The organism is Glycomyces sp. NPDC046736 (assembly GCF_040645615.1).
Classification (GTDB): domain Bacteria; phylum Actinomycetota; class Actinomycetes; order Mycobacteriales; family Micromonosporaceae; genus Glycomyces.
In genome coordinates, this window is sequence record NZ_JBEYYO010000016.1 from 1 (window position 1) to 54848 (window position 54848).

The 54848-nt window shown below is 69.0% G+C and carries 57 protein-coding genes and 3 tRNA genes (1 of these 60 running past the window's edge); 30 read left to right on the forward strand and 30 right to left on the reverse strand.

The features are described from left to right. Positions 1-389: 389 nt before the first annotated feature. The 7 genes from AB0B28_RS16090 to AB0B28_RS16120 form a co-directional block, all read right to left on the reverse strand. A complete protein-coding gene (locus tag AB0B28_RS16090) occupies positions 390-1343 on the reverse strand; it encodes a hypothetical protein (protein ID WP_360121477.1) in 954 nt (317 codons plus the stop codon). A gap of 343 nt (positions 1344-1686) precedes the next feature. Beyond that, the gene (locus tag AB0B28_RS16095; protein WP_360121479.1) at positions 1687-2484 is read right to left on the reverse strand and encodes a DUF4097 family beta strand repeat-containing protein; all 798 of its coding nucleotides are present in this window, start codon (positions 2482-2484) and stop codon (positions 1687-1689) included. Continuing rightward, a complete protein-coding gene (locus AB0B28_RS16100; protein WP_360121481.1) occupies positions 2481-3140 on the reverse strand; it encodes a response regulator transcription factor in 660 nt (219 codons plus the stop codon). Before AB0B28_RS16100 ends, AB0B28_RS16095 begins: the two co-directional genes overlap by 4 nt. After that, complete coding sequence (locus AB0B28_RS16105) at positions 3128-4387, reverse strand: sensor histidine kinase (RefSeq protein ID WP_360121483.1); 1260 nt, start codon at positions 4385-4387, stop codon at positions 3128-3130. Before AB0B28_RS16105 ends, AB0B28_RS16100 begins: the two co-directional genes overlap by 13 nt. A gap of 104 nt (positions 4388-4491) precedes the next feature. Continuing rightward, entirely contained in the window at positions 4492-5130 is a 639-nt protein-coding gene (locus tag AB0B28_RS16110) for an excalibur calcium-binding domain-containing protein (protein WP_360121485.1), read from the reverse strand. A 129-nt stretch (positions 5131-5259) separates the two neighbouring features. Further along, complete coding sequence (locus AB0B28_RS16115) at positions 5260-5910, reverse strand: response regulator transcription factor (protein WP_360121486.1); 651 nt, start codon at positions 5908-5910, stop codon at positions 5260-5262. Beyond that, on the reverse strand, positions 5907-7028 hold the full coding sequence (locus tag AB0B28_RS16120; protein ID WP_360121488.1) for a histidine kinase: 1122 nt from the start codon (positions 7026-7028) through the stop codon (positions 5907-5909). Before AB0B28_RS16120 ends, AB0B28_RS16115 begins: the two co-directional genes overlap by 4 nt. A 133-nt stretch (positions 7029-7161) precedes the next feature. On the opposite strand from AB0B28_RS16120, the gene AB0B28_RS16125 reads away from it, so the two are divergent. Beyond that, positions 7162-7917 carry an ABC transporter ATP-binding protein gene (locus AB0B28_RS16125; RefSeq protein ID WP_360121490.1) on the forward strand — a complete coding sequence of 252 codons (756 nt, stop codon included), beginning with the start codon at positions 7162-7164 and terminating at the stop codon, positions 7915-7917. Further along, the gene (locus AB0B28_RS16130; protein ID WP_360121492.1) at positions 7914-8666 is read left to right on the forward strand and encodes an ABC transporter permease; all 753 of its coding nucleotides are present in this window, start codon (positions 7914-7916) and stop codon (positions 8664-8666) included. Before AB0B28_RS16125 ends, AB0B28_RS16130 begins: the two co-directional genes overlap by 4 nt. A gap of 12 nt (positions 8667-8678) precedes the next feature. Here AB0B28_RS16130 and AB0B28_RS16135 read toward each other — a convergent pair whose 3' ends face one another. The 3 genes from AB0B28_RS16135 to AB0B28_RS16145 form a co-directional block, all read right to left on the reverse strand. Then, positions 8679-9224 carry a hypothetical protein gene (locus AB0B28_RS16135; protein WP_360121494.1) on the reverse strand — a complete coding sequence of 182 codons (546 nt, stop codon included), beginning with the start codon at positions 9222-9224 and terminating at the stop codon, positions 8679-8681. A gap of 56 nt (positions 9225-9280) precedes the next feature. Further along, positions 9281-9354, reverse strand: a tRNA-Pro gene (locus tag AB0B28_RS16140). Positions 9355-9477: 123 nt separating this feature from the next. Further along, positions 9478-10374 (reverse strand): metallophosphoesterase, encoded by an 897-nt coding sequence (locus AB0B28_RS16145; RefSeq protein ID WP_360121496.1) that lies wholly within the window; start codon positions 10372-10374, stop codon positions 9478-9480. Positions 10375-10398: 24 nt separating this feature from the next. Between AB0B28_RS16145 and AB0B28_RS16150 the strand changes: the two genes are divergently transcribed. The 17 genes from AB0B28_RS16150 to AB0B28_RS16230 all read left to right on the forward strand — a co-directional run bounded on the left by AB0B28_RS16150 (position 10399) and on the right by AB0B28_RS16230 (position 28296). After that, on the forward strand, positions 10399-10854 hold the full coding sequence (locus tag AB0B28_RS16150; protein WP_360121498.1) for a GatB/YqeY domain-containing protein: 456 nt from the start codon (positions 10399-10401) through the stop codon (positions 10852-10854). A gap of 203 nt (positions 10855-11057) precedes the next feature. Then, on the forward strand, positions 11058-12692 hold the full coding sequence (locus AB0B28_RS16155) for a peptide chain release factor 3 (RefSeq protein ID WP_360121500.1): 1635 nt from the start codon (positions 11058-11060) through the stop codon (positions 12690-12692). Beyond that, on the forward strand, positions 12692-13555 hold the full coding sequence (rsmA, locus tag AB0B28_RS16160; protein WP_360121502.1) for a 16S rRNA (adenine(1518)-N(6)/adenine(1519)-N(6))-dimethyltransferase RsmA: 864 nt from the start codon (positions 12692-12694) through the stop codon (positions 13553-13555). Before AB0B28_RS16155 ends, rsmA begins: the two co-directional genes overlap by 1 nt. Next, a complete protein-coding gene (locus tag AB0B28_RS16165; RefSeq protein WP_360121504.1) occupies positions 13556-14488 on the forward strand; it encodes a 4-(cytidine 5'-diphospho)-2-C-methyl-D-erythritol kinase in 933 nt (310 codons plus the stop codon). 197 nt (positions 14489-14685) lie between these two features. After that, entirely contained in the window at positions 14686-15108 is a 423-nt protein-coding gene (locus AB0B28_RS16170; RefSeq protein ID WP_360121506.1) for a YbaB/EbfC family nucleoid-associated protein, read from the forward strand. Further along, positions 15105-15443: a hypothetical protein gene (locus tag AB0B28_RS16175; protein ID WP_360121508.1), complete on the forward strand. Its 339-nt coding sequence runs from the start codon at positions 15105-15107 to the stop codon at positions 15441-15443. The genes AB0B28_RS16170 and AB0B28_RS16175 overlap by 4 nt, the downstream gene beginning before the upstream one ends. 5 nt (positions 15444-15448) lie before the next feature. Further along, complete coding sequence (locus AB0B28_RS16180; RefSeq protein WP_360121510.1) at positions 15449-17182, forward strand: hypothetical protein; 1734 nt, start codon at positions 15449-15451, stop codon at positions 17180-17182. A 310-nt stretch (positions 17183-17492) separates the two neighbouring features. After that, positions 17493-17900 (forward strand): hypothetical protein, encoded by a 408-nt coding sequence (locus tag AB0B28_RS16185; RefSeq protein ID WP_360121512.1) that lies wholly within the window; start codon positions 17493-17495, stop codon positions 17898-17900. A 3-nt stretch (positions 17901-17903) separates the two neighbouring features. Further along, positions 17904-19652, forward strand: coding sequence for an alpha/beta hydrolase (locus tag AB0B28_RS16190; protein WP_360121514.1), 1749 nt, complete (start codon positions 17904-17906; stop codon positions 19650-19652). A 14-nt stretch (positions 19653-19666) separates the two neighbouring features. Continuing rightward, on the forward strand, positions 19667-20254 hold the full coding sequence (locus tag AB0B28_RS16195) for a hypothetical protein (RefSeq protein ID WP_360121516.1): 588 nt from the start codon (positions 19667-19669) through the stop codon (positions 20252-20254). A gap of 645 nt (positions 20255-20899) precedes the next feature. Continuing rightward, positions 20900-21808 (forward strand): hypothetical protein, encoded by a 909-nt coding sequence (locus tag AB0B28_RS16200; RefSeq protein ID WP_360121518.1) that lies wholly within the window; start codon positions 20900-20902, stop codon positions 21806-21808. After that, positions 21805-22185 (forward strand): hypothetical protein, encoded by a 381-nt coding sequence (locus AB0B28_RS16205; RefSeq protein ID WP_360121520.1) that lies wholly within the window; start codon positions 21805-21807, stop codon positions 22183-22185. Before AB0B28_RS16200 ends, AB0B28_RS16205 begins: the two co-directional genes overlap by 4 nt. Positions 22186-22530: 345 nt before the next feature. After that, positions 22531-23592, forward strand: a complete 1062-nt coding sequence (locus AB0B28_RS16210) for an alanine racemase (RefSeq protein WP_360121522.1) — start codon at positions 22531-22533, stop codon at positions 23590-23592. A 58-nt stretch (positions 23593-23650) separates the two neighbouring features. Then, positions 23651-24529 carry a 3-keto-5-aminohexanoate cleavage protein gene (locus tag AB0B28_RS16215; RefSeq protein ID WP_360121524.1) on the forward strand — a complete coding sequence of 293 codons (879 nt, stop codon included), beginning with the start codon at positions 23651-23653 and terminating at the stop codon, positions 24527-24529. Next, positions 24526-26124, forward strand: a complete 1599-nt coding sequence (locus AB0B28_RS16220) for a gamma-glutamyltransferase (protein ID WP_360121526.1) — start codon at positions 24526-24528, stop codon at positions 26122-26124. The genes AB0B28_RS16215 and AB0B28_RS16220 overlap by 4 nt, the downstream gene beginning before the upstream one ends. Before the next feature lie 18 nt (positions 26125-26142). After that, positions 26143-27051: an NAD(P)/FAD-dependent oxidoreductase gene (locus AB0B28_RS16225; RefSeq protein WP_360121528.1), complete on the forward strand. Its 909-nt coding sequence runs from the start codon at positions 26143-26145 to the stop codon at positions 27049-27051. 3 nt (positions 27052-27054) lie between these two features. Beyond that, positions 27055-28296, forward strand: a complete 1242-nt coding sequence (locus AB0B28_RS16230; protein ID WP_360121530.1) for an MFS transporter — start codon at positions 27055-27057, stop codon at positions 28294-28296. Between the two features lie 2 nt (positions 28297-28298). Here the strand turns inward: AB0B28_RS16230 and AB0B28_RS16235 are convergent, their stop codons facing one another. The 7 genes from AB0B28_RS16235 to AB0B28_RS16265 form a co-directional block, all read right to left on the reverse strand. Next, positions 28299-29060 carry a type III pantothenate kinase gene (locus AB0B28_RS16235; protein ID WP_360121531.1) on the reverse strand — a complete coding sequence of 254 codons (762 nt, stop codon included), beginning with the start codon at positions 29058-29060 and terminating at the stop codon, positions 28299-28301. Between the two features lie 3 nt (positions 29061-29063). Beyond that, positions 29064-29963: a carboxylating nicotinate-nucleotide diphosphorylase gene (gene nadC / locus AB0B28_RS16240; protein WP_360121533.1), complete on the reverse strand. Its 900-nt coding sequence runs from the start codon at positions 29961-29963 to the stop codon at positions 29064-29066. After that, entirely contained in the window at positions 29960-31711 is a 1752-nt protein-coding gene (locus AB0B28_RS16245; protein ID WP_360121535.1) for an L-aspartate oxidase, read from the reverse strand. Before AB0B28_RS16245 ends, nadC begins: the two co-directional genes overlap by 4 nt. A gap of 166 nt (positions 31712-31877) precedes the next feature. Beyond that, positions 31878-33356, reverse strand: coding sequence for a peptidase S10 (locus AB0B28_RS16250; RefSeq protein ID WP_360121537.1), 1479 nt, complete (start codon positions 33354-33356; stop codon positions 31878-31880). Between the two features lie 11 nt (positions 33357-33367). Beyond that, positions 33368-33790 (reverse strand): aspartate 1-decarboxylase, encoded by a 423-nt coding sequence (panD, locus tag AB0B28_RS16255; RefSeq protein ID WP_360121539.1) that lies wholly within the window; start codon positions 33788-33790, stop codon positions 33368-33370. Further along, positions 33787-34614, reverse strand: a complete 828-nt coding sequence (gene panC, locus AB0B28_RS16260) for a pantoate--beta-alanine ligase (protein ID WP_360121541.1) — start codon at positions 34612-34614, stop codon at positions 33787-33789. The genes panD and panC overlap by 4 nt, the downstream gene beginning before the upstream one ends. Next, positions 34611-35516: a DUF2520 domain-containing protein gene (locus tag AB0B28_RS16265; protein WP_360121543.1), complete on the reverse strand. Its 906-nt coding sequence runs from the start codon at positions 35514-35516 to the stop codon at positions 34611-34613. The genes panC and AB0B28_RS16265 overlap by 4 nt, the downstream gene beginning before the upstream one ends. 127 nt (positions 35517-35643) lie before the next feature. Here AB0B28_RS16265 and AB0B28_RS16270 point away from each other — a divergent pair, with 127 nt between their 5' ends. Continuing rightward, positions 35644-36573, forward strand: a complete 930-nt coding sequence (locus AB0B28_RS16270; protein ID WP_360121545.1) for an SAM-dependent methyltransferase — start codon at positions 35644-35646, stop codon at positions 36571-36573. Here AB0B28_RS16270 and AB0B28_RS16275 read toward each other — a convergent pair. After that, complete coding sequence (locus AB0B28_RS16275) at positions 36570-37418, reverse strand: hypothetical protein (RefSeq protein WP_360121547.1); 849 nt, start codon at positions 37416-37418, stop codon at positions 36570-36572. The genes AB0B28_RS16270 and AB0B28_RS16275 overlap by 4 nt on opposite strands. An 89-nt stretch (positions 37419-37507) precedes the next feature. Beyond that, entirely contained in the window at positions 37508-38443 is a 936-nt protein-coding gene (locus AB0B28_RS16280) for an AraC family transcriptional regulator (protein ID WP_360121549.1), read from the reverse strand. Between the two features lie 100 nt (positions 38444-38543). On the opposite strand from AB0B28_RS16280, the gene AB0B28_RS16285 reads away from it, so the two are divergent. Then, positions 38544-39194 carry an NAD(P)H oxidoreductase gene (locus AB0B28_RS16285; protein WP_360121551.1) on the forward strand — a complete coding sequence of 217 codons (651 nt, stop codon included), beginning with the start codon at positions 38544-38546 and terminating at the stop codon, positions 39192-39194. 10 nt (positions 39195-39204) lie between these two features. Here AB0B28_RS16285 and AB0B28_RS16290 read toward each other — a convergent pair whose 3' ends face one another. Then, complete coding sequence (locus tag AB0B28_RS16290; RefSeq protein ID WP_360121553.1) at positions 39205-39390, reverse strand: hypothetical protein; 186 nt, start codon at positions 39388-39390, stop codon at positions 39205-39207. An 85-nt stretch (positions 39391-39475) separates the two neighbouring features. On the opposite strand from AB0B28_RS16290, the gene AB0B28_RS16295 reads away from it, so the two are divergent. Further along, a complete protein-coding gene (locus AB0B28_RS16295; RefSeq protein ID WP_360121555.1) occupies positions 39476-41122 on the forward strand; it encodes an ATP-binding cassette domain-containing protein in 1647 nt (548 codons plus the stop codon). A 159-nt stretch (positions 41123-41281) separates the two neighbouring features. On the opposite strand, the gene AB0B28_RS16300 is transcribed toward AB0B28_RS16295, so the two are convergent. Continuing rightward, positions 41282-42109, reverse strand: coding sequence for an HAD family hydrolase (locus AB0B28_RS16300; protein ID WP_360121557.1), 828 nt, complete (start codon positions 42107-42109; stop codon positions 41282-41284). Between the two features lie 55 nt (positions 42110-42164). Next, positions 42165-43010: an HAD family hydrolase gene (locus AB0B28_RS16305; protein WP_360121559.1), complete on the reverse strand. Its 846-nt coding sequence runs from the start codon at positions 43008-43010 to the stop codon at positions 42165-42167. Between the two features lie 131 nt (positions 43011-43141). Here AB0B28_RS16305 and AB0B28_RS16310 point away from each other — a divergent pair, with 131 nt between their 5' ends. Beyond that, complete coding sequence (locus tag AB0B28_RS16310) at positions 43142-43507, forward strand: DUF488 family protein (protein WP_360121561.1); 366 nt, start codon at positions 43142-43144, stop codon at positions 43505-43507. A 393-nt stretch (positions 43508-43900) separates the two neighbouring features. Here the strand turns inward: AB0B28_RS16310 and serS are convergent, their stop codons facing one another. After that, positions 43901-45160: a serine--tRNA ligase gene (serS, locus tag AB0B28_RS16315; protein WP_360121562.1), complete on the reverse strand. Its 1260-nt coding sequence runs from the start codon at positions 45158-45160 to the stop codon at positions 43901-43903. Positions 45161-45220: 60 nt separating this feature from the next. Between serS and AB0B28_RS16320 the strand changes: the two genes are divergently transcribed. The 5 genes from AB0B28_RS16320 to AB0B28_RS16340 all read left to right on the forward strand — a co-directional run bounded on the left by AB0B28_RS16320 (position 45221) and on the right by AB0B28_RS16340 (position 49004). Beyond that, positions 45221-45568, forward strand: coding sequence for a metallopeptidase family protein (locus AB0B28_RS16320; protein WP_360121713.1), 348 nt, complete (start codon positions 45221-45223; stop codon positions 45566-45568). Between the two features lie 282 nt (positions 45569-45850). Continuing rightward, positions 45851-46246: a TOBE domain-containing protein gene (locus AB0B28_RS16325; RefSeq protein WP_360121564.1), complete on the forward strand. Its 396-nt coding sequence runs from the start codon at positions 45851-45853 to the stop codon at positions 46244-46246. Positions 46247-46311: 65 nt separating this feature from the next. After that, the gene (gene modA, locus AB0B28_RS16330) at positions 46312-47085 is read left to right on the forward strand and encodes a molybdate ABC transporter substrate-binding protein (RefSeq protein WP_360121566.1); all 774 of its coding nucleotides are present in this window, start codon (positions 46312-46314) and stop codon (positions 47083-47085) included. A gap of 15 nt (positions 47086-47100) precedes the next feature. Next, a complete protein-coding gene (locus tag AB0B28_RS16335; RefSeq protein WP_360121568.1) occupies positions 47101-47904 on the forward strand; it encodes an ABC transporter permease in 804 nt (267 codons plus the stop codon). Further along, a complete protein-coding gene (locus tag AB0B28_RS16340) occupies positions 47886-49004 on the forward strand; it encodes an ABC transporter ATP-binding protein (protein ID WP_360121714.1) in 1119 nt (372 codons plus the stop codon). Before AB0B28_RS16335 ends, AB0B28_RS16340 begins: the two co-directional genes overlap by 19 nt. 71 nt (positions 49005-49075) lie before the next feature. On the opposite strand, the gene AB0B28_RS16345 is transcribed toward AB0B28_RS16340, so the two are convergent. The 4 genes from AB0B28_RS16345 to pheA all read right to left on the reverse strand — a co-directional run bounded on the left by AB0B28_RS16345 (position 49076) and on the right by pheA (position 52783). Next, a complete protein-coding gene (locus AB0B28_RS16345; protein ID WP_360121570.1) occupies positions 49076-50335 on the reverse strand; it encodes an MFS transporter in 1260 nt (419 codons plus the stop codon). 110 nt (positions 50336-50445) lie between these two features. Then, complete coding sequence (locus tag AB0B28_RS16350) at positions 50446-51138, reverse strand: helix-turn-helix domain-containing protein (protein ID WP_360121571.1); 693 nt, start codon at positions 51136-51138, stop codon at positions 50446-50448. A 47-nt stretch (positions 51139-51185) separates the two neighbouring features. Beyond that, positions 51186-51845: a GPP34 family phosphoprotein gene (locus tag AB0B28_RS16355; RefSeq protein WP_360121573.1), complete on the reverse strand. Its 660-nt coding sequence runs from the start codon at positions 51843-51845 to the stop codon at positions 51186-51188. A gap of 17 nt (positions 51846-51862) precedes the next feature. Next, entirely contained in the window at positions 51863-52783 is a 921-nt protein-coding gene (pheA, locus tag AB0B28_RS16360; protein ID WP_360121575.1) for a prephenate dehydratase, read from the reverse strand. Positions 52784-52998: 215 nt separating this feature from the next. Here pheA and AB0B28_RS16365 point away from each other — a divergent pair. Both AB0B28_RS16365 and AB0B28_RS16370 read left to right on the forward strand, forming a co-directional pair. Further along, positions 52999-53071, forward strand: a tRNA-Glu gene (locus AB0B28_RS16365). A 90-nt stretch (positions 53072-53161) separates the two neighbouring features. Continuing rightward, positions 53162-53236 (forward strand) — tRNA-Asp (locus tag AB0B28_RS16370). Between the two features lie 160 nt (positions 53237-53396). Here AB0B28_RS16370 and AB0B28_RS16375 read toward each other — a convergent pair. The 3 genes in view from AB0B28_RS16375 to AB0B28_RS16385 are tightly spaced (at most 52 nt apart) and all read right to left on the reverse strand, a layout consistent with a single transcriptional unit that may run on beyond the window. Continuing rightward, a complete protein-coding gene (locus AB0B28_RS16375) occupies positions 53397-53873 on the reverse strand; it encodes a hypothetical protein (protein WP_360121577.1) in 477 nt (158 codons plus the stop codon). 52 nt (positions 53874-53925) lie between these two features. After that, positions 53926-54408, reverse strand: a complete 483-nt coding sequence (locus AB0B28_RS16380) for an SAM-dependent methyltransferase (RefSeq protein WP_360121579.1) — start codon at positions 54406-54408, stop codon at positions 53926-53928. 17 nt (positions 54409-54425) lie between these two features. Then, on the reverse strand, positions 54426-54848 hold the final stretch of the coding sequence (locus tag AB0B28_RS16385) for a helix-turn-helix transcriptional regulator (protein ID WP_360121581.1). 846 nt of this gene lie beyond the right edge of the window; only the last 423 of its 1269 coding nucleotides appear in the window; its start codon lies off the right edge, out of view — the gene reads right to left on this strand; the stop codon is at positions 54426-54428.

Below are 54848 nucleotides of genomic sequence, written 5' to 3' on the forward strand. Positions count from 1 at the left end.
GCGGCAGGCGGCAGGCGGCAGGCGGCAGGCGGCAGGCGGCAGGCGGCAGGCGGCAGGCGGCAGGCGGCAGGCGGCAGGCGGCAGGCGGCAGCGAGAGAGTGTCGGTCCCTCGCGCGATGATTGATTCGGGGGCGACTGCGTCGCGACACGCCCGAGCGCGGGGTACGGCATCGCGAGGGTTCGCGGCGGGCGGCAACATCCCCAACCGCGAGCAGCGGATCCTCTCTCTCTCCCCCCCCCCGCCCACCCCCACCTCCTCCACCACCACCCATCCCACTGCGGCGCGACTACGCCACGCAGACCGTCCGCGTCGCGCCGCGGGGGGCTGGCTTTGGCTCGCGCCGGCTGCGAGCCAAGGCCGTCTAGGGTCGCCGCGCTGCGCCTGTGGGTTATCGCTGCATGGAGCTCACCTCCTTCGGTTCGGGGTGGTCGGGCGAGGTCGGTGTGGTCGGCGGGTCGGGGTCGGCTGCTTCGATTGCTGCTGCTACCGCGTCGATGCGGAGGCGGAAGGTCGGGTCGGCCGTGTTGGTGAGCTCTTCCAAGGTGGTGCCGCGGCGGTGTAGGGAGCGTTCGAGCCATTCCCTCCACTCCGGTCGCCGCTCGGCGGCCGCCACCGTTGCGGCTCGCCAGACTTGCATCGGCGAGCCCGAGATCGCGTAGCGCGGGTTCGGCTTCAGCGCTTCCGCCTCGGGCAGGAATGCCCGAATGCCGCCCTCCGTCCAGCCGCGCGAACGCAACAGCGGCTTCGTCACCCACACGGTCGTGTCCCCTTGGGCCACGAACTGCGGCCGACGCCGCACCGGCACCTCCGCCTCCGGCGCCGGATCAACCGGTGACCAGCCCGCCGAGCTTCGGATCTGCCCCGACTTCGGTTGCACCGATCGAGGTTTCGCCTCAGACTGCGGAGCGGGCTCGGCCGGCGGCACCTTCTGCGCCTGCCGAGATGCCACCTCGACCTGCTGCTCAGCATCGCTCGGCGCCTTCCCGCGCGCCACTCGAGGCGTCGGCCCGGCTTGCCCTCGCGGCTCCCGCAGAGGTTCCGGTCGCGCCGGTTCGGCTTGCGGCGGAGGGGTCTCGGGCGGAGGCACCAGGGCCGCGCTCATCGCATCAGCCAGCGGCGACATCGCTGCGATGCTCGCCGCCGCCACGTTCTGCGGTGACTCCCTGCCTGGGTTCGTTCCGTCGGTCGTCAGCGAAGCATTGCCCGCCGCCTCGGCTCGCACCGTCGTGGCTGCGCTCGCTTGCGGCGGCTCGGGTGCGTTGAAGGAATGGTTCAACCAGTCTGCGAAGTGCGACTGGAGTGGGCCGGTCGGGATGGTTTCGAACGGGAGTGCCTGCACCACGAATTCCGGTGTGGGCGAGTCGCTCGCGTTCTTATTCGTTCGGCGGCCCGGCCCCGCAGGGGCCGTTGCGCCAGGGTTGTGGGCGGTGGCTTTCGCCTTCGTCCGCCTCCGTGAACTGTCCGTTGGTTTCGTAGTGGCCATCGCACCGTCCGTTCGGTGATCACGCGCCGCCCGCTGGGGCCGCGCGCTCGCTATTCAATTTCTGCTGCGAAGGTATCGGCCGGGTACGACAGTTTTCGCCGAAAAAGCGCCCGATCGACCGAATGTGACCCGGTTCATGCGATTACGCGCAGACGGCGATGCCCGCGGCCGCTGTGCGGTCGCGGGCATCGGTGCACCGGAGTCAATCGGCGTATCGGACCTTGAGGTCGCCGACGCCGATCGTCACCTTGATGACGTAGTCGGCCTCCGCGGACGGGTCGGTGGCTATGTCGACGGCCGGGGTGCCGACACCACCGTCGAAGTCCACTTTGAACGTCGTGCCGTCGTTCGGGACGACGATCGTGACGTCCCCGGTGCCGACCTCGACGGTAATGTCGCCGTGGACTTCAGCGTAGGCGAGGTCGACGTTGCCGACACCCGTCTCGACCTCGGTTTCACCGGCGCGGAGGTTGTCTCCGCGCACATCGCCGCCGCCCGTCGAGACGTCGATCTCGCCGTCCAGGCCGTCGAGCTCGATCTCCCCCAGGTCGAGCTCGGCCTCGGCGTCCGTCCCACTCGGCAGGGCGAGCGCGTAGTGGATCAGGCAGTCGTCCAGGTCGATCCAGCTCACGTAGCCGTCCTCGCAGCCGCCCTCTGCGTTGAAGACGCTGCCGTGCCATTCTTCACTGATCTCGGGTGCGGTTCCGCGCCAATAGGTTCTGCGTTCGACCTCGAGTGCGGCGTCCCCCGCCGCGAGCTTGATGTCACCGACCTCCACGGTGACGTCGACGCGATCGACCTGCTGCGTGTACTCGGTGAAGTGGCGGGCGTCCTGCTCGGGCGAGGAGGCGACCCAGATCCAGGCGGCGCAGAGCGTCAGTCCGAAGAGGAGGAACGCGCCGGTGATGGAGCCGCCGACGATCCACCAGGCTCTGGTGGCCGAGGAGGTCCGTGTGCCGGTTTCGGGCGTTTCGGTCTGCTTCTGAGGGGTGTCGATCATGACCGGTCCTTTGCGTTTCCTTGCAGGAACTTGAGAATGGCGAGCACGCGGCGGTTGCCGGAGTCGCTGGGCGGGAGCCCGAGTTTGGAGAAGATGGAGTTGATGTGCTTGCTGATCGCGCCTTCGCTGAGGAACAGGACTTCGGCGATTCCCGCGTTCGAGCGGCCTTCGGCCATGTGCGACAAGACCTCTCGCTCCCTGGGAGTGAGGCGGTCGAGTTCGTCCCCGTTGCGCCGCACCAGAAGCTGGGAGATCACCTCGGGGTCGAGCGCGGTGCCGCCGCCCGCGACCCGCCGCAGCGAGTCGAGGAACTCGGCGACGTCGGCCACACGGTCCTTGAGCAGGTACCCGATGCCGCGCATCTGCCCGGTGAGCAGCTCGACCGCGTACCGTTCCTCGACGTACTGCGAGAGCATGAGGATCGCCAGGTCGGGGTAGCGGCGGCGCAGCACCAGCGCGGCTCGCACGCCTTCGTCGGACTGGTCGGGCGGCATCCGAACGTCGGCCACCACCAGGTCGGGCACGTCGCGTTCGACCGAACGGAGCAGGGCCTCGGCGTCGCCGACAGTGTCGATGACCTCGATGCCGCCCACTTCCATGAGCCTGGCGATCCCTTCCCGCAGCAGGACCGAGTCTTCGGCGATCACGACGCGCATGGCAGCTCCGCTTCGATGGTGGTGGGCCCGCCGAGCGGGCTGGAAAGATGGAAGGTGCCCTCGACCGAGCGGACCCGGTCGGCCAGGCCCTGAAGTCCGGTCCCGCGTTCGGGATCGGCCCCGCCGCGACCATCATCGGTGACGCGGAGGAGAAGGCGGCTCCCGCTGATCGTGATGTCCACTGTGGCGCTCTTGGCTCGGGAGTGCTTGGCCGCGTTCGTGAGCGCCTCGGAGACGACGAAGTAGGCCACGGCCTCGATGTCGCGGGCGACGCGCCGGTCCATGTCGACGCGCAGCCGCGTCGGGACGGGGGAACGGGCCGCGACCGCCGAGAGCGCGGCGTCCAGACCGCGGTCTTCGAGGACGGCCGGGTGCAGGCCGCGCACGAGGTCGCGCAGGTCGGTGAGCACCTGTTTGGCCTCTTCATGGGCCTCTTCGAGAGCTTTCGCACCGCCTTCGGGGAGGTCGGTGAGGGTGGCGCGGGCGATGCCGAGGTTCATCGCGAGCGAGGTGAGCCGCTGCTGCGCGCCGTCGTGGAGGTCGCGTTCGATACGGCGGCGCTCTGCGTCAGCCGCATCTACAGTGGATTCCCGGCTTGCCGCGAGATCGCTGACGCGCGCTTCGAGCGTCTCGGTTCGACTGGTGCCCAACAGAGCCCGCGCGAGGAGCGAGTCGATCTCGGCGAGGCCTCGGCCGAGCCACGGTGCACCGATCAAGACCAGGACGCCGACGCCGAGGAGCCACCAGTGTCGCGTCTCGAGACCGGAGCGCAGCCCCATGAGTGGGGCGGCCATCATCATCGGCCCCGCGGTCCAGGCGCCGATCGCGAAGAACGCCGCGATCGGGCTGTAGACCGCTGTGATCGCGTGGTAGGAGAGGTGCCGCCAGGTCCTGGGACGGCGCAGCACCTCCAGGAGTGCCTTGGGCGCGAGCGTGACCGGCCGCAACGGTGCCGTGTCCGGCCATTCGGCCCCGAGGAACGCGGTGTGGCGGGAACGCTGCACGAGAGTGAGCGCGCCGCTCAAGGCGAAGATCGCCGCGCCCGCGCCGAGCGGAATGATCACGGTCAGCGCCCCGGCGACCGCCGCCATGGCGAGGATGATGAGAATGAATCCACTGAGGAGGCCGATGATCGATCCGGTGACCAGATGCATGAGTGCCCGCCAGGAGGCCCCGGCCCAGAATCCCCGCAGAGCGATGAGGGGAGCCTGGCGCCATCGGGGCGTCGGCGTCGCTGTGATGTCCATGCTTGAACAGTAATTTCACCGGCACCGAGCCGCATTGTCGCCAGGTCCCGACCTGGGGTGAGGATAACTTCACCCCAGGAAGGGACCCAGGCTGGCGGGACGTGCTATTCGCAGCCGACGCCGTCACCGTCGCGGTCCAGATGTTTGGCGTAGCCGGGCTGACCTGCGTAGATCGGCGCCGCCCCCGCGGCGCGGACCGCGTCGCAGTTCTTGTAGTAGACGGACGATTCGCTCTCGTCGTCTCCGGAGCTCCCGCCGCTGTCGCCGCCGCTGCTGCCACCGGAGTCACCGCTGCTGCCGCTGTCGCCGCCGGAGCCGGGTTTGGACTCGCAGGCCTTGCCGTCGCCGTCCCGGTCGAGCCCGGAGCGGTAGCCGGGATCGTTCCTGGAGAGCGGGGCCGCGCCCGCATCCCATGCGGCGGTGCAGTTCTCGTAGTAGACGGTCACCACCGCCTCCGAGGTGGCGGCCTCGGTCGAAGGCGGAGGAGGGGGCGGTGCGGACGTCGAAGGCTCGGCCGCCTCGGTCGGCGTGGGCGACTCGGTCGGGGAGGGGGAGACCGAGGGCGAAGGGGACTCGGAGGTCTCGGTCGCCGACGGCTCCTCTATGGACGACGGGGGTTCATCGTCATCACCGCCGAGGTTCGCCGCGATGCCGGCACAGCACAGCAACGGGACCGCGAGGATGGATATGACGATGCTTTTTTCCAGTTTGGACAACTCTGTCCAACTCTTGGTCGCGGCCACGGGAACTCCTGCGGGCGATGGGGGTTGATGGGTAGAAGCAGGCTATGCCCGCTCGCGCTCGCAGCCCATCCCCTGCGCGGTCGACCGACTACCAGCCGTTAGGTCCTCGCCCGATCGGGTGACGTCCGCTCAGTTCAACAGTCCATGGTGGAGTGCTCTGAGGACCGCCCTGGTGCGATCTCGGGTGCCGAGCTTCATGAGCACGTTCGAAACGTGGTTCTTGACCGTTCCCTCGGCGAGCACCAGCGATTCGGCGATCTCGCGGTTGCTCAGGCCGGCGGCCAAGAGCCGCAACACGTCCCGCTCGCGATCGGTCAGCGGCGAGACCGGCAGGTCCGGGTGCTCCGGCGCGGGGGCCTCGCCTTCGCGGAGCGCGCGCAGGAGCCGGTCGGTGATCGCCGGGCGCATCAGCGTCCCTCCCCCGGCGAGCGTTTCGACCGCGTCGACGAGTTCGTGCAGCGTCACGTCCTTGAGCAGGTACCCGCGGGCCCCGGCCCGCAGCGCGGCGAGCACCAGCTCGTCGTCGTCGAACGTGGTCAACACCAGCACCGGGACGTCGATCTCCCTGTCACGCAACGTCTGCAACGCCCAAATCCCGTCATGGCGGGGCATCCGCAGGTCCAGCAGCACCACATCGGGCTCATGTTCGACGATCGCCTCGACCGCCGCCTGGCCGTCGTCGGCCTCGGCCACGACCTCGATGCCCCCGTTGAGATCGAGGAGACGGCGAATGCCGTGCCGCACCAGATGCTGATCGTCCACAAGGCACACACGGATCATCGGACCGGCACCTCCGCCCGCACCCGGAACCCGTCCTCACCGGAGAACGCCACGTTCCCGCCGTGCGACTCCAGCCGCTCGGCCATCCCCCGAAGCCCGTTGCCCGCCTTGAAGTCACGAGCGCCGCGCCCGTCGTCCCGGGAGGCGAACACGACCCGGTCCCCCGCCGCGTCGACCTCGATCCACAGGTTCTCGGCCTCGGCGTGCCGGATCGTGTTCGTCACGATCTCCTGGACGCAGCGCACCAGCGTGGTCGCGGCCGCCGCGTCGACCTCGATCGCCTCGTCCACCCGCAGATGCACCGCAGGCTCAGGCAGGTCGGCCACGAGATCCTCCAGCGTCTCGCGCAGCCGCGGCCCCTCATGGCGCAGCTCGCCCACCGCCGAGCGCACGTCCGCGAGCAGCCCACGCGTGACCTCCCGAGCCCGGCGCACCGGCTCGGCCGCCTCCCCTGTCGCCTGGTGCGAAGCGATCTCAAGCTCCAAAGCGAGCACCGTCAACTGGTGCCCGACCAGGTCGTGCAACTCCCGGGAGATCCGCAGCCGCTCCTCGGTGCGGCTTGACTCGGCCAGCAGGACCGAAGCGGCGCGCAGCCGCACGTTCGCCTCCGCGATCCGCTTGTGCGACTCCACGTCCCGCAGATGCGCGATCACCCCGAACACGCTGGCGCTCTGCAACATCAAGTACAGGCCCGCGACCATGACGACCTCGAACGCCCGCTCAGCGACCATCGCCGTGGCCGCCCCGACCACCACCGTGTTCACGCAGATCAGCGCCACCACCGCACGCATGGACAGCGAGTACGCGCTCACCGCGACCGTGAACACCAGCAGGATCGGGGTCCACCCGCCCGAAGGCGCGGTCAGGACCAGCGCGGGCGCGAGCACGCTCTGCGCCGCCACTGCCGACAGCACCACCGGCCGGGGCGCGAGGTCCAGGCACCACATGGCAACGCTGAACGCGACGAAGAACGCCGCGAACAGGACCAGCCACCACCCGGTCGCAATGACCGGCAGCCGCCCGCCCTCGGCGTGCACGACCACGGCCGGGACGGCCACCGACAGGCAGGCGAGGGACACGAACGCCCCGCCCAGGATCTGCATCGTCAGTCGTCGCACGCGACCAGCATAAGCCCTGATCACGGGCCGCGCCCGTGCCGGAAGTCATGGCCTGCGGTCATGACCTCTCGCACGCGCGCGAGGCCCCCTCACGGCCGTACGGTCGGGTTCTGCCGATTCAGAAGGAGACGATGTGCCCGCCATCGAAGCGCGCGGACTGCGCAAACGCTACGGCGACACGACCGCCGTCGACGGCCTCGACCTCACCGTCGAGACCGGGGAGATCTTCGGCATTCTCGGCCGCAACGGGGCCGGGAAGTCGACCACGGTCGAGATCATCGCGGGCCTGCGCCGGCCCGACGCCGGGGAGGTGACCGTGCTCGGCCTCGACCCCTGGAAGGACCGCGCGCGGCTGCGGCAGGTCCTCGGCGTCCAGCTCCAGGAGACGGCCGTGCACGCCGCGCTCCAGGTGAGGGAGCTCGTCAGGCTCCACCGCTCCTTCCACCGCGACGGCGCCGACCCCGACGAGCTGATCGAGCGCGTCGGCCTCACCGCTTCGGCCAAGAAACGATTCGAGCACCTCTCGGGCGGGCAGCAGCAGCGGCTGTCGATTGCGCTCGCCCTGGTCGGGAAGCCGCGCGCGGTGATCCTCGACGAGCTCACCACCGGCCTCGACCCCGAGGCGCGGCGCCAGATGTGGGCCACTGTGGAGGAACTGCGGGACGAGGGCACCACGATCGTGCTGGTCAGCCACAACATGGACGAGGTCCGGCGCCTGTGCGACCACGTCGCGATCCTCGATCGCGGCCGCGTGGTGGCCGTCGACAAGCCCGCGGGCCTGATCGAGGCGGCTGGAACGGATCAGGACGACGCCGGCGAGTCGGAGGCCTTCGAAGCGGCCTTCTTCGCGCTCACCGGCAGCAAGCTCGAAGGCGAGGAACCGCGATGACCCACATCGAGATCCACCGGCCCGGCCCCCGCGCCTGGGCGACCCTCATCGTGTGCGAGTCCAAAATGGTCATCCGGGACACGGCCGGTCTGCTCATCCCCCTCGGCCTGCCGCTGCTCATCCTGGTCATGAACGGCCTCAACACCACAGGTCAGGCACCAGAGGTGTTCGAACGGTACGTGATGCCGCTGGTGCTCACCATCGTCATCGCCACCGTCGGCGTGGTCAACATGCCGAGCTTCCTGGCCTACTATCGACGCCTGAAGATCCTGCGGCGCTTGGCCGTCACGCCCGCCAACCCGGCGATGGTGCTGGCCGCGCAGATGATCGTCGGCCTCGCGCAATGCCTGGTGGGCATCGTCATCGGCGTGACCGTCGCCGTGACGCTGTTCGGCGCCGGGCTCCCCGCGAACCTCGGCACCGCGATCGCGGTGCTCGGCCTCGCGACCCTCGCGATGTTCGCCGTCGGCGCCCTCGTCGCCGCCGTCGCCCCGACCGGCAACGCGGCCGTCGCCATCGGCCTGACGCTCTTCTTCGCGTTGGGCGCCACCGGAGGCATGTTCGGCTCCACCGAGAACCTCCCTTCAGGACTCGCCACGGTCGGCGAGGCCCTGCCCTTCGGCGCGGCCGTCCAGGCCATCGGCGACGCATGGACCGGCGCGCCCACCGACCCCGCTCACCTCATCGCCCTGGCGATCGCCTTCGTGGTGAGCGCTCTGGGCGCGGTGGCGCTGTTCCGCTGGGACTGAACCAGAAAGGCGTCAAAGCCGCGCGCGCTTCGATCGGCGCTGCGCGGCTTTGACGCGTTCGAGCGCCACGATCACGAACACCGCGATCCACCATGGAGCGACCAGGACGTAGACGGGGAACAGCGCCTCGACGTTCGAAGGCATCAATGCCTCCTGCAACGGCTCGACGAGCACGAACGCGAGCGCCCAAACCCCACCGCACAGCAACGCGATATAGGCCTGGCGCGGCACGTAGTACTCGCGCATGCGCTGCCGCACTTCGGCTTTGAATTCAGCGTCGCCGCGCCAGGCCTGCCACACCACGAACCGGCGGCTCTCGCCCTGAGCGGCCGCGAACGCGCCCACCTCGTTGTCGATCACCCGCTGCCGCAGCTCCGCCTCCGTGCGAGGCGTCGTGTCCGGTTCGGTGACGTTGAAGAACATCCCCCGCCGCCGGGCCACCTCGAACTTCAAGTCATCGAGCTTCACACTCGGCAGGATGAACCCGCGATACATCATGGTCAGCGCCCCGGCCAGCCATAGGACGATTCCCGCCATGATGACTACGATCTCGATCACGTCACGCGTCCCGTCAAGAGAACGAAAAAAGGGGCCTCGCGGCCCCTTTTCATCTGTCGGGTTGACAGGATTTGAACCTGCGACCCCCTCGTCCCGAACGAGGTGCGCTACCAAGCTGCGCCACAACCCGATGTTCTGTTGGCTGCGCACGCTGGGCGTCCGCATCGGGGGAAATCGTACCCGAGGCCGGGGCCGCTCGTCGAACGGGGTCGGGGCGCTCCGGGCCCGGTCACACCCGGGCCCGGAGTCGCGCCTAGTACGTGGCCGGGACGAACGTGAGGAGGCTGGCCTCGGGCGCGCAGGCGAAGCGCACGGGCGCGTACGGGCTGGTGCCCAGGCCCGCCGAAACGTGCAGCCACATGTCGTGCCACGGGTGGAGGCCCTTGACGCGTTCGCGGTCGATGCCGCAGTTGGTCACCAGAGCGCCGTAGCCGGGCACGCAGACCTGGCCGCCGTGGGTGTGGCCGGCGGCCACGAAGTCGTAGCCGTCGCGGGCGAACTCGTCGAGCACGCGCGGCTCGGGCGAGTGGGTGAGGCCGATCGAGAGGTCGGCGCCGCTGGGGACCGGGCCGGCCACCAGCTCGTAGTCGTCGAGGTCGAAGTGCGGGTCGTCGACGCCCGCGAAGTGGACGTCGAGCCCGGCCACGACCTGGTCGGCGGCGTGGTTGTTGAGGTCGAGCCAGCCGCCGTCGGTGAGGACCTTGCGCAGTTCCTCGGTGGGCAGCGGCTCGCCGTACTTGTGCTCGTGGTTCGGGTTGAAGTACTGCAACGGGTTCTTGAACACCGGCGCGTAGTAGTCGTTCGAGCCGAACACGAACGCCCCGGGCGCCTTGAACAGCGGCCGGAGGGTCTTGGCGACCAGGTCCACCGCGTCGGGGTGGGCCAGGTTGTCCCCGGTGAGGAGGACGAGGTCGGGATCGAGCGCGGACAGGGACGCGACCCAGTGGGCCTTGCGCACCTGCCCGGGCGTCATGTGCAGGTCGGAGATGTGCAGGACCCGGATCGGCTCGGCGCCCTCGGGCAGCGCCGGCACGGCGAAGTGCCGGAGCGTGTACTGGACGCGCTCGTATAGAGAGGCGTAGGCGAGCGCCAGCGCCCCGGCGCCGACCCCGATCCCGGCTGCTGCGGCTAGTCCACGGCTGATCTTCATACCCCAACGGTAGATTGTCGAATTATGAGTGAGCTGAAGACCCAGTTGGAAACCGATATGCGAACCGCGCTCAAGGCCCGGGACAAGGTGACCTTGGGCACGCTGCGGATGGTGCTCACTGCGGTCAAGAATGAAGAAGTCGCTGGTAAGACCCCTCGCGAGCTCGATGACGCGGCTGTGGTGAAGGTCTTGGTGAAGCAGGCCAAGCAGCGGCGCGAAGCGGCCGAGGCGTTCCGCGCGGGCGGGAGGGAGGAGTCGGCGGACGCCGAGTTGGCCGAGGAGGCCGTGATCAAGCGGTACCTGCCGACCGAGTTGACCGAGGCCGAGGTCGCGCAGTTGGTGCGCGAGGCGATCGAGGCGGGCGGCTTCGCCGGGCCGAAGGACATGGGCAAGGTCATGAAGGCGATCGGCCCGAAGACGGCCGGGCGCGCGGACGGGAAGATGGTCGCGGGGATCGTGAAGGCCGAGCTGGGCGGGTAGTCGCGCGAGCCGTATGGGGTGAGTAAGGCTGACGGCCGTCCCTAGCCCCCACCCACCCAAAGGGGACCGACGAACGTAGCGCCATATTCCCGCCGGGGTACGACAAAAAACCACCCCTTACGGTCCGAAACGGGACGTGGGATTGCTCACGACTATCGTTGATGGTCGGGCCCGTACCAATCTCGTCACACGTTGAGGAATCCATGTCCAGCCACATCGCGGCCGAGGCCGCGCGCCGCCGCACCTTCGCGGTGATCTCGCACCCCGACGCCGGCAAATCGACCATCACCGAGGCCCTGGCCCTCTACGGTCAGGCCATCGCGTCGGCGGGCGCCGTGCACGGCAAGGGCGACCGCAAGGGCGTCGTCTCGGACTGGATGTCCATGGAGCAGGACCGCGGCATCTCCATCACCTCCGCGGCCCTCCAGTTCGAGTACCGCGGCTGCGTCGTCAACCTCCTCGACACGCCCGGCCACGCCGACTTCTCCGAGGACACCTACCGCGTCCTGACCGCCGTCGACGCGGCCGTGATGCTCCTCGACGCCGCGAAGGGCCTGGAGCCGCAGACCCTCAAGCTCTTCGAGGTCTGCCGGGCGCGGCGCATCCCGGTGATCACGTTCATCAACAAATGGGACCGGCCCGCGAAGGACGCGCTCGAGCTCATCGAGGAGATCGAGACCCGCATCGGCATCAAGCCGACCCCCGTGACCTGGCCCGTCGGCGAGGGCGGCGAGTTCCGCGGCGTCATCGAGCGCATCGGGTTCAAGGACGAGGACGGCGAGGGCCGCCGCATCGCGGGCCCGCAGGTCCCTGGCATGGTCCGCTACGAGCGCTCTCCGGGCGGCCAGCACCTCGCCACCGCCGAGTTCCTCAGCGAGGACGCGGCCAAGGCGCAGTTCGGGCCCGAGTACGAGCGCGCCCAGGAGGAGTCCGAGCTGCTCAGCGAGGTCGAGGCCGACTTCGACGCGAAGACGTTCGAGGCCGGGCACACCACGCCGACCCTGTTCGGGGCGGCGCTGGTCCACTTCGGGGTCGGGCAGCTGCTCGACCTGCTGGTCGACATCGCGCCTGCGCCGTTCGCGCGCGAGGACGCCGCCGGGGCCTCCCGCGACCTCGACGCGGGCTTCTCGGGTTTCGTGTTCAAGTCCCAAGCGAACATGAACGCCTCGCACCGCGACCAGCTGGCGTTCATCCGCGTCTGCTCGGGCAAGTTCGAGCGGGGCATGCAGGTCACGCAGGCCCAGGGCAAGCGCACCATGTCCACCAAGTACGCCCAGACGATGTTCGGGGCCTCCCGCGACACCGTCGAGGAGGCCTGGCCCGGCGACATCGTGGGCCTGGTCAACGCCACCGGCCTGTCGGTGGGCGACACGATCTACACCGGCAAGGCCGTCGAGTACCCGCCGCTGCCCGCGTTCGCGCCCGAGCACTTCGGGGCGCTCCAGATGCACGACACCTCCAAGGCCAAGCGGTTCCGACGCGGGATCGCCCAGCTCGACGCCGAGGGCGTCGTCCAGGTCCTCTACTCCGAGCGCCGCGGCGACGCCACGCCCGTGCTCGCCGCCGTCGGCCCCCTCCAGTTCGAGGTCACCACGGCCCGGTTGCGGGCCGAGTTCGACGTGCCCGCCACCATCGACAACCTGCCCTACCAGCTCGCGCGCCTCACCGACGCCGAAGGCGCGGCCCGCCTGCGCACCGCGCCGGGCGTCGAGGTCTTCACCCGCCCCCGAGACGGCGCGTACCTGGTGGCGCTGCCGAACAAGTACCGCATCCAGACGATCGTCAACGACTACCCCGGCCTGGTCCTCCAGCCGCTGCTCGCGGGGGGCCAGGGCTGATGGCGCGGCTGCTGACCTCGAAGGACATCCGGTCCCTGTCGCGCGGGCTCGCGATCTCGCCCACCAAGAAGTGGGGCCAGAACTTCGTCGTGGACGCGAATACGGTGCGCCGCATCGCCGCCGCCGCGAAGCTCGAATCCGACGACGTGGTGATGGAGGTCGGCCCGGGCCTGGGTTCCCTCACGCTGGCGCTCATCGAGATCGCCCGGCGCGTGATCGCCGTCGAGATCGACCCGAAGCTGGCGCTCGCGCTGCCCACGACCGTGGCGCACCGCGCGCCCGAAGAGCACCAGCGGCTCACCGTCGTCGAGGCCGACGCCGCGCGCATCGCCGCTGACCAGCTGCCCGAGCCGCCCACGGCGCTCGTGGCGAACCTGCCGTACAACGTGGCCGTCCCGGTGGTCCTGCACGCCCTGGAGACCTTCCCGAGCCTCCAGAAGGGCCTGGTGATGGTCCAGGCCGAGGTCGGCGACCGCCTGACGGCCGGTCCCGGTTCCAAGATCTACGGCGCGCCGAGCGTCAAGATGGCCTGGTACGCGAAGGCGAGCCGGGCCGGTTCGGTCTCGGCGAACGTGTTCTGGCCGGTGCCGAACGTCGCCAGCGGCCTGGTCCGGTTCGAGCGCATCCAGAGCCCTGACGCCGACCGCGTCCAGGTCTTCGGCGCCGTGGACGCCGCGTTCGGGCAGCGGCGCAAGATGCTGCGGCAGTCGCTCAAGTCCTGGGCGGGCGACGAGGTCGACGCGGTGCTCGATCGGGCGGGGATCGAACCCACGAGGCGGGGTGAGTCGTTGGACATCACAGAGTTCATCGCCCTCGCCGACGCCAGAGGGGGCGGGACCGCACCGCGAGCCCAGGAGGCCTGAATGACCGGACAGACCGCGCCCTTGAACGGCGGCGACGCGATCAGCGTCGACGTGCCCGCCAAGATCAACCCGCACCTGGGGGTCGGGGACCCGCGCGCCGACGGATACCACGCACTGTCCACGGTGTACCAGTCGATCTCGCTGTACGACACCGTCACCGCCGAGCGGCTCGGTGAGCCGGGCATCAAGATCACGATCTCCGGCGAGGGCGCGGCGACGCTGCCGAAGGGCGAGGAGAACCTCGCCCACAAGGCCGCCAAGCTCATCGCGCTGTACGCGGGGATCGAACCCGACGTCAAGCTGCACCTGAACAAGCGCATCCCGGTCGCGGGGGGCCTCGCGGGGGGCTCGGCCGACGCCGCCGGGGCGCTCATCGCCTGCGCGCGTTTGTGGGACGTCGAGATCGGCGACGCCGAACTCCACCGCCTCGCCGCCGGGCTCGGCTCCGACGTCCCGTTCTGCATCAAGGGCGGCACCGCCGTCGGCTCGGGACGCGGCGAAGAACTGTCCCCTGTGGACACCAAGGGGTCGTGGCACTGGGTCGTGGCCACCACCGACACGCAGATCTCGACCCCCGAGTGCTACAAGGAGGTCGACCGCCTCCGCGAGGACGGCATCGGCCGCTACTCAAGTGACGTCACGGGAATCGTCCAGGCCTTCGAAACCGGTGCGGCCGCAGACGAACTCGCCCGCCTCCTGATCAACGACATGGAGGCCGCGGCGGTGAGCCTGCGCCCCGAACTGGCCTCGCTCATGCACGGCGGCCTCGAAGAAGGGGCCCTCGCCGCCCACGTCTCCGGCTCGGGCCCAACGGTGCTCTTCCTCGCCACCGACGTCAAACACTCGGTGGCCCTGGCCCGCCGCATCAGAATGCGAGGCGGCGCCCGCAGCGTCCACCTCGCCCACGGCCCGGTGAAGGGCCCCGCCGCCTGACTCCGGGCGGCCGCCTCGGCATTGATCCATTAGGGATGCTTCCGGCGCGGTAGGCAACGGCCCCTTGCATACCGGCCGCGAGTTCGCGCGACCGGTGCGAGGGGGGCCGTGACTGTGTGAACTGTGACGGTGGCAGAACCGTGTCACAATTGTGTAGTCCTCTCAATACCCGGCTGAAGCGTGAGGAAACGCAACACATGAGCACCCCATCGCACCGGCAAGACGGCCCGAACGATGCCGGCGGCCGCCCCTCTGCGAAAACCGACATCCGCGGCTTCATGGAGGGCTTCCAGCAGCGGATGAGCACCCTCCAGGAGCGTGCCGCCGACTCCGCGACCCGGGTCTCGGCGATCAAGGCGACCGTTGTCAGCGACGACGAGGAGATCAGCGTGACCGTCGGCGCCTCGGGCGAACTCCTCGACATCCAATTCGGACGGTCGATGCGGCAGGCCTCCCCCGAGTGGATGACCCAGATCGCGCGGGAGACCTACCGGCGCGCTCGCGAGGAAGCGGGCGAGCAGGTCAAAGAGGTCATGTCCGAGACGATGGGCGCCGACTCGACCGCGATGCGGGTGTTCACCGACGCCGCCGCGGCCAAGAGCGAAGCGAGCGACCGATGACCACGAAGATGGGCAGGGGACGGATCTCCGCCGACACGGACGGGATCCGCAAGATCGCCACGGCGACGCGCGGCGACGTCAGCGACCCGCTGCAAGACGTCGCGCAAGCCGCCGTCAGTTCGATGCTGAGCGACCAGAACGCGTTCAGCGAATACCTGGCGGGCGTCATCCCGCCCGCGATCGAACAGTTCGACAAGACCGCCGAAACGGCGCTGCTGGCGGCCGCGGACTTCGCCGACGCGCTCGCCAAGGCCCTTGAGGACACGAGCGATTCCTATGAGGCCTCCGACAAGGCGGCCTCCGATGACCTGACCGCGCTGACCGGGGAGCTCTGAGCGACATGGGGTTGTTCGATGCGGCCGGAAACCTGATCGAGAGCGGCTATGACGCGGTCGCCGACGGTGTCGAGGCCGTCGGCGACGCCGCCCGGGACTTCGGCGACGACGTGGGCTCGGCCGTGGGGACCGTCGCGGGAACCGCGCTCGGCGGCCCGCTCGGCGGCATGGTCGGCGGGGCCGTGGGAGACGTGGTCGGCGGCGCCGCGGGCGCAGTGGTCGACGTCGCCTCCTCGGCGGGCGCCGCCGCGCTGCGCACCACCGGAGACGTCGTCTCCGGCATCTACGACGGCCTCCAATGGGCGACGGACGGCGCGATCGACGCCATCGGCGATGTGATCAGCATGGCCATCGACGTCTTCCTGTTCGTCCCCGGCCAGATCATCGGCTACCTGGACTCCATCAAGGAGCTCCAGTCGCCGATCGACCTGCTCCAGTGCGACGCCGACGCGATCAAGCAGTTGATCGAGGACTGGAAGAAGATCGGCACGGAGCTGACGAACATCGGCAACGCCCTCGAAAGCGGGTCCGGCAGCTCGAACGACTGCTGGGAGGGCGACGCCGGCGACACGTTCCGCGACATCGCGAGCGCCTTCGCCGACTCGCTGCTCAAGGCCGGGGGGCTCGCCACCGGCGCCTCGGGCACGATCGACGCCATCGCTCAGATCGTCGCCGAGGGTCGCGCCGAGGTGCTCGAGAAGATCGCCGACACCGTCGAGACCTGCTCGTGGATCATGGCCGGCGCGCTCCAGTTCGCCGTCGCCTTCCCGTTGGCGATCCCGTTGGCCATCAACGAGATCAACAGCCGTGCCAACGAGGCCTACAGCGAGGTCGAGGCGCGGCTGGGCCAGCTCGAATCCGATGTCAGTGCGGCGCTGGGGGATCTGGCCGAGCTCGAGAACGGGTTCTCCGAACTCGAGGGTGTCTGGACGCAATCGGCCGAGAACATCCGCAACGCGGGTGCGAGGGGTGACGGCACGGGCAGCGACAAGAAGGGCAGCACTGACACCGGCGGTGGCGGCGGGTCCAGCGGTGGTGGATCCAGTGGCGGCGGTGGCAGTCCCAGCGGCGGTGGCGGCGGCAGCCCCAGCGGCGGTGGCGGCCAGCCCGAGGAGGAACCGAAGGAGGAGGAGCCGAAGGAGGAAGTCGACGACTCCGAGACCGCGGTGACCGACATGCCCGACGGTTCCAAGGTGCTGGACCCGTATCTGGTCGCGACCATTCCCGAGGAGGAGTGGCAGGCGATGGCCGAGGCCATCCCGCCCGAGAAGTGGGAGGAGATCGCCGCGAACGACCCGGAGTCGATCCCGCCGGAGCTGGCGAAGTTCGCGCCCGACCACCTCAAGGACAAGTTCCCCAGCAACGCCCCCGACTGGAAGCCCCCGGTCGATGAGAACGGCGACCCGAAACCGGTGGGCGCCAACATCCCCGCCGACCTCGTCCAGTACATGACCCCGGGCATGGAACAAGCCATTGAGGACTATGACGCCGAAGCGGGCAAGGAAGCCTGGGAGCAGCAGAACCTGGACGAGGAACAACTACTGCGCCGCGACCTCGAAGCGGCCGAGACCGACGCCGAGAAGGTGGCGATCCACGAACGCCTCGACGACCTTCACCAGCAACAGGAAGCCGAAGCAGAGGCCACAACACAGACCACCGAAGCGGAATCGAAGCAACCGGACGCCTCCGCAGAAACCGACGAAGCCACGAAGGACGACTACGAAAACGCCCTCGGCTGACCCCCCGACACGCCTCGTGCTCGCCTGCGAAGAACGCAGCCGGGCACGAGCCGAACTCCTTACAGGTCAAGCGATCCCCCTCGCCCAGGAAGCACCGCAGGCGACGGCGTTGATGCACAATTGCAGGTCGCCCGCTGCCGACACGACAACCGGATCGCGAGTACACCACCGACTGCGGAGCGTGGCTATGCTGAGGGCGCAAACCCAAGCAAGCCACTCGAAAGGCACGATTCCATGCCCCGATCCTCCTCTCGCCATGGCCGCTGTCTGCGATTTGTCGGCCGATTTACTTGCAGCGCAGGGGTTCACGGTGGGTGACTTCAGCATCTCGGCCGATCAGGTCCGAGCCGGCGTCGAGCTGCTGTTCTCCGCTTCCGAGGCGATCTACAACGCGATGAACTCCCTGGCCTCGGACACCGGAGGCCTCGAAGGCAGCGCCGAGGCGGCCGCATTCGCCGGGATCGCCGAATGCATTCAGGCGTCGCAGATCTGGGAGTCGGAGTACATCGCGTTGCACCGCTTGGACATCGAGGACGCGGCGATGTCGGCCGCGGTGTCCGCCGAAAGCAGCGAAGAGGTCGACACCTACGTCTCCTCGATGTTCGACCAGTACGCGGATTCGTACTTCCCCGACGGACGCAACGCCCCGGCCCCTGAACGCCCGGCCCCGAACCCGTCAGTGGTGATGCCACGTGACGGCGAAAGCGTGGCGATGTAGCTGATGGGCATCACGTATGAAGACCTGAGCGGTGCCGACTTCGCGCGGCTTGAGACCGTCGGCGAGTCCTGGATGAAGCTCTACCAGGTGCTTGAGGAGCAGGCGGCGGAGTTGATCGGCATAAAGGACAAGGACGATGCCGCGTTCGGCATCGACAATTGGGACGGCCAGTCGGGCGAGGCGGCCCGCGAACGCTTGCGCGACATCGTGTTCGGGATCGACGAACGTTCGGCGGCGGCCAGGCGGGTGTCGGTGGCGATCACGGTCGCGGTGGAGGAGTTCATTGCCGCGCAGGCTGAGTTGAACGACATCATCGGCGGGATCGACCCGGCGCGAGCGACGTTGACGGCGACGGGCTCGCTCATCCCCAACACCGCTACCGGGACTGAGAACATCTACTACGCCGAGGGCTTGAGTAGCCGCATCGCGGCCGTGCTGGAGCAGGCGACGCAGGCCGATGACGACCTGAAGGCCGCCATCGGCACCTGGGCCGAAACGTTCAGCGAGTCCGAACGCCTTGCCATGATCAGCCAGGCGAGCGACGAAGCCGAAGAGCTGCAAGAACTCCTCGATTCTGGTGCCACTCCGGAACAGATCAACGACTGGTGGAACGGCCTCTCAGAGTCGGAGCGCCTGGGCATACTCGAAGGCAACCCCGCCCTCATCGCAAGTGTGGACGGCATCCCAACAGACACCAGAGATGCCGCCAACCGGAGCCTCCTAGAGACACAACTCAACCGCTACAGCCCCACCCTCGACTCCGACATCGCCGACCTCGAAGCGCAGCTCGCGGAAATGGAAGCCAACGGCGAGCGCTACGACTACAGCGGGAACCTCAGCGTCCCGATGAACTCCCCCGAGTACGCCGCGCTGTCAGCCCAACTGGAGGAGCTGAAAGCGGAGCGCGACGACCGCGATGCCCTGACGAACCTCCAGGATGCGATCGCGGGCCCGGCCTCAACCGGCCAGGAACATTACCTGCTCCACTTTGATACGGAAGACGATGGAGGGGCGATCGTTTCAATCGGCAATCCCGATACCGCCACTAACACAGGGATCTTCGTGCCGGGCACATACTCTGCGCTCGACAACTTCGGAGATCTCGGCGGGGCATTGGGCCGGGCCGATGCTATGGCTGACGACGCGAAGACATTCGGCGTCCCAGGCGAAGAGACGGCGATGATCGCTTGGCTCGACTACGACTCACCGCAGTCAGCCAGTCCGCTCGAAGCCTTTGAGGGCGATTCGTGGGATCTGAGCAAGCTCGCTCCCGAGGCCGGTGACGGCAAAGCAGCGGAAGATGGAGCGCAGACGCTCAACCAGTTCATCAACGGGCTCGACGCCACCCATCGCGATGGTGGCGCCAACACCACCATCGCTGGACACTCCTACGGCGGGCTACTGGTCGGCGAAGCCGCACAGGACCCGAACACTGGAGCAGACCAGCTCATCGGCATCGCAGCCCCCGGATTCGGCGTCGACCGCGCTGATGAACTCGCTATCGATGAAGAGAACGTGTGGGCGACGATGGCCGAAGGTGATGCCATCGCCTTCCCAGCAGGTGAGTCCGTCATCCACGGGAACGACCCAACAGGCGAGAACTTCGGGAGCAACGTGTTCACCAGTACCCCCAGCGGCGCGAGCGGAGGAGAAATCCACGGCGGCTACTGGGATGACGAAAATGCAGCACGCAAGAACATGGCACTAATCATTACCGGTCAACCCAGCAAGGTTGACCAGGCGAGCGAGTAGAGATGAAGCGATCAATGTTTTTCGTCGTCGTTCTGACGATGATGCTTGTTGGAGGATGCATGGACAACGGCGGTGAAGTCGAGACGCCCCCGGAACGCGAATTCGACCAGTCGACGGCATGGAGTCGCATGGAAGAGGCCGTAGCCGAAGCAATTGACGGTGTTCCGGACTTCCCTGGATTCGAGGAACGCCGGCTGCTCGAACTCGCCTGCACTCACAATGGGGCGGTCGATGAGGAGTACACGAAACTTGAACTGACCTACGTGTTCAGCGCTGAAGACTCCGAAACTAACCTTGTCCGCGAGGAGTATGTCGAACTGCTTCGATCGCGTTGGGTTGAAGCCGGGTACGACGTCCATCGTGATGAGTCGTATGGCAAGGATCCAATCTTCCACGAAGTTGAAGCGACACGGCCGGACGGCATCAACTACTGGCTCGTCGCGGCAAACTATGTCTCACTGAAGGTTCAATCTGGCTGCGTAAAGAAGGCGAGCTCCGACGAGTGCCCGCCGCCGCTCGGCAATGTCCCCCCAGACAACGACCTTGCGGGCCGCCAGAACTGCGCCCGAAATTACGACGAACCAGCCGAAGAAACCAAGTGATTGCCCGCCAGTCACAGCGGCCGCCCTGGGCTGTGGTCGTTGCCGTGGCTTTGCTCGGGGTTTACAGCGTTGTAGCAGTTGCGGCGAACGCGGCCACTCTCTTTCCGTCATGTGCGCAAACCGGAGAGCACTGCGATGGCATGGAAGGGATCGCAGAGCTGGCCTTCACCGATGGAGTACTCGGATCGGTGCTCCTCGGACTGTGTGCGTGGAATATCTGGCGACAGCGGAGGTCGGCCTGGATCTTGGCATTCATCTACTTCGCGTTTGCAGGGTGTTGGACAGTGACCGCATTCGGGCCCGATGTCAGCCAGTACCGAATGGTATGGACCGACATTCCCTTCGCCTTGAATGCCATCATCCCCGTTTTCCTACTCCTGCCGCCTGTGGTGCGGTGGTGCTTCCCTAGACGCGAGCGTGGTGGGGGTGGGGTGTTAGTTGACAGTAGGGGGTTTGTGCGTCATCATCGGCGTATGCCTGCGTTTTTGCAAGGGGGGCAGGTTGTTACGTTTCGAACGGAGATTTTTACGAAGCAGCCAGTTTGTATTGATGCCTTTAGATAGGCGAGAATTTTAACGCCGCCCGGTGGTCCAGGACTACCAATCATGTGTCCACCGGGCGGCCAACAACAGAAGGAGTACTTCCGTGTCGTCCACGACGATACGCCATTCCGGCGTACCTGAAAACAGCGATTCCCGTGATTCCGACCTGACCGCCAAATGGCGCTCCCGCCTGCGGGATCACCTCGACGAATCTTCCGAGCCCGACCACCTGCGCCACCAGCCCGGCGACGACTGGATCGTGGACCACAACCGCCCCCACGACCCCCTCGACCCCGGCCCCTACGGTTCACCCGGCTGGTACCCCGACACCCGAACCGGCCGCCACCGTCGCGACGAACTCCCCGACCCGCTCCCGGCCGACCACCACACCGAACCGGCTGCACCGCAACAGACCCGGCCAGAACGAACCAACCACCGCGACAACGACCCGCCCTCCCCCGCACCCCGAACCACCCGCCAGCCCCGCACCGGCCGCGACCCCGAACGGGCCGAAACGCGGGACCGCCGCCGAAGCGATGCTTCCGGCCGCACCTTCCCCGACGGCACCGCGCACCGCTTCTCGAACCTGCGCGAGCAGGCCTTCGACCGGTTCATGATCGAATCGGCCGAACTCCGAGCCGCCCACTTCGAACCCGCGACGCCCTACCTCCGCGAACGCGCACTCCGGATGCTCCGCTGCTTCCTGACGATCCTCACCTGCGGCATCGTCCCCATGCCCCGGCCACTGACCGGCTGCGCAAAACGAAAGGAAACCCCAGCACCGCAACGGCTCCCGAAACAGACCAGCTCCACACCACTGGCGCGAACCACCATGGCCGCCGCGCTCAGCGGAGCCCGCGCCGCCCGCGCCATCATCAAAACCCGCGACCCACACTGGCGCACCGTGCCGCGCCAACACCGTCCCCGCCCGACCTACCAACCAAACGCATACATCACCGCCTGGGAACAGGCCTTCGACAACACCACCCTCACCCTCGGCGGTGCCGCATGATCGAGCGCTACACGACCCGACGCATCCGCAGCCGCTACCTCCAAGCCCTGCAATCGATCCCGCTGCCAGTCCGCCGCACCGAACCGCCCGACGCCGTCCTACCCATCGACCTTGCAGGACTCCCCATCCTCGCAACCGAACTCATCGACTACCGCCCCATACGGTTCTCGCTGGTCGTCGGCCAAGCCCGCTTCCGCCTCACCTTCAAGGAAACCGAACCAACGCTCATCGGCCACGTGATCGCCCTGGGCACCCCCGACCCGCGCCTGATCATCTCCGAACCCCTCCACACCGAATGGGCCCTGGCCCACGAGCAACCACTCACCGAAGCAGCCCAACGACTCTGGACCAACACCACCCGAACCTGCGAACGCTGAAACCACCAAGGCCGGTCCGCACAACAGCGGACCGGCCTTCCGTTTCCGACGCAGCGTTTCGGGGACACATGACAGTCGAAATCTCCCCTATGCTCGGGCCTGTCGCCAAAATTTCTCAGCGTCGCATGCTTGACACCGTGAGTGATCCTCCCATACTCTGCCAATGGTCGCATTTCCTCGCATAAGCCGAGGCAAGCGCGATCCACCCCGAGGCGACACGCGCCTCCGCGCAACGAAAGGAGCTCGCCGACATGCGTTGCATCAGCACCATCGACTAAATCCCTCAAATGAGCCGGGCAGCGGGTCGACCGCTGCCCGGTCCCACTGACACCCCTCGAGGATGAAGTGAACGCAGGCCGCAGAGACACACCCGTTGTCCGCATCAGTCAGCCCCGTCTCGACACCAACGTCCGGCACATCCAGCACGAGGCCACCCTGCGAGGCGTCGCGCTCCGAGTCCACACCAAAGGGCACCGGACAATCCCGATCGCCAAGCTGCAAGCGCAGGCCGGAGCCGTCGGCATCATCACCCAGACCACCACCGAATCCGCCGCCTATCTCGACGCGGGCATCCGCGACATCGTGATCGCCCGCCCCCGCCTCGATCAGTGGCGCCTACCGGTCTTCGCCCGATTCGCCGCCGAATCGGCTGCACGGGAACCGGAATCGCAGATCACCGTCCAAGTCTCCAATGAGGACGACGTCACCGGACTCTCGGCGGAGGCGACCGCGGCAGGAGCAGAACTCGACCTGCGGATCGACGTGAGCTTCGGCCCCGACCGGGGCATCAACCCCGCGAGCGTCCGAGCGCTCGCCGAGCGCATCGCCGACGCCAAAGCGGTCCGGCTCGACGGCATCACCGGATACACGAGTCTTCACTCACCCGACGACCTGAAGCACCGCGAGCCGCGCGTCCGGGAGATCGCAAGCGAACTCGTCGGCCTCGCCCAGATGATCCGCGATGACGGCATCGCCTGCCCCACCGTGGCCGTCAACGGCACCCCCGGGATACTCGCTGCGGCTGAAACGCCCGGAGTCACCGAGATCTGCACTGGCGCAACGGCGTTGTACGACGCCGGATTCGCATCCGCAGGCGTTTGCGACTTCGGGGACGTCGCAATATCGGTGCGCGCCACCGTGGTCCGCGCACATGGAGGACGCGTCGAGACCGACGCCGACGAACTCCTGACTGGTGCAAGTCATGAATGGGCACCGGACCTGGTCGCGACCATGGCCGACGGCCGCGCGCTCGACTCCGCCGACGTCCGCGAAGGCGACATCGTCGAACTGATCCCCGCGCACATCTGCCCGTTCATCCTCAACGGCCCCGAATTCCACGTCATCGACGCCGACGGCGACACCGTCGCGCACTGGGCTCCCGCGTTGCTTCCCGAAGCCCGCCACTGAACACGAACCGACCCGAGGAGCACCTCGCTGCTCCGCAACCCCCGCGAAGGAAACCGACATGACCATGCCGGACAAGTTCATCGCCAATCTCTGTCCCACCGGGATGATCCCCAGGAAGGCGAAAGTTCCCGACGTTCCCACCACACCCGAGGAGATCGCCGCGGACGTCCGCCGCTGCCGCGACGCCGGCGCGTCCATGGTCCACCTCCACGCTCGCGACGACGACGAAGAGCCCACTTGGCGCAAGGAAGTCTTCGCCGAGATCTGCGAAGCGGTCGTCGCCGAAGCCCCCGACATGATCCTCGTGGTCACCACCAGCGGACGGAACTGGAACGACTTCGCACGACGCAGCGAGTCGCTGTCGATCACCGGAGCAGCGAAGCCCGAGTTGGCCTCGCTTACGCTCGGCTCGATGAACTTCCCCACCGGACCCTCGATCAACAGTCCGGAAATGATCGAGCAGCTCGCGACCACCATGCGCGACAACGGCATCACACCCGAGCTCGAAGTGTTCGACGTGGGCATGGTGAACTACGCCAACCACCTCATCGCCAAGGGCGTCCTCACCGGCCCCCACTACTTCAACATCCTCCTGGGCTCACGCGGCACCGCCGACGTCAGCGCGGCCAACGCCGCGGCCTGCCTTGCCTCACTCCCCAGTGAATCGACCTGGGCGTTCGCCGGGATCGGGCGATTCCAGACCGCCGCGAACACACTCGCGCTCTCGCTGGGAGGCCATGTGCGAGTCGGCCTCGAGGACAACCCGTACTACGACTGGCGCGACCGCTCGCCCGCCACGAACCCACGCCTGGTCGAGCGCATCGTCCGCATCGCGGCCGAACTCGGCCGCGAACCGGCGACCCCGGAGGAAGCACGCCAGATCATCGGCCTCAAGCCCGTGCAGCGCAACACGACAGCCGGAATGGACGCGCGATGACGAACGTGATGCGCGCCCGGCGACAGTGGGGCCGCGACCACATGGTCTCCACCGCCAGCACCCCCGCCACCCTTGCGGCACTGGCGATCCTCGACGAGGGCGGGAACGCCTTCGACGCCGCGATCGGCATCTCGGCAGTGCTCACCGTGAACCAGCCGATGGCCTGCGGTCCGGCCGGTGACGCCGCGATCGTGTGCCACAGCGCCGACTCCGCCTCCCCGGTCTCGCTCACCGCCTTGGGCAGAGCGCCGATGGCGACCACACCTGAAGCGCTGCGGGACTCGGGACATGCCACGGTCCCCTCGACAGGACCATTGTCCATCTCCACCCCGGCGCTCACCGACGCCTGGTTCGCTCTTCACGAACGCTACGGCAGGCTCGGCATGGAGCGCATCCTCGCGCCGGCCGTCGAACTCGCCGAGAGCGGCACGACCATCACCGGACAGGACGCGCGCTGGGCGCAGGTGAGCTTGGAAGTGCTGCGGCAGCCGCACTTCAAAGACCTTTTCGGAGCGTACGCATCGCCTTCAGCACCGGGTTCGGTGCTGCGGCAGCCCGGCTTGGCCCGGCTGCTCCGACTCGTCATCGAGCACAATGGACGTCCCGAGCGGTTCCGCGCGATCCTCGGTGAAGCGGTGGAGTCGGCCTGCACAAGCGAAGGCGCCCTCATCCGGGCGCAGGACTGCCTCGCCGACCACGCCGTCTTCGAACCGGCCGCCACCACCTCGATCGGCGACTGGACCATCGCCACCACCCCCGCTCCGACCCAGGGGCCGGTGCTGCTTCAGAACCTCGCCCTCTACGCCCGGCTCGCCTCGGACACCCCACTGGACTCGGCCGCCGGCATCCACATGCTGGCCGAGATCGCCAACCAGACCTACGGATACCGCCTCGAAACCCTCGGCGATCCTGAGGCCCCGCCCGCGACCGACGCTCTGGCACCAGCCGTCCTGGAACGACTGGCCGCCAACGTGAACGACGCCAAGACCAGCCCGCCCACCTGCCTCGGCAAGTACTCCCAGGGCGACACCACCCACTTCGCGGTGCTCGACTCGGACGGCAACGGCGTCAGCTGGGTGCAGAGCCTCGGACTCGGATTCGGGTCCGGGGTCGGCGTTCCCGAATTCGACATGCTGCTGTGCAACCGCCTCGGCCGCAGTGCGACCCTGGACGACGGCGATCCGAACCGACTCAGTCCGGGAAGACGGCCGGTGAACACGATCCTGCCGTGGGCGGTCACCGAGCTGGAAGGCCTTCGCTGGCTCGGAGGCACCCCCGGCGGCGACGGGCAGACGCAATGGAACGCCCAGGTCGTCCTCGGTCTGCTTCTGGAGCAGTTGAACCCGCTCCAAGCACTCGCACGTCCACGATGGACCTACTATCCGGGCGCCGACAAGGCCGAGGCCGCCATGGGACTGCAACTGCGAGTCGACGCCAACATGAGCGACGCCGTGATCGAAGAACTCCGCGGCTTCGGATACGACGTGGTTCCCAAGCCGAGCGTGGGCGGTGTCATGAGGATCCTGGAGCGAGCGGACGGACACCACTTCGGACTCGACGACGGCCGACATGAAGGACTGACCGCAGGACGATGAACACAGACGGGAACGACAATGGCTGACGATCACGACTACGACATCATCATCGCCGGAGCTGGCGCCGCGGGCCTGTCCGCGGCACTCATGCTCGGCCGCTCCAAGAGCCGGGTGCTGGTGATCTCCCAGAAGCGGCGGCGGAACTCGACCGCCGCCAAGGTCAACAACGTCCCGTTCGCACACGGCGAAAGCCCCGAAGCGGTGTACACCAAGATGGAGCGTGACGCGGCCGAGGCCGGGGCGCAGTTCGTCTGGGACACCATCGACGCCGTCTCGGCCGACGACGACCGCGTCACCGTGGAAACGGTCCACAATGGTGTCTACACGGCTCGAAGACTGCTGCTCGCCACCGGCCGCGTCGATCGCCTGCCATCCTGGCTGCCCTCGGGCATCTGGGGACGGACCGCGTTCGACTGCCCGTACTGCCACACCTTCGAGAACGACGGCAAGGACTTCGCGGTCATAGGCAACGAGGGACCCAACGCCGTGGTCATGGCCCGGCTTGCCCAGGCCTACGCGCGGAGCATGACGGTGATCGTGCAGTCGCCCGAGGCGGTCAAAGCCCATCCGCGGGCGGCCGACCTTCTCCAAGCCGATGGCGCCCGGATCGTGATCGACGAAGTCGAGCGAGCCGACGTCCTCGAATCGGGGAGACTGCGACTGCGCACCCGCGGCGATGTCCTGCATGAGGCTGACGTCCTCCTGCTCACCGAAGTACCGCAGCCGGATCACCGGTTCACCGCACAATTGGGCCTGGAACTCAACCAGGCCGGATACCCGGCGACCGACCTCAATGGACGCACCTCGCATCCACGGGTCTACAGCGCGGGCAACGCGCTCGGCTCCGCGTACTACATGTGGACAGGAGCCGCCGCGAGCGGCCTCAACGCGGCCAGGGCGATCTGGGAAGACAAGGTACTGAAGTAGCAGATGAAACGGCTCCTCTCCCCGGCGCACCAACTCGTCCTCGGCCGAACCACCGCCGCGTTGGCGTTCGGGCTCATCCCCACCACACTCATCCTGGCGGTCGCACGCGCCACCGGCTCCGCACTCGACATCGGACTGGTGCTCGCGTGCGAGCTCGTCCCGATGGTGGTGCTGCTGCCCGTATCAGGCGTAGTCGCCGACCGGTTCTCGCCGCAGCGCGTCATCCTCGCTGCGGACCTGCTCCGTTGCGCGGCGCAGTTCGCCATCGCGTGCGAGTTCCTGGCCGGGCGGTTCCACATCGTCGACCTGTCGATACTCGCGGCCGCCACCGGCATCGGCATGGCCTTCGGCATGCCCGCCGGGCGTCGCCTCGTCGCGGGTACGATCGCACCCGAAGACCGGCTCCGCGTCAACTCCCGGCTGTCGGTCGCGACAGCCATGGCGCAGCTCGTCGGCCCCGCGATCGCGGGGACACTGGTGCTGGGCGTGGGAGCGGGATGGGCGTCGATGGCGACCGCCGCCCTGTTCGCCTTCTCCGCACTCACACTCGGCCGCATTCCCGCGATCCGGGCCACCGGCCCCGCCGGACGCGCTTCGATCCTCACCGACCTGCGTGAAGGATGGACCGAAGTCCGTCGTCACCGCTGGTTTCTCGCCAGCGTCCAGGGCCACGGCGTGCGGCACCTGACCGCAGGCTTCCTCTTCGCCCTCGGCCCCCTGATCGCAATCGAGCGGCACGGCGACGACTCGGCGTGGGTGTTCATCGCCCAAGCCGGCGTCATCGGCACCGTCCTGGGCGGCTTCGCCGCGCGCCGCGTCACGTTCGGCAATCCACTCGTGGTGTGCGCCATCGGGTCGGCGTGCTACGCGCTCCCGCTGACGGCACTGGCACTGCCGTCTCCCGTGGCGGTTATCGCCGTCGCGTTCTTCCTTGCCGCGCTCGGCACCGGCATGATGACACCCTTGTGGGACACCACCTTGCAGCTTCGCGTCCCCGAATCGGCACTGGGCCGGGTGGGTTCGTACGACATCCTCATCTCACTGGCGTCGCGACCGCTCGGGCTGGCGGTCGCGGCGCCGCTCGCGGCCTGGATCGGCACGACCACGGTGCTGCTCACCGGTGCGGCGCTGGTCGCCGCCGCCAACCTAGCCGCCCTCACGGTGCCGAGTGTCCGAAAGCGACCAGAGGAGCCGCCGAGCGAAACGGCATCACCGCAGGTGGCGAAGGCGGGCGCTCGCCCTTAGCGTCAAATGTTGCGGTCCCAGATCATTCTCAGGCCGTGGAGGGTGAGGTTGGGTTCGTAGTGGGTGACCGTTTCGCATTGTTCGATCACGACGGGGGCGAGGCCGCCGGTGGCGACCACTGCTGTTGGGATGGTGCCGAGTTCGGTGGTGATGCGGCGGACGAGGCCGTCGACTTGGGCGGCGGTGCCGTAGACCATGCCGGACTGGAGGCATTCGACGGTGTTCTTGCCGATGACGCTGCGGGGCTTGACGAGCGGGATCTTGAGGAGGTTCGCCGCGCGGGAGGCCAGGGCGTCGATGGAGATCTCGATGCCGGGGGCGAAGGCGCCGCCGAGGAAGTCACCGGTCTCGGAGATCACGTCGATGTTGGTGGAGGTCCCGAAGTCCACTGTGATGCAAGGGCCGCCGTAGAGGTGGAATGCGGCGTATGTGTTCGCGATGCGGTCGGGCCCGGCCTCGCGCGGGTTGTCGATGCTCAGGCGCACACCGGTCTTGATGCCCGGGGCGATCTGCACGAGGCGGGCGTGCGGGTAGTAGCGCTGGACCATTTTGGACACTTCGGCGCCCTGCTGGGGCACCGTGGAGGACAGGGCGATCCCGGTGAGGTCGACGCCGTCGCCGTCGAGGAGGGCCCGGAAGGTCAGGCCCAGCTCGTCGGCGGTGGCGTGCGGGTCGGTGCGGATTCGCCATGAGTGCTTGAGGGTCTCGCCCTCGAAGACGGCGAGCACCGTGTTGGTGTTCCCGATGTCGACGCACAGCAGCACGTTCTACTCCTCGAAGTCGAGTCCGATGTCCAGAATGGGCGAGGAGTGGGTGAGGGCACCCACCGAGAGGTAGTCGACCCCGGTGGCCGCGTAGTCGACTGCGGTGTCGAGGGTGATGCGGCCGGTGGCCTCCAGTTCGGCGCGGTCGCCGACCGCTTCGACCACTTCGGTCAGTTCCTTCGGGCTCATGTTGTCGCACAGCAGGAACAGCGCGCCGGCCGCGACGGCTTCGAGCGCCTCGTCCACGGTCTCGACCTCGACTTGGATGTCGATCTCCGGTTCGGCCGAGCGGACGGCGGCGAAGGCCTCGCTGATCGACCCGGCCGCTTCCTTGTGGTTGTCCTTGATCATGGCCACGTCGTACAGGCCCATGCGCTTGTTGTCGCCGCCCCCGGCGCGCACGGCGTACTTCTCGAACCCGCGCAGGCCCGGCGTGGTCTTGCGGGTGTCGAGCACCGTGGTGTGCCAGTCGGCCAGCACGTCGGCGAAGCGGCGGGTGTGGGTGGCCACGCCGCACATGCGGCACAACAGGTTCAGGGCGGTGCGCTCGGCCGCGAGGAGGGAGCGGGTCGGACCGGAGACGCGGGCGAGCACCTGCCCCGCGCGGATGCGCGCGCCTTCCTTTGCGAGGTAGGTGAACTCGACGTCGCCGGGCATGGCGTGGAAGACCGCGTGCGCCACCGGGAGTCCGGCGAGCAGTCCGTCGCCTCGAGCCGTGACGGCCACAGTGGACGTGTGCTCGGGGCCGAAGATCGACTCCGAGGTCACGTCGCGCCGGGAGTGGGAGAGGTCTTCGTCGAGGTAGTCCTGGACGGCGACGTACACGTCCTCGGGGTCGAGGCGGCATTCGAGCAGGCGCGCGTCCAGGTCAGCCCCTCCAGGGGCTTCGGCGAATCGGCTCATGCGATGGGCTCCCAGGTGGTTTCGAGCTCCCCGTCGGAGCTGATGGCGAGTAGGAGGTGCCCGAGCCAGGCCTCGTCGGCGTCCGGGTGGTCCTCGCGCCAGTGGCTGCCTCGGGTCTCGCGCCGCCGGTGGGCGGCGGCGGTGACGGCGGCGGCCACGGTGAGCAGGTTGGTCGCCTCCCATGTGGCCGGTCGCGGCCTTCCGGACACATTGTCCCCCAACGCCGTCAGCGATGCTGCGGTGGCCTCCAGTGACGCTTCGGAGCGGAGCACCCCGGCTCCGGAGGTCATGGCCTCCTGGAGCGGGGCGCGGGCGGTCGTGGAGCACACGTCGCCTTCGCCGCCGGGCAGTTCGGGGAGCCCGGGGCTGGGCTTGCGCTCGGCGAGGTCGTCGGCGATGCGCTGGGCGAACACGAGCGCTTCGAGCAGCGAGTTGGACGCGAGCCGGTTCGCGCCGTGCAGGCCCGTGCACGCGGCCTCGCCCGCGGCGTAGAGGCCGGGGACGCTGGTGCGGCCGTGGAGGTCGGTGCGCACGCCGCCCGAGGAGTAGTGGGCGGCGGGCGCGACGGGGATGAGGTCGGCGACGGGGTCGATGCCCAGGGCCCGGCAGGAGGCGGTGATCGTCGGGAAGCGGTGTTCGAGCATGTCGCGGCCGAGGTGGCGGGCGTCGAGCCACATGTGCGGCTTGCCTTCGGCGATCATCCGGGAGGTGATGGCCTTGGCGACCACGTCGCGAGGGGCGAGTTCGGCGAGCTCGTGGCGCCCGAACATGAACCGGTCGCCGGAGAAGTCGACGAGGTGCGCGCCCTCGCCTCGGAGCGCCTCGGAGATGAGCGGCTGCTGGTCGGTCTGGAGCGCGGCCGGACCGGACTGTCGTACCCCGGCGGTACCTTTAGTGTTCGCATCGGAACTCAGCGCTGCCGGGGTGCCGGGCACGTACAGGGAAGTGGGGTGGAACTGGACGAATTCGAGATCGGTGACGATCGCGCCCGCGCGCAGTGCGAGGGCCACGCCGTCGCCGATGGACACCGACGGGTTGGTCGTGGACTGGAAGATCTGTCCGAGCCCGCCGGTGGCGAGGACGACCGCGCGGGCCTCGACGCCGCCCACGCCGTGCTCGACGCCTTCGCCGAGCACGTGGAGGCTGACGCCCGCGGTGTGGCCGTTCGCGTCGGTGAGCAGGTCGAGGACCATGGCGTGCTCGATGATGCGGATCCACGGGTCGCGCAGCACGGCCGCGTGCAGTGCGCGCTGGATCTCCGCGCCGGTGGCGTCGCCGCCCGCGTGGATGATGCGGCGGGCGCGGTGGCCGCCTTCGCGGGTGAGCTGGAGCGAGCCGTCGGGGTGCCGGTCGAACTCGGTGCCGAGGTGGATGAGGTCGCTGACGCGGGCCGGGCCTTCGGTGACGGTGACGTCCACGGCCGCGGGGTCGCAGAGGCCGACACCGGCGATCTGGGTGTCGCGGGCGTGCGCTTCGGGGGTGTCGACGGGGTCGAGGACGGCCGCGACGCCGCCTTGGGCCCAGCGGGTGGAGCCGTCGTCGATCTTGACCTTGGTGACCACGGTGACGTGGAATCCGGCCCGGCGCAGGTTGAGCGCGCAGGTGAGCCCGGCGACGCCGGAGCCGATGACGCACACGTCGGTGGTCTCGGTCCAGGACGGGGCCTCGGCCCGCAGGCGTCTGGGCAGACGCGGCAGTCGTGGCAGTGCGCCTGCCGCCGGCGGCGGTGACGTGAACGCGGTCGGCACGTGCCGTGACCCTTCTAGCGACGGCCGCCGAGCGGCGGCCCTGGTAGTGGCTGCGGGCGGCTAAGCCGCCCGCAGCAACGGTACTGCTTCCGCAGGCGCAGAGCGCACGAGTTGTGAGGCATAGAGCGCCGCACACGAGGCCCCGGACGCGCCGAGCGCTACGCCTCTAGCCGCGCCTCGACGCGCGCCTTACAAACTCAGACAGGTCCGCGGACTGGCGCAGGCGCGATTCCTCGTGGACGTACATCATGTGGCCGGCCGGGTAGGACTTCGTCTCGATCCGGGCGCGGTCTTCGCGCGGGATTTCGAGCTGGTCGAGGGTGTACTCGATGGCCTCGATCGGGACGCCGCCGTCGTAGCGGCCCATCGCGACGTGGACCTCCAGGAACGGGTTGAGGCGCATGACGTTGCCGAGCTTGCCGATCACGTCGACGGCCTCGCCCTCGAACTCCTTGTACGACCACGGGTGCACCGCGCGCGAGATCCGCTCGTAGACGTGCTCGTTCTCGTATTCGAGCTCGGAGCGCAGGTAGTACTGGAGCGCGGCCGTGTAGGGCCCGTCGGTGCCGACCAGGAACGGGTCGTAGGGCATCTGCTCGCGGTTGTACCGGTCGGTCGGGCCGGTGAAGCGGGTGTCGAGGCGGCCGGTGACCAGGCGCTTGTGGCGCAGCAGTTCGGCGTAGTAGCGGGTGTGCTCCAGGCGCAGGTTGGCCTGGTCGACGTACTCCTCGCTGACCCCGGCGAGCGAGGCGATCTTGGCGACCGCCGCGGCGCGCTCCTCGGGCGTGAGGTTCTGGCCCTTGGCGAGGACGGCGCGGTACTCGTCGGCGTAGGCGCGGGCCTCGGCGACCAGGTCGTCGAGCTCGCGGTCGGGGTGGAGCCCGTGGTAGTGGGCGGTGGCCGCGTACGTCGGCAGGAACAGCGGGTTCGGCAGGTCGGAGCGCGTGGTGTGGTAGAGCGTCTCCATGTTGAACGCCGGGGCGATGAACATGACCCCGTTGAGCGCCATGCCGAACCGGGTCTGGAGGTACTCGGCGATGCCCGCGCCGCGGGTGCCGCCGTAGGACTCGCCGATGAGGAACTTCGGGGAGAGCCAGCGGTTGTTGCGGGTCGTCCACAGCCGGATGATCTCCGAGATGGACTCGATGTCCTTGGTGAAGCCGTGGTACTCGCCGGCCTTCTCGCCCTCGACGGCCCGCGACCAGCCGGTCGAGACCGGGTCGATGAACACCAGGTCGGTGTCCCTCAGCAGGGTCTCCTCGTTGTCGAGGAGGCCGAACGGCGGCGGGGTGAGCTGCCCGGCGTCGCCGGAGTCGACGCGGCGGGGGCCGAGCAGGCCCATGTGCAGCCAGATCGAGGCCGAGCCGGGGCCGCCGTTGAACGCGAACGTGACGGGGCGCTCGGTGGCCTCGGCGTCGTCGAGGGTGTACCAGGTGATGGAGACCTCGGCCTTGGCCTTGCGGCCGTTGAACTTCTCGTCCTCGGTGACCTCCTCGTGGAGGACGATGCGGCCGGTGGTGGCGGTGTAGGCGAGGTCGCCCAGGGTGTGGTGGGTGGTCTTGAGGTCGTCCGAGGGCGTGGGCTTGTCGGCCTTCTTGCTCTCGTCGGCGCCGTTGCCGGCGGCCTCGTGCTTCTCTTCGCTCATGAGTCTGTAACTTACCGGTCGGCAAGTGGGGATGCCACCGCGTCACCGGCGGTCCCGGGGGCCGGGTTGGCGGTGTCGTCGTTGACCTCGATGATCTCGTTGCGCTCGTTCACATGGACGACCGTGGGGGTGAACGCCCGCGCCTCGGCGTCCTCCATCTGCGCGTATGAGATGAGGATCACAAGGTCGCCGGGGGCGACGAGGCGGGCGGCGGCCCCGTTGATGCCGATGACGCCCGACCCGCGCTGCCCGGCGATCGTGTACGTCTCCAGGCGGGCGCCGTTGGTGATGTCGACGATGGCGACCTGCTCGCCGTCGAGGATGTCGGCGGCGTCGAGCAGGTCGGCGTCGACGGTCACCGACCCGACGTAGTGCAGGTCGGCCTGCGTGACGGTGGCGCGGTGGATCTTGGACTTGAACATGGTGCGGATCATCGGGCTTCTCCAATGACGATGGGGGCGTTGTCGATCAGGCGGGTCGTGCCCGCCTTCGCGGCGATGAGCAGCCTCGCCGGTCCCCGCTGGGGGGCCGGGCCGAAGTCGCTCGCCCGGACGGCGACGTAGTCGACGTCCAGACCGGGCTCGGCCGCGAGGGTTCGCCTCGCGGCGGCGAGCGGATCGGGTGAGGCCTGGGCGGCCTCGATCGCGGCGGGGATCGCCAGAGCGGCGGCCCGCTCGGCGGCAGAGAGGAACACGTTGCGGCTCGAACGGGCCAGGCCGTCCGCTTCCCGGTCGGTGGGCACGGCCACGATCTCGATGCCCATGTCCAGGTCGCGGACCATGCGGCGGACCATCGCGAGCTGCTGGAAGTCCTTCTCCCCGAAGCAGGCCGCGTCGGGCCGCGTGAGGTGAAACAGCTTCGAGACCACCGTGAGCACCCCGGTGAAGAACCCGGGCCGCGACGCGCCCTCGAGCAGCTCACCGTCGGGCCCGGCGTGCACCGAGGTCAGGCCCTCGCGGCCCTCGGGGTACATCTCGGCCACGCTCGGCGCGAACACCAGGTCTGCGCCCTCGGACTCGCACATCGCCACGTCGGCGTCGAGCGTGCGCGGATATTTGTCGAGGTCCTCGTTCGGGCGGAACTGGAGCGGGTTGACGAACACCGTGACGATCACCGAGTCGGCGATCTCCTTGGCGCGCTTGAGGTTCGCGCGGTGGCCGTCGTGCAGCGCCCCCATCGTGGGGACCACCGCGACGCGCCCGGCCAGGGCCGTGCGGGCCTTGGCCAAGTCGGCCTTGGTGTGGACGAGCAAGGTCACGGCGTCTCCTTCGCTTCGGGGTGGGCCAGGACGTCGAGGAGCCCCTCCGCGTCGGCGCTGCCCAGGCGCCCGGAGGCCAGCGCCCGCTCGGCGGTGCGGCGGGCCATGACCCGGTACGTGGCGGCGAGGTCGGTGCCGGCCAGGGCCTGGAGGTGGCGGGCCACGGTCCCGGCGTCGCCGCGCGAGACCGGGCCGGTCAGGGCCGCGTCGCCGTGGCGCAGGGCGTTCTCCAGCGACGCGGTGACCAGGGGTCCCAAGAGTCGCTGCGGGCCCGCGACACCGATGGCCTTGAGCTGGTCGGCGGCGTCGTTGACGAGGGTCGTCAAGTGATTGGCGGCGTAGACGAGCGCGGCGTGGTAGCGGGCCCGGTCGGCCTCGTCGACGTGCTCGGGCTCGCCTTCGAGTTCGAGGGCGAGCGCCTCGCCCACGAAGCGGGCCTCGGCCTCACCGGTGACGGCCCAGGAGATGCCCGCGAGGCGCTCCAAGTCCTCGTCGCGGCCGGTGAAGGTCATCGCGGGGGCGAGGGCGATCGTGAGCGCCCCGGCCTCGCGGGCCGGGCGCAGGACGTCGACGCCGAGCGCACCGGAGGTGTGGACGAGGATCTGACCGGGCCGGACCGGCAGCGAGGCCGCCAGGGGCGCGATGGCGTCGTCGGGGACGGCCAGGAGCAGGAGCTCGGACGCGGCGGCCACGTCCGGCGGGGAGAGGATCTCGGCCCCCGGCAGGAGGCGGGCGGCCCTGGCGCGGGAGTCGGCGGATACGGCCGAAGCGGCCACGACCCGGTGGCCGGCGCGGGTGAGGGCCGCTCCGACGACGGAGCCGACCCTGCCTGCGGACACGACGCCGACGGCGAGGCGGGACGCGGGACGCTTCGGTGCGCCGCTGCGCTGGTGCTGATCCATGATGCTGATCCAGTCCTTCGGGAGGTACCGGTCGTTGCTTACGCGTTAATTGTGCGTCGCCGGACTGTCAACGCCAGCCTGGGAGCCCGCGAGTGGTGTTTCTCACCCTGGGTCTAGGGTCGCTTGCATGTCGGGGTTCGAGCGATGGGGCGCGGCGACCGAGCGGGCCCTGTACGGGCGCGCCGGTTTCTACCGCCGCGAAACGCCCGCGAGCCACTTCACGACCAGCGCCCGGACCCCCGTGTTCGCCGAGGCCATTGCCCGCGTGGCCGACGAGGTGGACGAGCGGCTCGGCCGCCCCGAGGGCTTCACCGTGGTCGACGTCGGGGCCGGAGGCGGCGACCTCCTCGCCGACCTGGCCGGGCTCCTCGACCGCCGGATCAGCCTCGTCGGCGTCGAACTGCGCCCCCGGCCCGCGGGCCTGCCCGAGCGCATCGCGTGGCGGCCCGAGCCGCCCGACCGGGTGAGCGGCCTCATCGTGGCCTGCGAACTGCTCGACAACGTCCCGTGCGACGTGGCGGTCCTCGACCCCGAAGGCCGCGCCCGCTACGAAGAGGTCGACGCTGAGGGCCGCACCCGCCTCGGCGAGACCCTCGAAGCCGAGGACGAGCAGTGGATCGACAAATGGTGGCCCCTCACCGTCCCCGGCGACCGGGCCGAGATCGGCCGCACCCGCGACGCGGCCTGGGCCGACCTCACCGCCCGCCTCGACCGCGGCACCGCACTCGCGGTCGACTACGGCCACACCAGATCCGACCGCCCCCAAGGCGGCACCCTCACCGGCTTCGCGCACGGCCGCCAGACCGAGCCGATCCCAGACGGGGCCCGCGACGTCACCGCCCACGTGGCCGTCGACGCCATCGCCTGCGACTCATTCCAGCGCCAGCGAGACGCCTTGCACGCCTTGGGATTCACCGCCACCCGCCCCCCGATGGCCCTGGCCTACCGCAACCCCACCGCCTACGCGCTCGCCCTCGCCAAGACCACGGCCACCGCCCGCCTCACCGACCCCGCGGGCCTGGGCGGCCACTGGTGGCTGCGCACCGACCGGCCTTAGAAGAGCTCGTCGACGCTCTCGACAGATGGCGCCCGCATCACCCAGGCCTCAAGCATTTCAAGGTCGGTGCACGACTCGATCCGCCTGCGGTCCTCGTCACTGACGAAAACGCCCCGCATGTCGAGGAACTTCAGAATGATCCGCGCTTCGGCCTTCGCAGCGCTCTGCTGGGCAAGCTGTGATCCGAATTCGTACTGCATGGTCTGCATTATCTTCCTCCAGAAGTCCTGTGCGCAACCTGCGAGCCCGACCTCGATGAGGTCGGCCCAGACTGCGCCTTGTTCGGGTTGGACGGTGTCGAGCGCCTGAGCAAGTGGCCCGAGCGCTTTCTCGATGTCAGGGTTGAGGCGGTGGGTGAGTGCCGAAAATACCGCGAAGGCCACGTCCTCGACCGCATCCTCGACCTCTGTGACGAACGGGACGTTGTCGGGGCCGGCCACCAGCGGGCTCACCGTCACAGACGGAAACGCGGCCAGCCCGAGCCGGAAGGGACCGCGGGCCCAGCGGGCGGTCGCGGCGCTCGGCGTAGTGACCAGCAGCGTGGCAGGGAGGTCGTATCTGCTCTCCAGATAGCTGAGGTAGTACGCCCAGCTACGAATCTTCGCCGGCTCCTCACGGTTTTGGGCCTCGACCACCAGAAGGTGCGGACCGGAGGGCGTTTCCGCTCTGATAACCGTGTCAGGTCGACGCACCAGCGGCCTGATCTCGGTGAGGTCGGTGTCGACGACTTCGTATTCGACGATGTCGGGGAAGTCGACGTCGCAGACCCGTTGCACAGTGTCGGCGAACAGGTTCGGGCTCTCGCGGAATATCTGATGCAGTGCCTCATGGGGGAGTTTCACCATGAGGCGAGGTTAAGAAGGACCCCGCCCCCGATCGAGGGAATGACGCGCCGAGTCGCGTCTGCTGTACGCGACATCACTTGCGGCCGTGATCAGACCGTGGCGAGCGCGCGGGACTCCTCCCGGAACGCGGTCGGGCTCTTTCCCTTGCGGCGCTTGAACGCGTTGCTGAAACCGAACTGGTCGGCGTACCCGACCGTCCGGGCGATCTGGGCGATGGTCAGGTCGGGGTCGGCGAGCAGTTCCTCGGCGAGCTCCATGCGCCGCTCGGTGAGGTAGGCCAGGGGCGGCTCGCCCATGATCTCGTTGAAGCGCTTGGCGAGCAGGGCGCGGGAGACACCGGCGCTGGCGGCGAGGTCGGCGACGGTCCAGGGGTCGGCGGGTCGATTGTGGATGGCCTCGAGGGCCGGTCCGGCGACGGGGTCGGTGAAGCCGCGATACCAGGCGGGGGCGCGGCCGCCTTCGGCGTCGAACCAGGTGCGGAGGGTGCAGACCAGGCCCCAGTCGAAGAGCCGGTCGATGAACGCCTGGGTGCCCGGACGCCGAGAGTCCATTTCGGACGCACACACGTCGAGCCAGGAGCTGACGTCGGCCGCGTCGTCGACCACGATGACGCGCGGCAGAGCCCGTAGGAGCCGTTCGTGGCGGCGGCCGGAGGCGCGGTAGGCGCCGACGAACATCGAGGTCGCGGAGCCTTCGCCGCCGGGCGGGAGCGGGTTGTACTCGGCGCCGCAGGCTTCGAGGTCGAAGCAGGTGAGCCAGTAGTCCAGGTGCGGGCGCTCCAGCGAGGCGGGCTCGTCGGCCATCCGAAACGGCTCCTGACTGTTCACCACAACGGTCTGACCTGCGACGACGTGCGTCTCAGAACCATCAGGGAAGATCAGGGAGGCCCGGCCGCGCGCCACGGTGATCATGGTGAGCGGGGCGCGGTCGTCGAAGCGGACCACCCAGGGGGCCTTGAGAAGCGCGTCGCCGAGGATGGCGCCTTCGGCGCGGATGCCTGCGAGAAGTTCACTGAGCGGATCCATGCCGCAATGGTAGACGATGACGCATGGATCAGAGCGCCACAGCCATCGTGCGTCCACACGTTCGGCGGTGTACTGGGAGCAACCCGCCAAGGAGGCACCAATGACCGCACCGACCGCTCTCGTCGTCGTCTCGCACCACCGACCCGACTCACTCACAGTCCACATCGGAGACCAGGTCGCGGCCCGACTCAAGGCCGCCGGATACGAGATCGACCTGATCGACCTACGCGCAGAAGGCTTCGACCCGCGCATGACCGAGGCCGACCAGCCCGACTGGAACGACCGCGACAAGGTCTACTCGCCCGAAGTGCAGTCCCATATGGACCGCATCCTGGCCGCGGACGTGATCGTCCCGGTCTTCCCCGTCTACTGGAACTCGGCCCCCGCGCTGCTCAAAGGCTGGATCGACCGGGTCTGGAACTACGGTTTCGCCTACGGCCGCAGCAGACCCCGCCTGGCCGGGAAGCGGATGCTGTGGCTGGGCCTGGCCGGAGCGAACGAGGGCGACGACTTCTCGGTGTGGATGCGGGAGACGCTCGATCGCGTGCTGCGCGAAGGGATCTCGTTCTACAACGGGATCACCGACTCCGCCGTGGAGATCCTCTTCGACGCAGAAGGGGAACCCCAGTACGTGGACGCGAACGGGAACTTCACCAAGGGCGAGCCGCTCACCGGGGACCAGAGGGCCGCCCACTACGCCGAGATGGACCGCCTCGCGGCCGGGCACGTCGAGAAGTTCCTGGCGCTGTGACCGGAGGGGCTCACCATCGCGCTGCGGCCCAACCGATCCCAGCCAGCAGCGCGATGAGTCCGAAGAACACGTAGATCGCCAATTCGACCCAGTCGCTGGCCGTCAGGCTCCTCCAGAAGCCCTTCTCCGGGTCGCGCTTGCCCGGGGAAGGACCGCCGGGCGGCTCGGGTCCGCTCTGGTCAGGGGTGTGGTTCATGGTTCCAGCGTAAGCAGCGATTTCGGGCGCGCACACCGACCCAAATGCCTTTGACGCAGCGCACTCGGCCGCCCAGAATCGGCGCATGGGATTCGTTGACCTCTCCGGCGTGCGGTATGGCCTCTCGGACGGCACCACTTTGTTCTCGGACGTGTCGTTCCGTGTCGGCGACGGTGCGAAGGTCGCGCTCATCGGCGCGAACGGCACCGGCAAGACCACGCTGCTGAACATCGTCACCGGGGTGCTCACCCCCGATTCGGGGACCGTGTCGCACTCGGGCGGGCTCGGGGTGATGCGTCAGCTGGTGGGCATGCGGGAGGGCCTGCGGCCGCTGCGCGAGCTCGCGGTCGACCTCGCGCCGCCGCCGGTGCGGGCGGTCGCTGCGCGTCTGGCCAAGGCCGAGCGGCGCATCGACGAGGGCGGCGGCGAGAAGGCGCAGCTGGCGTACGCGCAGGCGCTCGCCGATTGGGGCGAGGCCGGCGGCTACGAGTTCGACGTGCTGTGCGACACCGTGGCGGTCGCGATCCTGGGCCGCCCTTGGGAAGAGGTCAAGGACCGGCCGCTGCGCACGCTCTCGGGCGGGGAGCAGAAACGGTTCGCGCTGCAACTGCTGCTTCAGGGGCGCGACGAGGTGCTGGTGCTCGACGAGCCGGACAACTTCCTCGACGTGCCCGCCAAACGCGAGCTGGAGGACGCGATCCGCACCTCCCCCAAGTCGATCCTGTTCGTCTCGCACGACAGGGAAGTGCTCGCCAACGCCGCAGAGTCCATTGTGACCCTGGAGGCGGGGACGACGTGGACGCACGGCGGCGGGTTCGCCTCCTGGCACGACGCGCGGGTGGCGCGGCACGAGCGGTTCGAGGAGCTACGCCGCCGCTGGGACGAGGAGCACCACAAGCTGCGCGAGCTGATGCTCATGTACAAGAACAAGGCCGCGTTCAACTCCGACATGGCCTCGCGCTACCGGGCCGCGCAGACGCGGCTGCGCAAGTTCGAGGAGGCCGGGCCGCCGCCCGCCCCGCCCAGGGAGCAGGACATCCGCGTCAAGCTCGCGGGCGGGCGCACCGGCAAGCGGGCCGTGATCTGCGAGCAACTCGAACTGGAGGACTTGACCTTCCCGTTCGATCTCGAAGTCTGGTACGGCGACCGGGTGGCCGTGCTCGGCGCGAACGGCACCGGCAAGAGCCACTTCCTGCGCCTGCTCGCCCAGGGCGGCACCGACCCCGAGCACCCCGTAGCGGCCGGACGCAAACTCGACGCGGTGCGGCACAGCGGGATCGCACGCCTGGGCGCGCGCGTCGAGCCCGGACACTTCTCGCAGACGCACGAGCATCCGGAATTCGACGGGCGCACGCTGCGCGAGATCCTTTGGGAGGGCGACGAGTCCCGGCCCTCGCTCGACCGGTCGGCGGCCATGAGCGCACTGAACCGCTACGAACTCACAGGACAGTCCGAACAGGACTTCAAGACGCTCTCGGGCGGCCAGCAGGCCCGCTTCATGGTGCTCGTCCTGGAGCTGTCGGGCGCGACCTGCCTGCTCTTGGACGAGCCGACCGACAACCTCGACCTGGCCAGCGCCGAAGCGCTCGAACAGGGCCTGGCGGCCTTCGAGGGCACCGTCCTGGCGGTCACGCACGACCGCTGGTTCACGCGCGGCTTCGACCGGTTCGTGGTCTTCGGCGGCGACGGCGAGGTCACCGAGTCGGACGAACCGGTCTGGGACGTGCGTTAGGCGGTGTTGACGAACTCGCGGCGAGTCGGTATCGGAGTCCATTCGTTCGCTCGTGAGGCGGAAGGCCTTTCGAATACCGGTGTTGTATTCGGGAGGCCGACAACGAAGCGAGCGGGCGAATGGGCCCGATAGCGGCCGGCGGGGGTTCGTCAACACCGCCTAAACGAGGTCGAGGAGTTCCTCGAGGTACTGGGCGACGCCGTCGTCGTTGTTGCCCGCGGGGGCGATCTCGGTGGCGGCGGTCTGGACCCACGGGTGCCCGTTGGGCATCGCGACCGAGTGCCCGGCGGCGCGGATCATCGACAGGTCGTTGGTGGCGTCGCCGAACACGAGCACGTCGGACCAGTCGATGCCGAACTTGTCGAGCACGACCTGGATCCCGGCGGCCTTGGTGACCCCCACGGGGCACACTTCGAGCATCCCGACGCCCGATTCGGTGACGGTGACGAGGTCCTCGTCCACCACGTCCTGGGCGGCCACGAGCAGCTCGGGGCCGGTGTGGTGGTCGGACACGAAGTAGCCCTTGACCATCGGACCGGTGAACGCGACCTCGCGGGGCGCGGCCTCCAATGTGACTGCGGGCCAGGGCCAGTCGGGCATCGGGTCGCCGGTGATGTTCCGCGCCGGGTCGGCCGGTTCGGCGAGCGCGCGCAGCGGACCCACTTCGGCCTCAACGAGGTTGAGCGCCCGCAGGAGCACCTCACCGTCCACTGAGCGGTCGGCGAGTTCGACCACGGTGTCGTCGTAGCGGCATTCGTACACGAACGCGCCCTGGCCGAGGACGAGGAAGTCCGCCGAGGGGATGTCGTTGCGGCACAAGTCGAGCAGGCGCGGGCCGCGGCCGGTGGCGCCGACGAGGATGACCCCGGCGGCGGCGAGGCGCTTGAGCGCGGCCATCGTGCGCGGGGACACCGATTCGTCGGAGCGGACCACGGTGCCGTCGAGATCGGTGGCGACGAGCCTGGGGGCCTTGGTCAGTTGGATCATTCGTCCTCCTCGATAGTCCGCCGCCGCACCGTGTACCGATGGGGCCCTTGTGGTCTCAGAACCAGCGTGCCAGTACCTTTGCCACGCCGTCCTCCCACACCGAGGGCGCCACCTCGTCCGCGGCGGCCCGGACCTCGGGAGCCGCCTGGCCCATCGCGACCGAATGACCGGCCCACGCGAACATGGTCAGGTCATTGTGGGCGTCGCCGAAGACGACGGTGTCGGCCGATGATACGCCGTAGTACTCGGCGATGCGGGCGATGCCGGTGGCCTTGCTGACCCCGGGCGGGCCGATGTCGACCCAGCCGTTGTAGCCGACCTCGACGTGGTACGCCGCCGGGTCGAGCGCGGCCCGCTCGGCCAGGCGCAGCGCGTGCGGGCAGCGGTCGGCGCTGCCGTAGCGGTTGTCCGAGTCCACCCGGGCCACGATCCGCACCGCGGGCCGGTCGTAGATCTCGTCGATTTCGAGCACGCCGCCCCACTTCGCGTGAAGGTCGCGCTTGAAGTTCGCGGTGTGCCACCATCCGTCGAGCCCGCGGGCCACCGCGAACTGCACGTCCGGCTCGGCCGCGAGGAACGCCTCGACGGCGGGCCGGGTCGCGACCGCGGCCTCGTGGGTGATCTCGCCGCTGGCCAGGTCGAACTCGTCGGCGCCGTGGTTGGAGGACGCGAAGCCGTCGTCGAGGCCCAGTTCACGGGCGGTGCGCACCGCGCCCCACATGGCTCTCCCGGTGACCACGGCGACCGGCACGCCCGCGTCGCGCACGGCGCGGATCGCGTCGATCACCGCCTTGGACGGGGTCGTGGCCTGCTGGTCGTGGTAGTCGACGACGGTGCCGTCGAGGTCTACGGCGACGAGCTTCGGGGGCGTCTGGCGGAGCGAGGGGGCGATGTCGGGCACACCCCAACCGTAGCGCCGCCGAGGTGAACGGCAGGGGACCGAGCGGCTGAACTCACGCCGCCGCCCGAATGACGAGCTGCAATCACACCAAACCCACCCAACGGGGCCGGGCACGGCATTACGGTTCGTCCATGGGCGAGATCACGATCGAACGCGTCTACGACTACCGCAAGGACCCCGAGCGGTCCGGGGCGGTGTTCCTGGTCGACCGGCTCTGGCCCCGCGGGGTCAGCAAGGAGGACCTCGACGGGGTCACCTGGGCGCAGGACGCGGCGCCGTCACCGAACCTGCGCATCTGGTTCGGCCACCAGGCCGACCGGTTCGAGGAGTTCACAGGCCGCTACAAAAGCGAGCTCGACGGACACCCCGAACGCGCCGAACCCATCCTGGAGGAGGCCCGAAAAGGCCCGGTAACCCTCCTCTACGCCGCCAAGGACACCGAGGTCAACCACGCACTGGTCCTCAAAGCCTGGCTCGAAGAACACGAAGGCGACTAAGAAAAGCGGCCCCGAGGCACGGCCGGAACAACTGTGTTCGAACCGGCCTTGTCGGACCCCTGTGTCAGGGTAATGACCGGGGGCCCACCGGAACCGCTCTCGTGGTCGCCGCGCGCCCGAAAACCGGCGCACACCGCTGTTCGAACAGGGCACTGTCGGACCCATCTGTCAGGGTATTTCCCGGGGGCCCAGCGAAACGCCTCCATAAGAACTGCGCTGCGCCCAAAAACCGGCCCCGGGCCCTGTTCGAAACGGCATTGTCGTACCCACCTGTCAGGGTATTGACCGGGGGCCCACGCGAACGCCTCCATAAGAACTGCCGCGCGCCCTGAAACGGCCCGACAGACCGCTGCGGCCCGCCGATCCGAGGATCGGCGGGCCGCAGCCATTCGTCTACTTCTTCGGTTCGATGACGTCCTTGCCCAGGTACGGCTGGAGCGCCTTCGGCACCGCGAGCGACCCGTCCGGGCGCTGGTGGTTCTCCAGGATCGCCACGAGCCAGCGCGTGGTCGTCAACGTCCCGTTGAGGGTCGCCGCGACCGCGTTGCGGCCCTGCTCGTCGCGGTACTTCACGTTCAGGCGCCGTGCCTGGAAGGTGGTGCAGTTCGAAGTCGAGGTCAGCTCGCGGTAGCGACCTTGGGTGGGCACCCAGGCCTCGCAGTCGAACTTGCGGGCCGCCGAGGTGCCGAGGTCGCCCGCGGCCACGTCGATCACCCGGTAGGGCAGCTCCATCTTCTGCAGCATCTGCTCCTCATAGGACAGCAGCTTCTCGTGCTCGGCCGCGGCGTCCTCGGGCCGGCAGAACGAGAACATCTCGACCTTGTCGAACTGGTGGACGCGGATGATGCCCTTGGTGTCCTTGCCGTACGAGCCGGCCTCGCGGCGGAAGCACGAGGACCAGCCCGCGTACCGGCGCGGCGCCTCGAGCTCGCCGAGGTTCTCCCCCGCGTGGTAGGCCGCGAGCGGCACCTCGGAGGTGCCCACGAGGTAGAGGTCGTCGCGTTCAAGGTAGTAGATCTCGTCGGCGTGCTCTCCGAGGAAACCGGTGCCCTCCATGGCGTCCGGGCGCACCAGCACCGGCGGGATCATCGGCGTGAAGCCGGTCTCGACGGCCTGCTGGATGGCGAGGTTGAGCATCGCGAGCTGGAGCATCGCGCCGTCGCCGGTCAGGTAGTAGAAGCGCGCGCCGGAGGTCTTCGCGCCGCGCTCGGTGTCGAGGAGGCCGAGGCTGGTGCCGATCTCCAGGTGGTCGCGGGCCTCGGGGATGTCGGGGATCTCGCCGACCTCGCGGAGGACGATGTAGTCGTCCTCGCCGCCGGCCGGGGCGGCCTCGGCGACCAGGTTCGGGATGGCCCTGCCCGCGGCGTCGAAGGCCGCGGCCGATTCGGTGACGCGCGCTTCGGCGGCCTTGACCTCGTCGGAGAGGGTCTTGGTGCGTTCGAGCAGGGCGCGCTTCTCATCGGGCTCGGCGCCGGCGATCTTCTTGCCGAGGCCTTTCTGCTCGGCGCGCAGGGACTCGAAGGACTGGAGGGCACTGCGGTGGTCGGCGTCGGCGGAGAGGAGGGCGTCGACGGCATCGGCGGACGCGCCCCTCTTGCGCTGGCTGTCGCGGTAGGCGTCCGGGTTCTCTCGCAGTGCACGCAGATCGATCACGCCCACCAGATTACCGGCCGGGCCGCGGCGGGGCCGAGCGCATATTGTGGGCGTGTGGCGGTGGAGATGGACCAGGCGGACTTCGAGGCGGCCGTGTCGGACGCGCTCGACTCGGTTCCGGCCGAGCTGATGGCGATGCTCGACAATGTGGTGATCCTCGTGGAGGAGGAGCCGGACGGCCCGGAGAAGGAGCTGCTCGGGCTGTATCAGGGGACGGCGCTGACCGATCGCGGTTGGGAGTACGGCGGGGTCCTGCCGGACACGATCACGATCTATCGCGGGCCGACGCTGCGCATGTGCGCGACGCCCGAGGAGGTGGTCGAGGAGGTCGCGGTGACGGTGGTGCACGAGATCGCCCACCACTTCGGCATCGAGGAAGCCCGGCTGCACCAGCTCGGGTGGGGTTGAGCGGCCGGTTTTCGGGCGCGGGGCGGCCACGGGAGCAGGTTCGCTGGGCCCCCGGGAAATACCCTGACAGATGGGTCCGACAGTGCCCTGTTCGAACAGCGGTGTGCGCCGGTTTTCGGGCGCGCGGCGACCACGAGAGCGGTCCCGGTGGGCCCCCGGGAAATACCCTGACACGGGGGTCCGACATTCCCTGTGCATCCGCGAGGAGGATCGAGCCATCGTTGTGCAAATACGAGGTTGATTCGGTAGTGAGGCTCGCAGATTCGAGATTAGGATCAGATGGTGACGACGTTTCGTATCGGGGAGGCCGCCGAGTTGCTCGGGGTTTCCGCTGACACGCTTCGGCGGTGGATCGACGGCGGCAGGTTGGCCGCCGAGCGCGATGAGCATGGGCACCGGGTGATCACCGGGGCCGATCTCGCCGCGTTCGCGCGGGACCGGGCCGCCGCTCCCGATTCGGGGGCCGGCTCCTCGTCGGCGCGCAACCGGCTGCGGGGCATCGTCACCGCGATCGTCAAGGACCAGGTGATGGCCCAGGTCGACGTCCAGGTCGGGCCGTTCAGGGTCGTGTCCCTGATGAGCCGTGAGGCCGTGGACGAGCTCGGGCTCGAAGTCGGTTCCCTGGCGACCGCGGTCGTCAAGTCCACCAACGTCGTGGTCGAACGCCCCGACCGCTGACCGCCCCGACCGGAGCGACGCCCGACACCGCCGTCCGGGCGCGCCCTCGAATCATTGGAGTCGCCATGCGCGCCAAGGCCTTCCTGACCGCCGCCGCGGTCCTCGCCCTCGCACCCCTCGCCGCCTGCGGCGACGGCGGGGACGACACGTCCAGCGGCGAAGCGCCCACCACCCTGACCGTGTTCGCCGCCGCCTCGCTCACCGAGGCCTTCACCGAGATCGGCGAGCAGTTCGAGGCCGAGCACGACGGCGTGACCGTCGAGTTCAACTTCGCCGCCTCCTCCGACCTCGCCGCCCAGATCACCGAAGGCGCGCCCGCCGACGTGTTCGCCTCCGCCGACGAGAAGAACATGGACAAGGTCGTCGAAGCCGGCGCCGCCGAGGACCCGCAGACGTTCGCGCTCAACCAGCTCGTGATCGCCGTCCCCGAGGGCAACCCCGACGGCGTCACCGGCCTGGCCGATCTCGCCGGGCTCGACTTCGCCGCCTGCGCCCCCGAGGTCCCCTGCGGCACCGCCGCCCAGACCTCCATCGACACCGCCGCGCTCGACCTCACCCCCGTCACCTACGAGGCCGACGTCAAGTCCACCCTCCAGAAGCTCGTCCTCGGCGAGGTCGACGCCGCGCTCGTCTACCGCACCGACGCGATCGCCGCCGAAGGCGACGTGGACGCCGTCGAGTACCCCGAGTCCTCCTCGGCCCAGAACACCTACCCGATCACCGCCCTCGCCGAGGCCCCGAACTCAGACCTCGCCATCGAGTTCGCGAAGTTCGTGCTCGGCGACCAAGCCCAGGCCGTGCTCGAAGCCGCCGGATTCCAAGACCCGCAGGCGCAGTAGACGATGATGGACGCCATGCCCGCCAAACGGACCCGTCAGCGCCGCCGCATCCCGGTCGCACTGCTCGTGCCCGCCATGGCGGGCCTGGCGTTCCTCATCCTCCCGCTCGCAGGGCTCCTCATCCGCACCCCGTGGGCCCAACTCCCCTCCCGCCTCGCCGAACCGGCGATGCTCGAAGCCCTGCGCCTGTCCCTGGTCACCTCCACCGCCGCCACCGCGCTCTCGCTCGTGTTCGGCGTCCCCATCGCCTGGCTCCTCGCCCGCGGCGACTTCCCCGGCCGCAGCCTCATCCGTGCCCTGGTCACCGTCCCGCTCGTCCTCCCGCCCGTCGTCGGCGGCGTGGCGCTGCTGCTCGTCTTCGGCCGAGGCGGCCTGGTCGGCGCCTGGCTCCACGAGCGCTTCGACATCACCATCCCCTTCACCACCACCGCCGTGGTACTGGCGATGACGTTCGTGTCCATGCCCTTCCTCATCGTCTCCGTCGAAGGGTCCCTGCGCGGCGCCGACGCGAGGTTCGAAGAGGCCGCCGCGACCCTCGGAGCCGGACGCTGGACCGTGTTCACCCACGTCACGCTCCCGATGATCGCCCCAGGGGTGCTCGCCGGAGCGGTCCTGTGCTGGGCCCGCGCGCTCGGCGAGTTCGGCGCCACGATCACGTTCGCCGGCAACTTCCCCGGCCGCACCCAGACCATGCCGCTGGCGGTCTACCTCGCGCTCCAAACCGATCTGGAGGCCGCGATCGTCCTCAGCCTCATCCTTCTCGCCGTGTCGGTGATCGTCCTCGCGTCCCTGCGCGACCGCTGGACGGCCGCGCCGTGACCGCCGGACTCGACGCGCACCTCGTGGTCGACCGCGGCGCCTTCCGCCTCGACCTGCGCCTGAACGTGGCCCCCGGCGAGACCGTGGCCCTCCTGGGCCCCAACGGCGCCGGGAAGACCACCGGCCTGCGGGCCCTCGCCGGGCTCGAAGCGCTCACCGCAGGCCACGTGTCCCTCGACGGCCGCCCCCTCGACCGCGTCCCACCCGAAAGGCGCCGCATCGGCGTCGTGTTCCAGGACTATCTCCTGTTCCCGCACCTCAACGCGGTCGACAACGTCGCGTTCGGGCCGAGGCGCCAAGGCCGCTCCCGCCACGAGGCCCGCACGATCGCAACCAACTGGCTCGAACGGGTCGGCCTGGGCGACTTCACCAAAAGGCGTCCCAGCCAGCTCTCCGGCGGCCAGGCCCAGCGCGTGGCACTCGCCCGGGCGCTCGCCACCGACCCCGCGCTGCTCCTGTTGGACGAGCCGCTCGCGGCCCTGGACGCGCGCACCCGCCTCGACACCCGCGCCGAACTCCACCGCCACCTCGCCGGACACCCCGGGGCCGTCGTCCTGGTGACCCACGACCCGGTGGACGCCCTGATGCTCGCCGACCGGCTCGTCGTGGTCGAAGACGGTGCGGCCGTGCAAGAAGGCGACGGCGAATCGGTGACCGCCCGGCCCCGCACCGACTACATCGCGCGTCTGGTGGGCCTGAACCTCTACCGCGGCAACGCGTCCGGCACCACGCTGCGCCTGCCCTCGGGGACGACGCTGGAGACCGGCGAGGCGCTCCGGGGCGAGGCCTTCGCCGCGTTCGCGCCCAGCGCGGTCGCCCTCTACCGCGAGCGCCCGGACGGGAGCCCGCGCAACACCTGGCGCGCGACGGTCTCGGGCGTCCACCGCCACGGCGACCACCTGCGCGTCCAGCTCGACGGCTCCCTCAGGGCCGCCGCCGACGTGACCCCGGCCGGCGCGGCCCGCCTCGGTCTCGAACCGGGGCAACAGGTCTGGGCAGCAGTGAAGGCCACGGAGATCCGGGCTTATCCGGCGTTACTCCGTGGCCTTCGTGACCTTGTGGCGCTTTCGACCTGGCGGCCCTGGGCCACTCGGTCCTGATGTCGTTCTACTCTCCACCGCGATCCTATACGATATATCCTATAGGATATACGGTTCGGCGCCGGGGTGCCTCAGGCGGCGGTGACCAGCGCGGCGCCGGTCGGGGAGGCGGACTGGACCTCTTCGGCCCGGGCGGCCTTGCGGATGACCGGGAGGCAGGCGATGACGATCGCGATGGAGACGAGGCCGATCACGATGAACGCGGCCTGGATCGGCATGACCGTGGACATCGCGCCGCCGAGGAGGAAGCCGATGAGCTGGGCGGCGTTGACGCGGCCGTTGACGGCGGCGTTGGCGCGGCCCCGGAAGGCCTCGGGGACTCGGCGGGCGACCGCCATGCCCATCGCGGCGTTCTCACCTGCGTTGAAGATCCCGCCAATGAAGTTGAGCGGCACCAGCAGCAACGCGGAGAACAGCGGCAGGCCCTGGAGGACGCAGACCAGGCCGACCCCGGCCAGGCAGGCCATGAGGAGCCAGGCGAGCTGCACGTCGCGGACCAGGCGGCGGATCGCGGCGGCCGCGATCCAGGCACCGGCGACCATACCGACGATCCAGCAGGCCTTGACCAGGCCGTAGACCCCTTCGCTGGCCCCGTGGACGTCGAGCACCAGGAAGACGCTGAGCACGTTCACCGCGCACATCGCGGCGATCACGGCGCTGAGGCCGAGGACCATCGAGCCGAGGAGCTTGTCGCCGCTGAGCTTCCAGGTCTCAGCCCGGGTCGCACCGGGAAGGGGGCGCTCGCGGCGGACGCCGCCGCGGCGGGTGCGGATGTCGCAGCACAGGAGGACGCGAAGGACGGCGCAGGTGGCGGCGATGGCGAGCGCGGCTCCCGCGCCGTGGGCGCCGATGACGAATCCGGCGACGGCCGGGCCGGTGGCGAGGCCGACGAGGGTACCGGTCTGGACCAGGGCCATCGCCCGCGGCAGATCCTCGCGCTTGGCCATGACCGGGACGAGTGCGCTCACCACCGGTTGGAGGATCGCGGTGCCGCAGGCGTTGAGGACGACCAGCGCGAAGAGCGCGTAGAGGTTGTCGGTGTAGGCCATGGCGATGATCGCGGCGGCCTGGAGGAGGCCGGAGCCCGCCATGAGGGCGCGGCTGTCGAAGCGGTCGGCCATGCGTCCGGTGAGAGGCGCGAGGACGACGAGCGGGAGGGTGGCGAAGATGATGAGGGCGGCGATGACGAGGCCGCCGTGGCCTTCGCCCTGGAGGCGGAGGGTGAGGGCGAAGTCGGCGGTGAACATGGCGGTTCCGGCGAGGAACGCGCAGATGGCGGCGGTGTGGACGTCGGACCAGCGGGTCCCGTCAGCGAAGGATGTGAAAGACATATTTCGAAGATAGTCCTTCACAACGGATTGCGAAAGAGGTTTTTCAGATTTTTTTGAAGTAGTTCTTTCATGACTTTGTGCAACCGCCCGGATTTGCGGCGGTGACGGCCTCAGATCCTGGGGAAGAGCCGGTACATCGAGTGGTAGACGATCGCGTCGCTCGGCGCGTCCCGCCCGTCGGCGATCCGCTTCCGGGTGATCTCGGCGTACTCCTCTTCGAGCTCGATGAAGCGGCGTCCGAACTCCATGGCCTCCTCCGGGGTCAACCGAAGCTTGCCGTGCTGCACCAGCGTCGCCTCCCGCACCCGCGGCTCCAGGTCGAACCGGTGGTCGAGGAAGCGTGAGAAGTTCCGCTCCTCCCTCTCCCTGAACGCCTCGCTCATGGTGCGCTCGATGACCTTGTCGCTCTCGGAGGCGTCGTCCTCGGCCGTGATGGAGAAGCTGTGCAGGGCGAGTCGCCACACCCGCTCCCGTGCGTCCCCCCGGCTCGGGGCCTCCTCGATGAAGCCCGCTTTCGCAAGGGTCCGCAGGTGGTAGCTCATCGCGCTCGGGGTCATGTCCGCGACCTCGGCGATCTCGGTGGCCGTGGCCCCGTCGAAACCCTGCACCCGCCGCATGCCGAGGAAGTCGAAGACCGCCATCCGCGCGGGGTGCGCGAGCGCCTTCATCCGCTCGGGGTCGGAGATCTTGGTGCGATTCGGGTCGTCCGGCAACAGCGTCCTCGGCGGCTCGGGCGCCACCGGGGCCACCGGCGGGACCGGCGGCACGGGGGGCTCGGGATGCGAAGCAGATGTTTCAGACATGACTCAAGTCAACCACGCCGCACGTCCGGCGTCTCCTCCCCGCCCGATCAGCTCCCCGAGGAGCTCGACGCGGCCGCCGCCGCGGCCGCGGTGACCGCAGCCATGACCGCCGCCTGGGCGGCTTGGATCGCCCCGCGGGTGGCCTCGCTCGCCCACGAGCCCTCGCTGAAGTTCTTGAGGACCTTCCGCACCTGCGACTTCTGGCGGTCGGGAAAGACGACGCGTTCCATGTTGAGGGCGTACACGATCGACCCGAGCGCCGCGGTGCGCGCGTCAGGGGCCCGGCCGAGGTCCACGGCCGACGCGAGGCGGAACCGGGCGTCGGTCTTGGCTCCGGCGGCGCCCGGAATGTAGCGGCGCAGCGGGAACAACCCGAGCACCCGGTCGTGCTGGACGCGCATAAGCCCACGCGCGGCGAGGTCGTCGAGGGCCCGCCGCTTGACGCCGCGGGCGAGGCGCTGGACCACCGCTTTGGGCTTGCGGGGCTTGTCGGCCGCCAGAGCGGCGAGGGCCGCGTCGGGAACGGCCTGGCCGATCGGAGCCCGGTCGTCCACGCTGATCTTGCCGTCGGTGAGGGAGACGCGTTCGGCGAGCACGAGTTCGAGAAGCGCGGCCCCGGCGATGCCGAATTCGAGGTGCCCGACCCGGGAGCGGCCGGTGGCGTCGTCGTAGGCGAGGAGGACGATGTCGTCGACGAGGGAGACCATGCCCACAGCCTAGAGGCTCAGCTCGCGGTGCCCCGTTCGCGCAGCACTTGGAGCCATGCGGCGGCGTCGGCGAAGTCGGCGTCGGTCAGGCCCTCGGGCGGCGGCACCGGCCGGTCGGCGTGATCCCTGGGGTAGGACCCGAGGTAACGCACGTCGGCGCAGATGCGGCGCAGGCCCTTGAGCGCCTCGCCCATGCGCGTGTCGGCGAGGTGGCCGGTGCAGTCGAGGAAGAACGCGTACCGGCCCAGGGCCTCACCGGTGGGACGCGACTCGATGCGAGTGAGGTTGATCCCGCGCGTCGCGAACTCGGTGAGCACCGCCAGCAGCGCGCCCACCCGGTCGTGGTCGATGTAGACCGCGAGCGAGGTGAGGTCGTTTCCGGTCGGCTCGGGCGGCGCGGCCGGGCGCCTGACGTGCACGAAGCGGGTCTCGGCCCGGGAGTTGTCACCGATGTCGAAGGCCTGCACGGTGAGCCCTGCGGCCTCGGCGGTGAACGGGGCGCACACGCACGCGTCGAACTCGCCCTCGACCACCCGCTGCGCGGCCTGCGCGGTCGACAGCGCCTGGTGGACGGCGGCCCTCGGCAGCTCCCGGCGCAGGAAGGCGCGGGTCTGCGCGAGCGCGTGCGGATGCGAGGCCACGGTGGCGATGTCGGCCGGGGCCTTCGCCGAGGCGAGCACGAACGTGACCGGCAGGACCGCCTCACCTGCGATGACGAGCGGATCGCCTCCCACGAGCTCGTCCACGGTGACGGTGACGGTGCCCTCCTGGGAGTTCTCCAGCGGCACGAAGCCCGCGTCGACCTCGCCGCGGCGCACGGCCTCCAGGATCTCGGGGACCGAGGCCAGCGGCGTGGCCTGCGCGCCCTTGGCCGCGGGCAGTCGGCGCAGCGCGGCCTCGGTGAACGTGCCGCGCGGTCCCAGATAGGCGAACTCCATGCGCCAACGCTAGCAAGGACGCCCGCGCACCGGCCGCGAGCAGCGCCGCGACCCCGAGGACGCTTGGAGGCATGAGACCGCGGTCTCAAAGGCGACCCACCCGGGAAGGGGTTCGCGCTGTCGCGTATGCTTGTCGAGCCCGAGCGGAATTCCGCGGTGGTAAGCCGGTGAAATGGGAATGCGACATCGCTTGTCGCGTGCCAGGATCATCGAGCGCCCCCATCGTCTAGGGGCCTAGGACGCCGCCCTTTCAAGGCGGTAACACGGGTTCGAATCCCGTTGGGGGTACGACCCAGACGCGGCACCGGTCACACGGTGAGCGCCTGGTATAAATGAAGAGGTCTTACGGCCTTGAAGAACTCGCAAGAGTTCGACCAAGGTCCCGTAGAGCAGCTAGGAGTGCTCGCCACCCTGTCAAGGTGGAGGTCGCGGGTTCAAATCCCGTCGGGACCGCAGTAAAACCCCAGCTACGGCTGGGGTTTTTGCTTTCCCCACAACACCACTCGCCCGGCCTCGACCCCGCTTCGACGCTGGACCTGGCCGTCAAGACCAGACAGTACTCGCCAGCCCCCGCCAGCACACTGTTATCTCAGTCACTCGAATGGCGTCGCAGTCAAGAGCGCTCCGACCCCTGGGGCCAGATGATCTTCACCGGGACTTCGCGAGTTCGAGCCATCGCGACCGCGTCCGCAGTGCCTCCAGTCTTCGAGGACGCTTGGCCGTCCCAGACCGCGTAGAGCACGTCGACACTTTCGATCATGAAGGTGTTCGCCTCCGCGTAGACCTGCATAGAGGATGCATCGGCGATGTACCGCGTCTCATGAGCTTGCGCGACAAGAGCATCGAAGGTCGGCAGATGGGCCTGACTGACTCGGGTGTCGCGATAGTCGGGGGCGGGGAGCAGGGCTTCGAGCCGCCCTCCCGAGTCGAGGACGGCTTGAGCGAAAATCGCGTCGGCACCCTCCGCCAGGCACGACACCCCGACCAACTCGCTCGGCTCGATCCCGGCCAGTGCGCTTTTCAGCGCCGCCCGCACCAAGTCGACGGTCGCAGGCGTCAAGTTCATATGTCCGGTGATCCCGATCCGCACGGAGCGCTCCTATCGTGACGACAACAAGGCTTGAAGCTCGGCAACCTCCGACTCAATCTTGTTGCGGTGCAAAGTAGTCGACCAACATCTCGCCGACCCAAGAAGGCTGAGCGGTTTCGCTGCGCGGCCCCATCTCCTGGAACCAAGGCTTGATGTCGAGGACCGGTGTGCCGTCCACGGCGTCGAGGTCTTCGACATGGAGGTCGAGTCCGTCGACCTTGAGGAGCTTGCAGCGGCTCACACCGAGCCAGTTGACCCGCCGCATGTTGCGGTGGCCGAACACGCCGACCTTGGGCCATTCGGGGTTGTCGCGTGCGGCTCGCGCGCCGAAGTGCAGGTCGGCGGGGTCGGTCAGGTGGAAGTAGAACACGACCTCAAGGTGGGAGAACTCGTCCAGCCCCCGAGTCGACTCCTCATCGAAGCGCGGATCGTCGATGCGGATGATCGACTTCGTGCCGCCCCAGTAATCGTCGGTGGGTTTCTCACGCCCACCGATGACGTGTGCGACCGGTCGGACGGTGAATTCCTCTGCCATGCTGCTCCTCGGGTTCGTCACTGCGAGTCTGAGAGTAGGTCGTTGGCACGCAAGCGAAGTTCCGCGACCTGGTCGCCGCCCGCTCCTTGGAAGGAATCGAGTACTTCGACCATGTTGCCGATGACCTTCCGCGTTCGGCCAGACCGGACGCCGTTCATGGCGTCGAGCGCCTGCGACCAGGTATCGCTGGCGGTCTCAAGGTCGCCGTTGCGGGCTTGAACTTCGGCGAGGTACCCGAGCGTGACGGCGTGGGTGCGCGTGAAAGTCTGCGCCTTGCGAGCCTCGACGCTCCGTTCGAACTCGCGAATCGCCCCGTCATAGTCGTTCATGTCCCGTAGCGCGGAGGCGGTCTCGTGCGCGAGCGCCGCCTCCCCGAAGAAGAAAACCCGGTCAGGTTCGGCATCGCCCGCTGAAGCTGACGCGAGATCGTCCTCAGCTTG

What these genes read in the sequence shown, in the direction of transcription:
- AB0B28_RS16095 (WP_360121479.1), bottom strand. Translation starts at nt 2,484, where the DNA reads ATGATCGACACCCCTCAGAAGCAGACCGAAACGCCCGAAACCGGCACA.
- AB0B28_RS16100 (WP_360121481.1), bottom strand. Translation starts at nt 3,140, where the DNA reads ATGCGCGTCGTGATCGCCGAAGACTCGGTCCTGCTGCGGGAAGGGATC.
- AB0B28_RS16105 (WP_360121483.1), bottom strand. Translation starts at nt 4,387, where the DNA reads ATGGACATCACAGCGACGCCGACGCCCCGATGGCGCCAGGCTCCCCTC.
- AB0B28_RS16115 (WP_360121486.1), bottom strand. Translation starts at nt 5,910, where the DNA reads ATGATCCGTGTGTGCCTTGTGGACGATCAGCATCTGGTGCGGCACGGC.
- AB0B28_RS16130 (WP_360121492.1), top strand. Translation starts at nt 7,914, where the DNA reads ATGACCCACATCGAGATCCACCGGCCCGGCCCCCGCGCCTGGGCGACC.
- AB0B28_RS16145 (WP_360121496.1), bottom strand. Translation starts at nt 10,374, where the DNA reads ATGAAGATCAGCCGTGGACTAGCCGCAGCAGCCGGGATCGGGGTCGGC.
- AB0B28_RS16150 (WP_360121498.1), top strand. Translation starts at nt 10,399, where the DNA reads ATGAGTGAGCTGAAGACCCAGTTGGAAACCGATATGCGAACCGCGCTC.
- AB0B28_RS16155 (WP_360121500.1), top strand. Translation starts at nt 11,058, where the DNA reads ATGTCCAGCCACATCGCGGCCGAGGCCGCGCGCCGCCGCACCTTCGCG.
- rsmA (WP_360121502.1), top strand. Translation starts at nt 12,692, where the DNA reads ATGGCGCGGCTGCTGACCTCGAAGGACATCCGGTCCCTGTCGCGCGGG.
- AB0B28_RS16165 (WP_360121504.1), top strand. Translation starts at nt 13,556, where the DNA reads ATGACCGGACAGACCGCGCCCTTGAACGGCGGCGACGCGATCAGCGTC.
- AB0B28_RS16170 (WP_360121506.1), top strand. Translation starts at nt 14,686, where the DNA reads ATGAGCACCCCATCGCACCGGCAAGACGGCCCGAACGATGCCGGCGGC.
- AB0B28_RS16175 (WP_360121508.1), top strand. Translation starts at nt 15,105, where the DNA reads ATGACCACGAAGATGGGCAGGGGACGGATCTCCGCCGACACGGACGGG.
- AB0B28_RS16180 (WP_360121510.1), top strand. Translation starts at nt 15,449, where the DNA reads ATGGGGTTGTTCGATGCGGCCGGAAACCTGATCGAGAGCGGCTATGAC.
- AB0B28_RS16190 (WP_360121514.1), top strand. Translation starts at nt 17,904, where the DNA reads ATGGGCATCACGTATGAAGACCTGAGCGGTGCCGACTTCGCGCGGCTT.
- AB0B28_RS16195 (WP_360121516.1), top strand. Translation starts at nt 19,667, where the DNA reads ATGTTTTTCGTCGTCGTTCTGACGATGATGCTTGTTGGAGGATGCATG.
- AB0B28_RS16205 (WP_360121520.1), top strand. Translation starts at nt 21,805, where the DNA reads ATGATCGAGCGCTACACGACCCGACGCATCCGCAGCCGCTACCTCCAA.
- AB0B28_RS16215 (WP_360121524.1), top strand. Translation starts at nt 23,651, where the DNA reads ATGACCATGCCGGACAAGTTCATCGCCAATCTCTGTCCCACCGGGATG.
- AB0B28_RS16220 (WP_360121526.1), top strand. Translation starts at nt 24,526, where the DNA reads ATGACGAACGTGATGCGCGCCCGGCGACAGTGGGGCCGCGACCACATG.
- AB0B28_RS16225 (WP_360121528.1), top strand. Translation starts at nt 26,143, where the DNA reads ATGGCTGACGATCACGACTACGACATCATCATCGCCGGAGCTGGCGCC.
- AB0B28_RS16230 (WP_360121530.1), top strand. Translation starts at nt 27,055, where the DNA reads ATGAAACGGCTCCTCTCCCCGGCGCACCAACTCGTCCTCGGCCGAACC.
- nadC (WP_360121533.1), bottom strand. Translation starts at nt 29,963, where the DNA reads ATGAGCCGATTCGCCGAAGCCCCTGGAGGGGCTGACCTGGACGCGCGC.
- AB0B28_RS16250 (WP_360121537.1), bottom strand. Translation starts at nt 33,356, where the DNA reads ATGAGCGAAGAGAAGCACGAGGCCGCCGGCAACGGCGCCGACGAGAGC.
- panD (WP_360121539.1), bottom strand. Translation starts at nt 33,790, where the DNA reads ATGATCCGCACCATGTTCAAGTCCAAGATCCACCGCGCCACCGTCACG.
- AB0B28_RS16265 (WP_360121543.1), bottom strand. Translation starts at nt 35,516, where the DNA reads ATGGATCAGCACCAGCGCAGCGGCGCACCGAAGCGTCCCGCGTCCCGC.
- AB0B28_RS16270 (WP_360121545.1), top strand. Translation starts at nt 35,644, where the DNA reads ATGTCGGGGTTCGAGCGATGGGGCGCGGCGACCGAGCGGGCCCTGTAC.
- AB0B28_RS16275 (WP_360121547.1), bottom strand. Translation starts at nt 37,418, where the DNA reads ATGGTGAAACTCCCCCATGAGGCACTGCATCAGATATTCCGCGAGAGC.
- AB0B28_RS16280 (WP_360121549.1), bottom strand. Translation starts at nt 38,443, where the DNA reads ATGGATCCGCTCAGTGAACTTCTCGCAGGCATCCGCGCCGAAGGCGCC.
- AB0B28_RS16285 (WP_360121551.1), top strand. Translation starts at nt 38,544, where the DNA reads ATGACCGCACCGACCGCTCTCGTCGTCGTCTCGCACCACCGACCCGAC.
- AB0B28_RS16290 (WP_360121553.1), bottom strand. Translation starts at nt 39,390, where the DNA reads ATGAACCACACCCCTGACCAGAGCGGACCCGAGCCGCCCGGCGGTCCT.
- AB0B28_RS16295 (WP_360121555.1), top strand. Translation starts at nt 39,476, where the DNA reads ATGGGATTCGTTGACCTCTCCGGCGTGCGGTATGGCCTCTCGGACGGC.
- AB0B28_RS16300 (WP_360121557.1), bottom strand. Translation starts at nt 42,109, where the DNA reads ATGATCCAACTGACCAAGGCCCCCAGGCTCGTCGCCACCGATCTCGAC.
- AB0B28_RS16310 (WP_360121561.1), top strand. Translation starts at nt 43,142, where the DNA reads ATGGGCGAGATCACGATCGAACGCGTCTACGACTACCGCAAGGACCCC.
- modA (WP_360121566.1), top strand. Translation starts at nt 46,312, where the DNA reads ATGCGCGCCAAGGCCTTCCTGACCGCCGCCGCGGTCCTCGCCCTCGCA.
- AB0B28_RS16335 (WP_360121568.1), top strand. Translation starts at nt 47,101, where the DNA reads ATGCCCGCCAAACGGACCCGTCAGCGCCGCCGCATCCCGGTCGCACTG.
- AB0B28_RS16345 (WP_360121570.1), bottom strand. Translation starts at nt 50,335, where the DNA reads ATGTCTTTCACATCCTTCGCTGACGGGACCCGCTGGTCCGACGTCCAC.
- AB0B28_RS16350 (WP_360121571.1), bottom strand. Translation starts at nt 51,138, where the DNA reads ATGTCTGAAACATCTGCTTCGCATCCCGAGCCCCCCGTGCCGCCGGTC.
- AB0B28_RS16355 (WP_360121573.1), bottom strand. Translation starts at nt 51,845, where the DNA reads ATGGTCTCCCTCGTCGACGACATCGTCCTCCTCGCCTACGACGACGCC.
- pheA (WP_360121575.1), bottom strand. Translation starts at nt 52,783, where the DNA reads ATGGAGTTCGCCTATCTGGGACCGCGCGGCACGTTCACCGAGGCCGCG.
- AB0B28_RS16380 (WP_360121579.1), bottom strand. Translation starts at nt 54,408, where the DNA reads ATGGCAGAGGAATTCACCGTCCGACCGGTCGCACACGTCATCGGTGGG.